General features: G+C 64.5%; 40 protein-coding genes and 2 pseudogenes (1 of these 42 only partly in view). 19 read left to right on the top strand and 23 right to left on the bottom strand.

Translation table 11 applies throughout. The annotated features are described in order from the left end of the window. Nucleotides 1–401 precede the first annotated feature (401 nt). On the top strand, nucleotides 402–707 hold the full coding sequence (locus BN1233_RS12550; protein ID WP_046863820.1) for a hypothetical protein: 306 nt from the start codon (nucleotides 402–404) through the stop codon (nucleotides 705–707). A 206-nt stretch (nucleotides 708–913) separates the two neighbouring features. Here the strand turns inward: BN1233_RS12550 and BN1233_RS12545 are convergent, their stop codons facing one another. After that, entirely contained in the window at nucleotides 914–2,056 is a 1,143-nt protein-coding gene (locus BN1233_RS12545; protein ID WP_046863819.1) for an NAD(P)/FAD-dependent oxidoreductase, read from the bottom strand. A gap of 229 nt (nucleotides 2,057–2,285) precedes the next feature. On the opposite strand from BN1233_RS12545, the gene BN1233_RS12540 reads away from it, so the two are divergent. Genes BN1233_RS12540 through BN1233_RS12525 form a run of 4 tightly spaced genes read left to right on the top strand, consistent with a single transcriptional unit; the run spans nucleotide 2,286 to nucleotide 8,036 of the window. Then, nucleotides 2,286–4,352, top strand: a complete 2,067-nt coding sequence (locus tag BN1233_RS12540; protein WP_046863818.1) for a hydantoinase/oxoprolinase family protein — start codon at nucleotides 2,286–2,288, stop codon at nucleotides 4,350–4,352. A 5-nt stretch (nucleotides 4,353–4,357) separates the two neighbouring features. Further along, nucleotides 4,358–6,346, top strand: a complete 1,989-nt coding sequence (locus tag BN1233_RS12535) for a hydantoinase B/oxoprolinase family protein (RefSeq protein WP_046863817.1) — start codon at nucleotides 4,358–4,360, stop codon at nucleotides 6,344–6,346. Next, the gene (locus BN1233_RS12530) at nucleotides 6,343–6,660 is read left to right on the top strand and encodes a (2Fe-2S)-binding protein (RefSeq protein WP_046863816.1); all 318 of its coding nucleotides are present in this window, start codon (nucleotides 6,343–6,345) and stop codon (nucleotides 6,658–6,660) included. Before BN1233_RS12535 ends, BN1233_RS12530 begins: the two co-directional genes overlap by 4 nt. Further along, complete coding sequence (locus BN1233_RS12525) at nucleotides 6,651–8,036, top strand: FAD/NAD(P)-dependent oxidoreductase (protein WP_046863980.1); 1,386 nt, start codon at nucleotides 6,651–6,653, stop codon at nucleotides 8,034–8,036. The genes BN1233_RS12530 and BN1233_RS12525 overlap by 10 nt, the downstream gene beginning before the upstream one ends. A gap of 16 nt (nucleotides 8,037–8,052) precedes the next feature. On the opposite strand, the gene BN1233_RS12520 is transcribed toward BN1233_RS12525, so the two are convergent. Together BN1233_RS12520 and BN1233_RS42835 are read right to left on the bottom strand one after the other, a co-directional pair. Continuing rightward, the gene (locus tag BN1233_RS12520; RefSeq protein ID WP_046863815.1) at nucleotides 8,053–8,958 is read right to left on the bottom strand and encodes a LysR family transcriptional regulator; all 906 of its coding nucleotides are present in this window, start codon (nucleotides 8,956–8,958) and stop codon (nucleotides 8,053–8,055) included. A gap of 114 nt (nucleotides 8,959–9,072) precedes the next feature. Further along, nucleotides 9,073–9,339: a hypothetical protein gene (locus BN1233_RS42835; RefSeq protein ID WP_052763771.1), complete on the bottom strand. Its 267-nt coding sequence runs from the start codon at nucleotides 9,337–9,339 to the stop codon at nucleotides 9,073–9,075. Here BN1233_RS42835 and BN1233_RS46840 point away from each other — a divergent pair. After that, nucleotides 9,338–9,736 (top strand): hypothetical protein, encoded by a 399-nt coding sequence (locus BN1233_RS46840; protein WP_147707175.1) that lies wholly within the window; start codon nucleotides 9,338–9,340, stop codon nucleotides 9,734–9,736. The genes BN1233_RS42835 and BN1233_RS46840 overlap by 2 nt on opposite strands. 57 nt (nucleotides 9,737–9,793) lie before the next feature. On the opposite strand, the gene BN1233_RS12510 is transcribed toward BN1233_RS46840, so the two are convergent. Further along, nucleotides 9,794–11,119: an NAD(P)/FAD-dependent oxidoreductase gene (locus BN1233_RS12510; RefSeq protein WP_046863814.1), complete on the bottom strand. Its 1,326-nt coding sequence runs from the start codon at nucleotides 11,117–11,119 to the stop codon at nucleotides 9,794–9,796. 261 nt (nucleotides 11,120–11,380) lie between these two features. On the opposite strand from BN1233_RS12510, the gene BN1233_RS12505 reads away from it, so the two are divergent. After that, nucleotides 11,381–11,863, top strand: coding sequence for an Lrp/AsnC family transcriptional regulator (locus tag BN1233_RS12505; RefSeq protein WP_046863813.1), 483 nt, complete (start codon nucleotides 11,381–11,383; stop codon nucleotides 11,861–11,863). 9 nt (nucleotides 11,864–11,872) lie between these two features. On the opposite strand, the gene BN1233_RS12500 is transcribed toward BN1233_RS12505, so the two are convergent. From BN1233_RS12500 to BN1233_RS12470, 7 genes are all read right to left on the bottom strand, one after another. Next, nucleotides 11,873–13,540 (bottom strand): ABC transporter ATP-binding protein, encoded by a 1,668-nt coding sequence (locus tag BN1233_RS12500; RefSeq protein ID WP_046863812.1) that lies wholly within the window; start codon nucleotides 13,538–13,540, stop codon nucleotides 11,873–11,875. Continuing rightward, nucleotides 13,540–14,391: an ABC transporter permease gene (locus BN1233_RS12495; RefSeq protein WP_046863811.1), complete on the bottom strand. Its 852-nt coding sequence runs from the start codon at nucleotides 14,389–14,391 to the stop codon at nucleotides 13,540–13,542. The genes BN1233_RS12500 and BN1233_RS12495 overlap by 1 nt, the downstream gene beginning before the upstream one ends. A 2-nt stretch (nucleotides 14,392–14,393) precedes the next feature. After that, nucleotides 14,394–15,344: an ABC transporter permease gene (locus BN1233_RS12490; protein WP_046863810.1), complete on the bottom strand. Its 951-nt coding sequence runs from the start codon at nucleotides 15,342–15,344 to the stop codon at nucleotides 14,394–14,396. Nucleotides 15,345–15,432: 88 nt separating this feature from the next. Beyond that, the gene (locus BN1233_RS12485; RefSeq protein ID WP_046863979.1) at nucleotides 15,433–17,046 is read right to left on the bottom strand and encodes an ABC transporter substrate-binding protein; all 1,614 of its coding nucleotides are present in this window, start codon (nucleotides 17,044–17,046) and stop codon (nucleotides 15,433–15,435) included. A gap of 64 nt (nucleotides 17,047–17,110) precedes the next feature. Beyond that, nucleotides 17,111–17,827, bottom strand: coding sequence for an HAD-IA family hydrolase (locus BN1233_RS12480; protein WP_046863809.1), 717 nt, complete (start codon nucleotides 17,825–17,827; stop codon nucleotides 17,111–17,113). 289 nt (nucleotides 17,828–18,116) lie between these two features. Then, nucleotides 18,117–19,493 carry an aspartate aminotransferase family protein gene (locus BN1233_RS12475; RefSeq protein ID WP_046863808.1) on the bottom strand — a complete coding sequence of 459 codons (1,377 nt, stop codon included), beginning with the start codon at nucleotides 19,491–19,493 and terminating at the stop codon, nucleotides 18,117–18,119. 15 nt (nucleotides 19,494–19,508) lie between these two features. Beyond that, entirely contained in the window at nucleotides 19,509–20,360 is an 852-nt protein-coding gene (locus tag BN1233_RS12470; protein ID WP_046863978.1) for a GNAT family N-acetyltransferase, read from the bottom strand. 321 nt (nucleotides 20,361–20,681) lie between these two features. Between BN1233_RS12470 and BN1233_RS12465 the strand changes: the two genes are divergently transcribed. Beyond that, on the top strand, nucleotides 20,682–21,350 hold the full coding sequence (locus BN1233_RS12465; RefSeq protein WP_046863807.1) for a haloacid dehalogenase type II: 669 nt from the start codon (nucleotides 20,682–20,684) through the stop codon (nucleotides 21,348–21,350). A gap of 10 nt (nucleotides 21,351–21,360) precedes the next feature. Next, nucleotides 21,361–22,638 (top strand): NAD(P)/FAD-dependent oxidoreductase, encoded by a 1,278-nt coding sequence (locus tag BN1233_RS12460; RefSeq protein WP_046863806.1) that lies wholly within the window; start codon nucleotides 21,361–21,363, stop codon nucleotides 22,636–22,638. A 67-nt stretch (nucleotides 22,639–22,705) separates the two neighbouring features. On the opposite strand, the gene BN1233_RS12455 is transcribed toward BN1233_RS12460, so the two are convergent. The 6 genes and pseudogenes from BN1233_RS12455 to argE all read right to left on the bottom strand — a co-directional run bounded on the left by BN1233_RS12455 (nucleotide 22,706) and on the right by argE (nucleotide 29,307). Next, nucleotides 22,706–24,163 (bottom strand): NAD-dependent succinate-semialdehyde dehydrogenase, encoded by a 1,458-nt coding sequence (locus BN1233_RS12455; RefSeq protein ID WP_046863977.1) that lies wholly within the window; start codon nucleotides 24,161–24,163, stop codon nucleotides 22,706–22,708. Between the two features lie 20 nt (nucleotides 24,164–24,183). Further along, nucleotides 24,184–25,227: a tartrate dehydrogenase gene (locus BN1233_RS12450; protein WP_046863805.1), complete on the bottom strand. Its 1,044-nt coding sequence runs from the start codon at nucleotides 25,225–25,227 to the stop codon at nucleotides 24,184–24,186. Nucleotides 25,228–25,239: 12 nt separating this feature from the next. Continuing rightward, complete coding sequence (locus BN1233_RS12445; protein WP_046863804.1) at nucleotides 25,240–26,703, bottom strand: aldehyde dehydrogenase family protein; 1,464 nt, start codon at nucleotides 26,701–26,703, stop codon at nucleotides 25,240–25,242. 131 nt (nucleotides 26,704–26,834) lie between these two features. After that, nucleotides 26,835–27,185: pseudogene (locus BN1233_RS12440) on the bottom strand (cupin domain-containing protein); the annotation flags it as partial. Nucleotides 27,186–27,224: 39 nt separating this feature from the next. Then, a complete protein-coding gene (locus tag BN1233_RS12435; protein WP_046863975.1) occupies nucleotides 27,225–28,148 on the bottom strand; it encodes a 2-hydroxyacid dehydrogenase in 924 nt (307 codons plus the stop codon). Between the two features lie 25 nt (nucleotides 28,149–28,173). Then, complete coding sequence (gene argE / locus BN1233_RS12430) at nucleotides 28,174–29,307, bottom strand: acetylornithine deacetylase (protein ID WP_147707173.1); 1,134 nt, start codon at nucleotides 29,305–29,307, stop codon at nucleotides 28,174–28,176. 204 nt (nucleotides 29,308–29,511) lie between these two features. On the opposite strand from argE, the gene BN1233_RS12425 reads away from it, so the two are divergent. After that, on the top strand, nucleotides 29,512–30,399 hold the full coding sequence (locus tag BN1233_RS12425; protein WP_046863803.1) for a GNAT family N-acetyltransferase: 888 nt from the start codon (nucleotides 29,512–29,514) through the stop codon (nucleotides 30,397–30,399). Between the two features lie 178 nt (nucleotides 30,400–30,577). Here BN1233_RS12425 and BN1233_RS12420 read toward each other — a convergent pair whose 3' ends face one another. Further along, nucleotides 30,578–31,567, bottom strand: a complete 990-nt coding sequence (locus BN1233_RS12420; protein ID WP_046863802.1) for a LysR substrate-binding domain-containing protein — start codon at nucleotides 31,565–31,567, stop codon at nucleotides 30,578–30,580. Between the two features lie 187 nt (nucleotides 31,568–31,754). Between BN1233_RS12420 and BN1233_RS12415 the strand changes: the two genes are divergently transcribed. From BN1233_RS12415 to BN1233_RS44645, 3 genes and pseudogenes are all read left to right on the top strand, one after another. Further along, entirely contained in the window at nucleotides 31,755–33,791 is a 2,037-nt protein-coding gene (locus BN1233_RS12415; protein ID WP_046863973.1) for an oxidoreductase, read from the top strand. Nucleotides 33,792–33,957: 166 nt separating this feature from the next. Next, a complete protein-coding gene (locus BN1233_RS12410; RefSeq protein WP_046863801.1) occupies nucleotides 33,958–34,155 on the top strand; it encodes a hypothetical protein in 198 nt (65 codons plus the stop codon). Nucleotides 34,156–34,369: 214 nt separating this feature from the next. Further along, nucleotides 34,370–34,534 (top strand): annotated as a pseudogene (locus BN1233_RS44645) (IS481 family transposase); the annotation flags it as partial. A 452-nt stretch (nucleotides 34,535–34,986) separates the two neighbouring features. On the opposite strand, the gene BN1233_RS12405 reads toward BN1233_RS44645, so the two are convergent. Continuing rightward, the gene (locus tag BN1233_RS12405) at nucleotides 34,987–35,577 is read right to left on the bottom strand and encodes a hypothetical protein (protein WP_046863800.1); all 591 of its coding nucleotides are present in this window, start codon (nucleotides 35,575–35,577) and stop codon (nucleotides 34,987–34,989) included. 846 nt (nucleotides 35,578–36,423) lie between these two features. Between BN1233_RS12405 and BN1233_RS12400 the strand changes: the two genes are divergently transcribed. Continuing rightward, nucleotides 36,424–37,191, top strand: coding sequence for a glucosamine-6-phosphate deaminase (locus tag BN1233_RS12400; protein WP_046863799.1), 768 nt, complete (start codon nucleotides 36,424–36,426; stop codon nucleotides 37,189–37,191). A gap of 50 nt (nucleotides 37,192–37,241) precedes the next feature. Further along, complete coding sequence (locus tag BN1233_RS12395; RefSeq protein ID WP_046863798.1) at nucleotides 37,242–38,423, top strand: extracellular solute-binding protein; 1,182 nt, start codon at nucleotides 37,242–37,244, stop codon at nucleotides 38,421–38,423. Nucleotides 38,424–38,809: 386 nt separating this feature from the next. Here BN1233_RS12395 and BN1233_RS12390 read toward each other — a convergent pair whose 3' ends face one another. Then, nucleotides 38,810–39,619, bottom strand: a complete 810-nt coding sequence (locus BN1233_RS12390; RefSeq protein WP_046863797.1) for an MBL fold metallo-hydrolase — start codon at nucleotides 39,617–39,619, stop codon at nucleotides 38,810–38,812. A gap of 562 nt (nucleotides 39,620–40,181) precedes the next feature. Continuing rightward, entirely contained in the window at nucleotides 40,182–40,424 is a 243-nt protein-coding gene (locus tag BN1233_RS12385) for a hypothetical protein (RefSeq protein WP_046863796.1), read from the bottom strand. A gap of 76 nt (nucleotides 40,425–40,500) precedes the next feature. On the opposite strand from BN1233_RS12385, the gene BN1233_RS12380 reads away from it, so the two are divergent. Then, entirely contained in the window at nucleotides 40,501–42,108 is a 1,608-nt protein-coding gene (locus BN1233_RS12380; RefSeq protein ID WP_046863795.1) for an acyl-CoA synthetase, read from the top strand. 123 nt (nucleotides 42,109–42,231) lie between these two features. On the opposite strand, the gene BN1233_RS12375 is transcribed toward BN1233_RS12380, so the two are convergent. Then, the gene (locus BN1233_RS12375; RefSeq protein WP_046863794.1) at nucleotides 42,232–43,155 is read right to left on the bottom strand and encodes a DUF429 domain-containing protein; all 924 of its coding nucleotides are present in this window, start codon (nucleotides 43,153–43,155) and stop codon (nucleotides 42,232–42,234) included. A gap of 85 nt (nucleotides 43,156–43,240) precedes the next feature. Beyond that, nucleotides 43,241–43,384 (bottom strand): recombinase family protein, encoded by a 144-nt coding sequence (locus BN1233_RS51050; protein WP_425311714.1) that lies wholly within the window; start codon nucleotides 43,382–43,384, stop codon nucleotides 43,241–43,243. Between the two features lie 102 nt (nucleotides 43,385–43,486). On the opposite strand from BN1233_RS51050, the gene BN1233_RS51045 reads away from it, so the two are divergent. From BN1233_RS51045 to BN1233_RS12365, 3 genes are all read left to right on the top strand, one after another. Next, nucleotides 43,487–43,684, top strand: coding sequence for an IS5 family transposase (locus tag BN1233_RS51045; RefSeq protein WP_074078292.1), 198 nt, complete (start codon nucleotides 43,487–43,489; stop codon nucleotides 43,682–43,684). Nucleotides 43,685–43,750: 66 nt separating this feature from the next. Further along, nucleotides 43,751–44,089, top strand: a complete 339-nt coding sequence (locus tag BN1233_RS42820; protein ID WP_052763768.1) for a transposase — start codon at nucleotides 43,751–43,753, stop codon at nucleotides 44,087–44,089. Between the two features lie 279 nt (nucleotides 44,090–44,368). Beyond that, nucleotides 44,369–44,435, top strand: partial view of an ABC transporter ATP-binding protein/permease gene (locus BN1233_RS12365; RefSeq protein WP_048707869.1) — the beginning only. Its footprint extends 1,934 nt past the window's final position; only the first 67 of its 2,001 coding nucleotides appear in the window; the start codon lies at nucleotides 44,369–44,371; the stop codon falls past the right edge of the window.

Raw genomic sequence — 44,435 nt, 5'->3', positions numbered from 1 at the left:
GGTAGTCGTGCGCGATCACCGAGAACAGCCGGTTGTCAGGGACCATCGGTCCACTCCAATCGTACGGGATCACCGCATGCCAGGAGGGTCTCAGGGCGGTGTGGTCGTCACGTCCTCTGGCGGCCGGCGTGGTGGATCGCCCTGCATTCGTTCGGTGTTCGGAAGTCCTTGCTTCGGGATGTAGAATCGTGTGGCGAGCTGACCTGCAGAGGTGCGTGCCGCGCCTTTCCGCTCGGCCGTTTTCCTACCCGGAGACAGAAAAGCGCTGCGCGCTGTTCATAGAGCGCCGTGTATAAACCAGGCCGGCGTCAAGGCGAGCCGGCTAAACCCCTCGGACCGCCAAACCTGATCAAGTCGCAGGGCCGCGGGCACCGAACCACAGCGGAAACATGGATTGACCAATGTTGCTCTCGAGGGCACGGGCAATAGCCCGCGTGACAAATGACGAGATCGAGGCAAAGGCCAAGGCCCTGTGCGCCGGCGATGGCCTCGATCCAGACCTGAACGTGACGCATGCGTACGGCGACGACTTCACTACCCAGGAGTGGGAGTATTGGTGGACGTCCAACACGGCGATCACCTGTAAGCCGGTGGTCAGCCCGATGTGGAGGCTGTTCCGCGCCCGCGCGCTCGTCGAACTGTCGCGCCAGCAGAAGGTGGTTGCATACAGCGGCAATGTCGTCCCGTTCAGGAGGTGCAAGGGTTAGCTTTGTGCATCCGCGGTAGCTATGGCGGATGTGGGTGATAACGGTTTGAGCACGGAAGCGTATCGCGGCGGGTGTCGAGCCTGCCAGAGCCTCTCGAGGAGCGCGGTTCGCCACGACCGAGACAATCAACGTTGTCCGCCTGCCTCGAGCAGCGGACCGAAAAGGGAAATCCACTTTTCGGCTCATTCCGATGCTTCGGCAGCTGCTCACATCGCGGCCGAACTTTCCCCGTTCACCATAAGGGTGAAGCGCTCAATTCGGAAATCGTGGAGAGGAATCTCAGTGTCGCCCATTGCGATGAGCTCAGCCATGGTCTCGCCCACCCCGGGGCCGAGCTGGAAGCCGTGCCCGGAGAAGCCGAAGGAGTGGAAAAGGCCCGGAGTCGTCGCCGAAGGTCCCATGACCGGCAGCATGTCGGCGAGATAGCCTTCGCAGCCCGACCAGGTCCGGATCACCGATACCTTATCTAACGCCGGGAGCAACTGCCGTAACGCGCGAAGCTGAAGCGGCAGTCGTGCAGGATCGGCCTTGGCGTGGCCGGGGTCGAGAGGCACGTCGACGCGCTCTGCCGCTCCGCCGAAGATGATATTGCCGCGCTCAACCTGCCGGAAATAGGCATCCATGCCGTGCCGGCGGGTCCAGATGCCGACGACGGGCAGGACGCGATGGGGCAGGGGCTCGGTAACTCCCATCTGCGGCCCCCGCGGGGTGAGCGGCACCGGCTCGCCGAAACGGGCGGCGATCCGGGCGCCCCAGGCCCCGGCGGTGTTCAGCAGCCTGCCCGCTTCGAAGCTGCCCTTTGAGGTCGTGACGCGGAAGCCGGCGGCAGTCGTGTCGATGCCGCCGACCTCGCATTCCTCGATGATCTGCGCGCCCAGGCGCTGTGCCGCATCAGCGAAGGCCGGCGCGATCAGGCGCGGATTACCGGAGCCGTCCTGGGGCGAATAGGAGGCCGCGATCGCACCGGGGCCGAGGCCAGGAAAACGCGCATGGATCTCGTTGGCACCGAGTTCCTCGAGCTCCAGGCCCCAGGGACGCGCCGCCGTGGCGTAGGCGCGCATGTCTGCCAGGGCATCCTCCTCGAAGATGAGCCTGAGATGGCCGGCAACGCGGAATTCGACATCTCGGCCCAGCATGCGTTCCGCTTCGCCCCAGAGAGTGCGGGAGCGATGCGCCAGCGGCAATTGCGTGAGATGCCGGCCCGTCCGTCGGATGTTGCCGAAGGATGCGACGGTCGCCCCCGTCCCGACACGATGGCGCTCGATCAGCGTCACACGCAGGCCGCGCCGCGCCAGGAAGTAGGTGGCAGCGGTCCCCATCAGGCCGCCGCCGATCACGATGACATCCATATCCGCCTCGCGCCGCGCCTTGGCGGCAGATCGCTTATCGGCCGAGCCTGCCGCGCGCCGGTGCCGGGGTCAAAGATGCGATGGTGTGAAGGCCATAAGCGCCGCCTATGGGAAGCGCCGGGAAGGCTCCCCGACCGGTATAAGCCCCACTTATGATCGAACTCCGCTTGGCTCTTGGACTGCTGTCCCGCGCCATGTCAGCTTCCGGCCTACAGCGAAAGGATCGGACATGGATGGTGTCACGGAGCTCGAGACTGCGGATTGGAAGATCGGCGTCGATATCGGAGGCACCTTCATCGATTTCTGCGCGCTCGAGACGCGTACCGGCCGCGTCGCATCCCTCAAGGTGCTGACGACCCCCAACGACCCAGGAGCGGAGGTGATGACAGGCCTCTCGCTGCTGGCCGAGCGCGAAAGCCTCAATCCTGCGGCGGTCACCCGCTTCGTCCACGGCACGACCGTCGGTGTCAACACCATCATCCAGCGCAAGGGCGCGCGGCTGGCGCTCTTCACGAATGCCGGGTTCGAGGATGTTATCGAGCTCGCCCGGCTGCGCATGCCCGAAACCTACTCGCTGTTCTGCAGCCGTCCCGAGCAGCTCATCACCCGCGACAAGGTTTTCGGCATTCCCGCCCGCATGCGCTCGGATGGCTGCGAGACGACCAAGCCCGATCTCAGGGCGGTCGCGGCGGCGGTGGCGTCGGCGAAAGCGCAGGGCGCGACAGGGATCGTGGTCGCATTCCTGCACGCCTGGCGCGACGGTTCGCAGGAAGAGGCGGTGAAAGCCGAGATCGTCCGTCTCGCGCCGGAGCTCTTCGTCTTCACTTCCGCCGAGGTTTGGCCGGTGATCCGCGAATACGAGCGGACGACGACGGCCATCCTCAACGCCTATGTCCATCCGCGCATCGCCGACTACCTGACGGCGCTGGAGAAGCGACTGGCGTCTCGCGGTGTGCCCGCTCGCGCCCTCCTGACCAAGTCGAACGGCGGCGTGATGAATGCTGCCGAGGGCAAGCGCGCCTGCGTCTCCATGCTGCTCTCGGGTACAGCCTCGGGCGTGATCGGCGCGGCCTGGTTCGCCCGGCAGGCAGGCGAGAATCGTGTGCTGACGCTGGACATCGGCGGTACCTCGGCGGATTTCGCCTTGATCATCGACGGCGAGGCGCAGTTCGGCACCGGCGAGATGATCGGCGAGTTCCCGCTTTACATTCCCTCCGTCTCGGTGAGCTCGATCGGCATCGGCGGCGGTTCGATTGCCTCCGTTGACGGGCAGGGCGTGCTGCGCGTCGGGCCGGAATCGGCCGGTTCCACGCCGGGGCCGGCCTGCTACGGGCGCGGCGGCGAGCAGGCGACGGTCACGGACGCCATGGTGGTCTGCGGCTGGCTCGGCCACAGCGAGATGGCCTATGGACAATTGCGCATGGATGTCGGCCTCGCCCATGCCGCCGTCGGGCGCCTGGCCGAGAGACTCTGCCGGCCCGTCGAGGATACGGCGCAGGCCATTCTCGACGTCGCCGTCTCGGAGCTGTTCGTCGAGGTCGAGAAGCTGTCATCGCGGGCCGGTGTCGATCTGAAAGATTTCACGTTGATGCCGTTCGGCGGCGGCGGTCCGATGCTGGGCGCCTTCCTCGCCCGCGAGCTCGGCATGACGCGGCTCATCGCGCCGCGCCGCCCCGGCGTTGTCTCCGCCTTGGGTGGTCTCGTCGCTGATCTGCGCGGCGATCTCGTCCGCACGCTCTTCGCCGAGCTTTCCGCCGCGGTGCTGCCGAAGCTGCGGGCGGCCTTTGCCGCCATGGTAGAGGATGGACGCCGCTGGCTCGCCGCGCAGGGCCATGCTGGTCCGGCCGATCTCAGGCTCTCGGCCGATATGCGCTATGTCGGACAGAGCTACGAGATCGAGGTTCCGCTGCAGGCTGCCTGGCTGGAGGCAGGTGATCCGGAAGCGATTGCGCGCGAGTTTCATCGAACGCATGCCCAGATCTACGATTTCGACGACCCGGACGGCCGCATTGAGATCGTCAACCTGCGCCTCTCGGCCATCGGCGCCGGCCCGGCGCTAACCTTCCCGGAGGCCGAGGAGGCTGATGCGGAAGCAGTGCCGGAGCGCGAGATCGAGATCCACACCGGTGGTGCCCGGAAGGCTGTCGGCCTCTATCGCCGTAGTGATCTGCAACCCGGCAGCCGCTTCGCTGGACCGGCCGTCGTCGCGCAGCAAGATACTACGGTCGCGATCCCGGCCGGTGCCAGCGCCCGAATCGACCGCCACCTCAACCTGCACCTGACTTTCGCGGAGTGATGCCGATGTTCGACCGGATGAAGCTGCAGGTTCTTGCCAATCACGCCCGCGCTGCGGCCGAGAACATGGCGCATACGCTGCACCGCACCGCCCATTCCGCCTTCGTCAAGGAGACGGAGGACTTTACCGTCATGTTGATCAGCCGACGCGGCGACACCTTCGCGGTGCCGATGGAGCTTGGCGCGACTTGGTATCCGGGGCTCTCCTACGCACCGGCACTCGACATGGTCGAGGACTACAGACCCGGCGACGTCGCCTTCACCAACGATCCCTATTCCTGCTTCGTCGCTACCCATGCACCCGATACTCATCTCTGGAAGCCGGTCTTCCACGACGGCGAGATCGTTGCCTGGACCGGGGGGCACATCCACAACACCGACATGGGCGGTGCGGTGCCCGCCTCGCTCTCACGCGCCCTGACGGAGATCCATCAGGAGGGCATCCGCTTCCCGCCGATGAAGCTCGTCAACGAGGGAGTCTTCGACGAGAAGCTCCTGAAGATCATGATGACCAATGTCCGCAAGCCGGACCTGAACATCGGCGACATCAAAGCACTGGTCGGCGCGCTGAACACCGGCGAGCGCAAGGTGCTGGCCATGATCGAGAAATTCGGCCGGGAGGCCTTCCTCGAAGGCGTCGAGGCGCTGCTCGATCATGCCGAGGCGCAGGCGCGCGAGGTACTGCGCGGGATGCCGGATGGGACCTGGGAATTCGCCGACTACGCCGACGAGGATTCCGTCGAGGCCAATCCCTGCCGCCTCAAGCTCAAGCTGACTATTCGCGGCGACGAGGCAGTGCTCGACTTCACGGGCTCCGATCCGCAACTCTCTTCCTCACTCAACGTACCGACCGGCGGCAATCCGCGGCACACGATCCTGCTGGTTGGGGTCTATTACGTTCTCTACACGCTCAACCCGAAGATTCTGCTCAACACAGGGCTGACACGGCCCTTCACCTGCATTGCGCCGGAAGGCACGGTGCTCAATCCCGTCTTCCCGGCCGCGGTCGGCATGCGCTCGCTCACCTGCGCGCGGCTGCGCTCAGTGATCTTCGGGGCGTTCTCGCAAGCGGTGCCGGAGCGGCTGCCCGCCGCGCCGGCTGGCAACAACTGCATCGTCAACGTCATGACGACGGACGAGCGCACGAGCCGCACCGTCATTGCCGCCATCAATCCAGTGGTGGGCGGCGGTGGCGGCATGCCGCACCGTGACGGCACCAACGGCTCTGGCGCCGATGCAGCCTATCTCAAGAACACGCCGATCGAGATCACCGAGACCGAGACGCCGGTCGAGTTCGTCAAATACGGGCTGGCGAAGGACAGCGGCGGCGCCGGGCGTTGGCGCGGCGGGCTCGCCACCGAAATGGCGTTTCGCGTCTTCGCGCCGGACAGCCGTATCACCGCCCGCAACCGTGACCGCAGCTTCTTCCGCCCCTGGGGGGTGCTCGGCGGCCGCGCGGCGGGGCTCTCCGACATGGTCGTCAATCCCGGCCGGCCCGACGAGCGGCGGCTCGGCAACATCGACACCGCCGTGCTGCAGCCGGGCGACGTGCTCGAGATTCGTTCAGCCGGCGGCGGCGGCCGGGGCCATCCCTTTGACCGCGAGGCCTGGCGGGTCGCGGCGGATGTCGCGCGCGGCTATGTCTCGTCCGAGGCGGCCGAACGCGACTACGGTGTCGTCATCCGCGACGGCGTCGTCGACGAGGCAGCGACGGAGACCCGTCGTGCGGTGCGTCCGCCCATCGAGGGCCACTTCCATTTCGGCCCTGAGCGCGACGGCTTTGAGGCGCAGTGGACGCCCGACGCCTATGATCGTCTGACGACGATCCTCTCCGGCCTGCCGATTCACTGGCGCTTCTTCGCCAAGACCGAGATCTTCCGCCGCATGGAGGGCAGGATCGGCGCGCGCGGCGTCGCCGAAGCCTTCGCCGAAGTGCGCGCGCGCTTCCCGGAAATGCCCGACCCCCGAACTGCGCTTGCCGAGGCTGCCGAATGAGCATGGCATCGGGCGTGGCAGGGGGGCGTCTAATCCGCCTCGCGGAGACGGATCGCGCTCCGATGCGCTTCTTTCTCGACGGGACGATGTGTCTGGGACTCGCGGGCGATACGGTCCTGAGTGCGATCCTTTCGGTCTCGCCGATGCTGCGCCGCTCCGAGTTCGGGCCTGAGGCCCGTGCCGGTTTCTGCCTGATGGGAGCCTGTCAGGATTGTTGGGTCTGGCAGGAGGACGGGCCGCGCCTGCGCGCCTGCTCGACACCCTTGGCCGAAGGCATGCGCCTCCTTACCGACGCGCCGCGAGGCTGGCCGTGAGCGCGGGCGGCAAGACGTGCGTGGTCGTCGGTGCGGGGCCAGCCGGCATCCGCGCAGCCCAGACGCTGGCGGCGGCCGGGCTCGTGCCCGTCATCGTCGACGAGGGCGCGCGTGCGGGCGGACAAATCTATCGCAGGCCGCCGGCAGGCTTCACGCGGCCGGCCGAGTTGCTCTACGGATCAGAGACGGCGAAGGCCGTCGCGCTGCACGCGACCTTCGATGGACTGCTAGCGGCGGGGAGCATCGTCCATCATCCGCGCAGCTCCGTCATCGGCATCGCGGATGGGCGGCTTCAGGTGCTCGACGATTCCGGGTGCCGATGGCTCGGCTATGACCACCTGATCCTCGCGACGGGCGCGATGGACCGCATTATGCCCGTTCCGGGCTGGGAGAATCCGGGGGTCTATGGACTCGGTGCGATGCAGATCGCGCTGAAGGCGCAGGGCGCGGCACTCGGCCGGTGCATCGTTCTCGCGGGATCCGGCCCTCTGCTGACTCTGCTCGCGATGCAGTTGCTGAAGGCGGGCGGCGAGGTCGCGGCGGTGCTCGATACGGCGCCGATGAGTCAGCAGTTAGGCGGTTCCCCGGGTTTGTCGGCCCGGCCGATCTTCGCCCTGCGGGGGCTTGCGATGCGGACGCGGCTTGCCGGACGCTACCATGCCGGTGTTCGGCTCGATCGGATCGAGGCCGACAGCCGCGGCCCGGTCGCCGTCCTCTGGCGTGATGCCTCCGGCCGCGAGCGGCGCTTGGCCTGCGACGCAATCGGGCTGGGTTGGCATCTGCGTGCCGAAACCCGACTCGCCGATCTGGCTGGCTGCGACTTCGCCTATGACGAAACCTGGCGGCAATGGCTGCCGCGAGCGGACGCGATGGGGCGGGCGCGGCCGGGCGTCTATCTCGCCGGGGACGGGCTCAGGATTCTCGGAGCGGACGGTGCGGAGATAACCGGGCGCCTCGCGGCGGCGGCGTGCCTCCAGGATCTCGGCCTACCGGCTCCCGATAGTGCGGCGGACCTCTACCGGCTTCGCCGGCTGGCGCGTTTCGCACGCGGCATCGCCCGGGCCTTCCCGTGGCCGGCGGAGAGGGCGCCCGAGCTGCCGGACGAGACCGTGATCTGTCGTTGCGAGGGCGTGACGGCGGCAGCGCTGCGGGCGGCCGTCGATTTCGGCGGCGGCGAGGTCAATCGCGTGAAGTCGCTGGGGCGCGTCGGCATGGGGCGCTGCCAGGGGCGCTATTGTGAGCTCGCGGCCGCCGAGCTCGTCGCGGCGCAAGCGGGATATGGCAATGCACGAGAGGCGGGCCGGCTGCGGGGTCAGGCGCCGGTGAGGCCAGCGCCGATCGCCTCCCTGCTTCAGGACGCGACCGACGATCGGTGAAGCGATCGCGTATGGCTCACGCGGCGCCGGGAACAGGTCGGTCGAAGTCCCGGCAGGCGTCGCGCAGGCACTCGCGCATCAGCTCATGACTGGTGGAGAGCATCCGGCTGTTGCTGGTCAGGATGGCGATCGGAACTTCGATCCGGGGTTCGAACGGTCGGGTCACGACGCCGTTGAACTGCTCCCAGGGCAGGAGTCCGTCGACAATGGCGATGCCAAGCCCGTCGCGCACATAGGGCAAGGCCGTGATCGAGAGATCGATCTCAATCGCTGGCGCGTAGGTGAAGTCTTCGGCTTCGGCCGTCGCGGCCAGCAACCGTCCAGGCAACGTATCCACCCGATAGGAGATCAAGGTCTCGTCGCGGATATCGGCGAAGCGGACGTGGTCGAGCGCTGCCAGCCGGTGCCCGGCCGAAACGACGCAGACTAGGACGGTACGACCGACCGTCTCGATGTGGACGCCCGGATGCGGCAAGTTGTTCATTGTGATCCCGAGGGAAACCTCACCGTTACGCAGCATCTCGACGATGGCGAGCTGCGGCGCGATGAGCGAGCGCACGACGATCTCCGGATGGGCTTCGCGGAACATGGTCAGCGCCCGCGGCACGATGGACATGGAGGGCGGAGCGGAGGCGGCCAGCCTGACGAGGCCGGTACGTCCGTGCCGCATGTCGACCGTCCGCCGTCTGAGCGCGTCGAGTTCGGCAAAGATATGCTCGGCCTGGGAGTAGAGCTCCTCGGCCTCTTGGGTCGGCACCAACCGGCCGCGCACGCGGTTGAACAGTTTGAAGCCGAGCTGATCTTCGGCGTGAAGCAGGATCTGGCTCAGGGCTGGCTGCGAGATGTTGAGCATCGCCGCAGCGCCGGTGACCGTGCCACAGCGCATCAGCGTGCAGAAGACTTCGAGTTGGCGCGCCCGCATCGGTCATTTCATCGCCTGCGATAGCGCAGACATCGCCGCCTGCGGCGAGGATGTCCAGGCCCTATGTTGAAGCAGAAAGGCTTCACCGGCACTCGAAAGTGGCCGCGCGTCTGCTCAGCCGTACCGAGAAAGAAGCCGAAGGATCGTCGCCGTCCGGTCGTCAGCGCTGATCCCGGCGATCCAGCATTCCGTAGAAAAGCACGGCCAAGAGAAGGAACCAGGGCTTGCCGTGGTGAGGGGCCCGCTGCGGAAAGGCAGATCGGCATAGGCGCTCGGCTCTTCGGTGATACCGAGTGCGCGCTGCGCGATCTTGTGCCCGAACCAACTCGCGCGCGCGATGCCGGTGCCGTTGTAGCCCCAGGTATAGATAAAGACCTTCATGCTCGCCGAGATGCGGCAGCATATCGAAAGTGAAACCGGTCTGTCCGTGCCAGTAATGGGTGATCGGCGTCTGGACCAGCTCCGGGAAGACCTGAAGCATCTACTTGCGCAGATGAGCGGCATTGGCGTGGACGACGATCTCGCCCGTCACCTTGAGCACTCGCCTCCGAAGAGGATTCGCGTTCCATCGGGGGGAGGGGCAATCATAGGTCACGATGCGTTGGCTGCCTGCCAGCATGCGGCGCTTCGGCATGAGGCGGCTCATGACCGCAGCGTGGACTGCGGCGGTGGGGATGATGCGCCGCTGCAGGAAGGGCAGGAGCGCTCCGGTATCGCCCGAAGCAGCATCCGTACCTTCCCGGGCGAACAACAAGACGGCTTCATGCCGGAACCATAAGACGGGCTTATGCGGTCCGGCGCGGAAAGCTCCACGGCGCGACCATGTCCGCTCAGTCTAGAATTCCGCCACCTTGCCGAAAGCGGAGCCCTCCAGCCGCTCCGGCCGGTAGGGTGCCGGATCGACGATCGGCTTCGCCCCGGTCACGATGTCCGCGATCATGTGCCCGGCGCCTGGGCCGATGCCGAAGCCATGGCCGCTGAAGCCGGCCGCGAGGATGAAGCCGGGCAGGCCCGCGAGTTCCCCAATCGCCGGCACGCCGTCCGGCGTGCTGTCGATGTAGCCGGCCCAGCGCGCCGCGGCCGGAACCGATTTCAGGGCTGGCAGAAGGCGCAGGGCCCGCGCATGGGTCTCGGCGACCTGGCGCGGATCGGGCGTTGGGTCGAGGATGCGGTTGGCCTCCATCGGCGTCGGCGCATCGAGCCGCCAGCGCGCCAGCGTCTCATGGCCAGCCCTCCAGCCGTCGAGCCCACCGATGGCGAGGCTGCGCCAGCGCCGCAGGAACATCGGCACGAACTGGCCGGCGAAGCGGAGCTGCTGCGGCGTCGGATCGACACGAGCGCCGCCACTGATCGCCAGCGTATAGCCGCCGTCGCTGCGGCGCGTCACCGACACCTCCGTCGTATGCAGGGCGTCCGGGATGCCCGATGCTCCGGGAGCGACGGACAGAATTGACGATCTTACAGAAGATTGCGGAAAACGGATGCCGAACTGGTTGAGGAAGGACGAGGCCCAAGCCCCGCCCGCATGAATGACGGTCGAGCTGCGGATCCTGCCCTTCTCGGTTACGACGGCGGCGGCGCGCCCGCCGGCCGTCTCTATGCCGCGCGCGGCGCAGAACTGGTGAACGGTTCCGCCAGCCTTCAGGATGCCACGTGCGATCACCGGCGCAGCCCGGGCCGGATCGGCAGTGCCATCCGTCGGCGAGAAGACTCCGCCCTTCCAGCGCTTGCCCGTCGCACTCCCGCGGTCGGAGGCTTCCTCAGCCGAGAGCATATGGGTAACGACGCCTTGCCTCGCCGCAAAATCGCGCCACTTCGCCCAGCCAGCGAGTTGGGCGTCGTCGTTGCTCAGATACAGCAGGCCGCAGCGTCGGAAGCCGAGATCTTCACCGATCTCCGCAGCGAAGCGGTCCCATAGGGCGAGGCTTTCCGTCGCCATCGGCAACTCGCGCGCGTCGCGGTTCTGCTGCCGGCACCAGCCCCAGTTGCGGCTCGACTGTTCGGCACCGATCCGCCCCTTCTCCACGAGCGCGACCTTCAAGCCACGCCTGGCAAGATAGTAGCCCGTGCAGACACCGACGATGCCGCCGCCGATGACGACGACATCGGCACTTTCGGGAAGAGTGTGGCTGGTCTCGATCTCGAACAGTGGTGCGGGCATCACGGTCTCCTTGCGGAAGCGAGACTATCCTCCGGAGAATAGGCGCAGGCACCGCAGATTGGATTGGGACGGCATTTCCTTTTGCTTCGGCGGCCCGATTTCGCGATGGTCTTCGTGCAACGTCTCTTGGTTGCTGCCTTTTGTTCGCGGCAGTATCTGCTGCCGGATTGCCGGCCGCGTCGGTTTGCGGCATGGTTGCGGGCCGAAGCCAAGCCCACGTAGGTCCAGAGGCAAAAGGACATCGACCTAGGCAGAGCCTGCATGAAGCTCGATCAGATCGACATCAAGATCCTCTACGAGCTGCAGAAGAACGGCCGGATCACCAATGTCGAGCTGGCGGAGTTGGTGAACCTCTCGCCCAGCCCGTGTCTGATGCGCGTCAAGAAGCTGCAGCAGGAAGGCTACATTACGGGCTATTCCGCCCGCATCAACATAGGCAAGCTCGGCCAGACCCTGACGGTCTTCACCGAAGTCACGTTGAAGAATCACCGGCAGGTCGATTTCGCCCGCTTCCTTGCCGCCATCGAGAGGCTCGACCAGGTCGTCGAATGCCATCTGGTCTCTGGCGGCTACGATTATCTCGTGAAGTTTGTCACCAGCGGCATCATCGAATACCAGACGCTGATGGAGCGGTTGATCGACCTCGACATCGGCATCGACAAGTACTTCAGCTTCGTCGTGCTGAAGTCGCCGATCGTGAAGCCGCACATGCCGCTGACGAGCCTGTTCCCGACCGCCTCCTGAGGCAAACCATCAACGCTTCGTGAAGGTGGCGACGAGCTCCGGATCGCGCTCGAGTCGGTCGAGCCAGGTTGGATCGAGCTTCGGCACCGACGACATCAGCAGCCGCGAATAGGGATGGCCGGCGGCGCTGCCCACCTCGGCGGCGGGCAGCTGTTCAACCTTGCTGCCACGATACATGACCGCGACCTCGTCACAGATGGATTGCACCGTCGTCAGGTCGTGGCTGATGAAGACGTAGGACAGACCGAGCTCCCGCTGCAGGTCCTTGAGCAGCTCGATGATCGCCGCCGCGACCACAGTGTCGAGCGCCGAGGTGATCTCGTCGCACAGGACGAGCTCGGGCTCGGCGGCGAGCGCGCGGGCCAGATTCACGCGCTGCTTCTGCCCGCCGGACAGCTCTCCGGGAAGCCGATGCTTCAGGGCGCGCGGCAGATGCACCAGGTCGAGGAGGCGGTCGATGCGGGCGTCGCGGGCGGAGCCACGCAGACCATGATAGAATTCGAGTGGGCGGCCGAGGATTTCCTCGATCGATTTCGCCGGGTTGAGCGCGGTGTCGGCCGACTGGAAAGCGATCTGGAGTCTGCGGAGTTCGTCGGGGCTGCGGTCGCGCGCCAGCGGTGCCATCTGCCTGCCGTCGAAATAAATGGCGCCGGACGAGGGCGGGATGATGCCGGCGATGGTGCGCGCGAGCGTGGATTTGCCACAGCCAGATTCACCGATAATGCCGAGATTGCGTCCACGTTCGAGCCTGAAGCTGACCTTGTCGACCGCCAGCAATAGCGGTGTTCCGTCCGCACGCGGTTTGCCGTAGCCGGCACTGACGGCTTTGAGTTCCAGAACGGGTCGTGAAGTGGCGTCCTCCGCTGTCGCTGCCTGCGCCGCGAGCCGGTCGGGCGGGGAAAAAGCTGCGAGCAATTCCCGCGTGTAGGGGTGCTTCGGCGCGGACAGGATCTGCGTCGTGCTACCGATCTCCTGGATTTCACCGCCCTTGAGAACGACAATGCGGTCGGCGATCTGGGCGACAACCGCAAGATCGTGCGAGACATAGACGCCTGCCATCCGGCTCTGGCGCATGACGGCCTTGAAGGCGCGCAGGACCTCGATCTGTGTAGTGACGTCGAGAGCCGTGGTTGGCTCGTCGAAGATTACTAATTTCGGATCGCCGATCAGTGCCATCGCCGCAGAGAGGCGCTGCAACTGACCACCGGAGACCTGGTGCGGATAGCGTGCGCCGATCGTCTCAGGCGAGGGCAGGGACAGCGCGCGAAACAGCTCCACTGCCTTGGCTTCGGCCTGAGCGCGCGGCATCAACTCGTGGATGCGGGTGATCTCGATCACCTGGTCCATAATCCGCTGGGCCGGATTGAAGGCCGCGGCCGCACTCTGCGGCACATAGGCGACTGCACTGCCGCGGATCTTTACCCGCTCGGTCTCGGGCAGGCTCGCCATGTTGTGGCCGTCGATGTGCACGCTGCCACCGATGATGCGGCAGCCAGCGCGCGTATAGCCGAGCAGCGTGAGTGCGATCGTGGTCTTGCCCGAGCCGCTCTCTCCGATGAGTGCTACGATCTCGCCTTCGGCGATCTCGAAGCTGACGCCCTTGATGATCTCGACCCGCCGGCCGGAATCGGTGGTCGCCTCGACCTTGAGGTCGCGAACTTCGACGAGCGAGGTCATCATGCGCTCCGGTCGCGGATCTTTTGCGGCAGATTGTCGATCAGCAGGTTCACCGCGATCGTCAGGCTGGCGATGGCGAAGGAGGGAGCCATCACCGCAGGTGCGCCGAACGGCAGGCCGCCGATGTTCTCGCGCACCAGAGCGCCCCAATCGGCATCGGGCGGCTGCACGCCCAGGCCCAGGAAGGACAGTCCCGAGAGCAGCAGCACAATGAAGACGAAACGGATACCCACATCGGCGAAGACAGGGCCGATGATGTTGGGCAGAATTTCCGCTCCGATCAGATAGCGCAACTTTTCGCCCCGGATACGAGCGACGGTCACGAAGTCCATCGTGTTGACATTGACCGCCAGCGCACGGGCAAAGCGGTAGGAGCCAGGCGTGTAGATCACCGCGAGCGTCAGGATCAGCACGGGGATCGAGGAGCCGACGCCTGCGACCACCACAAGACCGAAGAGCTTGCTGGGGATCGAGTTTAACGCGTCGAGAAAACGGCTCAGCGTTGTATCGAACCACCCACCGCTGACCGCCGCAGCCATGCCGAGCGTGACTCCGGTCGTGCAGGCGATCAGCGTCGCCGCGAGCGAGATGCCGACCGTGTAGCGTGCGCCGAACAGGATGCGCGAGAGCATGTCGCGTCCAAGATAGTCGGTCCCGAGCGGGAACTGGGCGCTCATCGGGCCGAAATAGTCGATATCGACCATATCGCCGACGCCGTGCGGCGTCACATAGGGCGCGAGGATCGCGATCGTCGCCCAGGCCAGAACGATGACGAGGCTGATCCAGCCGGTGAGGTTGAACCGGTAACCCGGAAGTCGCGGCCTAATAAGGGTGGTTGCGTTGGTGGCCATGGTCAGCGGAGCTTTGGATTCGACAAAATGGCGATGATGTCCGCTGTCGTGATCAGCATCAGGTAGACAAAGCAGAAGATCATCGCGCAGCTCTGGATGAGAGGCAGGTCTCGCGTCGACACGGCATCGACCATCAGCTTGGCAATACCCGGATAGTTGAAGATCGTCTCGACGATGATGACCCCACCCAGCAGATAGGAGAGCGACAACGCGACCGCGTTCGCGATGGGGCCGAGCGCATTGGGCAGCGCGTGACGCAGCACGACCCGCGTGCGTGAGGCGCCCTTCAGCCGCGCCATTTCCACATAGGGCGTATTGAGCGCCTCGACGACGGCGGCGCGCGACATTCGGATCATCTGCGCCGAGATGACGAAGCTCAAGGTGAATACTGGCATGGCGTAGATGCGCAACATCTCGCCGAAGGAATGGACATCGCGCGCGATGGAAAGCGCGGGCAGCCACTTCAGCCAGACTGCGAAGACGAGCACGCCGGCGGTCGCGACCATGAATTCCGGAACCGAGATCACCATGATCGTCGCCATCGTGACGGTGCGGTCATAGAGCGTGCCCCGCAGCATGGCGGAAGTGATCCCAAGCGCGAGCGCGATCGGGACGGAGAAGAGCGCTGTCGCCGCCGCGAGCTCCAGCGAATTGGCAAGGCGGCCGGCAATTAACTGCGCGATGGGGCGGTTGTTGGCGTAGGACGTGCCGAGATCGCCCGTCAGCAACCCGCCGAGCCAGCGGAAGAAGCGCAGGATCGCCGGGTCATCGAGGTGCATCGCCTCGCGAAGTCCTGCGACGGCTTCCGGCGTCGCAGCCTGGCCCAGGAGAACCTCGGCGACGTCGCCAGGCAGAATTTGTGTCGCGCAGAATACGACGAATGAAACGATAAGGAGTGTCAGCAGGGCAACGAACAGGCGCCCGCCGAGGAGAGACCATAGGCTATGCTTCATCGGCGATCCCGCAGCTGACACCTCCGGTCGGAGTATGGCACGAGGAAGGGGCCGGGTGCACGCATCCGGCCCGCAGAAGAAACGGAACTCAGGCCTCGAGCCAGACGTATTCGGCGAAGGCGTAGCCCATCATGCCGCCGAGCGGATTCGGCTGAAGGCCCTTGAGCTTGTTCGAGAGCGCGTCGACATTGGAGATGTAGACCGGAATCGCGGTGCCCGCTTCCTCGGCGACCATCACCTGCATCTCGCCGTAGATCTGCTTGCGTTTGGCTTCGTCCAGCGAGCCACGCGCCTCGATCAGCATCTTGTCGAACTTCTCCGACTTGTACCGGCTCTCGTTCCACGGCGCGTTGGAGGCGTAGAGCAGTGAGAACAGGATGTCCGGTGTCGGCCGCGGGTTGATGTTGCCGAAGTGGACGGGAGCCTTCAGCCAGTAATTCGACCAGTAGCCGTCGGACGGGACGCGCTGGATGTCGAACTTCATGCCGATCGCGTTGCCGGCCTGCTGGACGAGCACCGCCATGTCGACGGAGGAGGAGGCGGCGTCGGAGGCAACGATCGGAATCGACTGGCCGAGAACCCCAGCCTTCTGGAAGTGGAACTTCGCCTTCTCCGGGTCGAATGCCTTCGGCTTGAGCTCCTTGTTGTGGTAGACGTTCATGGGCGGAACGGGCTGGTCGTTGGCGATCTCGGCGAGGCCACGCAAGGCCGACTTCTGGATCTGCTCGCGGTTGAGCAGATACTTCATGGCCGTCACGAAATCCATTTTGTCACCCGGAGCCATGTCCAAGCGCATGTTGAGGTCCGTGTAGTTGCCGGAGGTGGTCTTCGACAGCACAACGCCCGGCTGGCTCTCGACGAGGCGCATCGAGCGCGGATTTATCGAGGCTGCGAGCTGGATGTCTCCGGAGAGCAGCGCATTGACGCGTGCGGGATCGTCCGTGATCGCGAAGAACTCGAAGGAGTCGAGGTTGGCGCCACCGGGCTTGAAGTAGTTCTTGTTCCTGACAGCGATCGAGCGCACGCCGGGCTCGAAGGATTCGCAGACGAAAGCTCCGGTGCCGTTCGCTTTGGCGAAGTTGATGGTTCCGTCGGCAATGATCATGAAGTGATGCGTCGACAGGATGGTGGGCAGATCGCCGTTCGGCGCCTCGAGCGTGACCTCGACCGTCAGCGGGTCGACGGCCTTGAAATCGGTCATCTGCTTGGCGATCGAATTCGCCTTCGATCCGACCGCCGGGTCGAGATGCCGCTTCAGCGAATAGACGACGTCGGCCGAGGTCAACGGCTTGCCGTCGTGGAAGGTGACGCCCTTCTTCAGCGTGATCGTCCAGACCTTGGCGTCCTTCGTCTCGATCTTCTCGGCGAGTTCCATCTGCGGGATGCCGTTCTGGTCCAGGAAAGTGAGACGGTTGTAAAAGGCGCAGCAGCGGACATAGTCCGTGGACAGCGAGGCCTTGGCCGGGTCGAGCGTGTCGGCGGTCGAAGAGGACCAGCCAGCCGCCTTCAGGTTGCCGCCCTTGACCGGCGTGGCGGCGAGCGCCGAGGTCGCCCGGGTGAGGACGAGGCTGCCGGCTGAGGCGGCGAGGCCGCCGGCCACCAGCATCTGCAGGAGGTCGCGGCGACTGGCGCCGCGGCGGATTGCGTTCTCGACGAAGGCGTCGTCGGCGCTCGTCCAGCTCGTCGTGATCTTCTTGGTCATGTTCATTCCCTTCCTCTGGTTCGCCCCGACGTGCCGCGTCGGCTCTTCTTCTGTCCCGGCATCGTCAGGTGGCCAGGCTGGTCTCGACGGCATCGGCGAGCCCAGCCATCGAGGTGAAATGGAAGTCGGGCTCGGTGAAACGTTCCGGTTCGATCGTACCGCCATAGCCTAGCTGGGCGTGACGCCGCTGGATCCAGCAATTGGTCAGGCCGAGCTTCCGGGAAATTCCGATGTCGTGGTACTGGCTCTGTGCGACGTGCAGGATCTCGTCACGCGAGCCGCCATCCTTCTCGACGAAGGCAAAGACCTGCTCGAAGAACGCCGGGTCAGGTTTTTCCGTGCCGGTGTCGTCCACGGTGAAGCCGGCGTAGAACGGGTTGCCAAGGGCGCGGGCGAAATGATCGAAGGCCCAGCGCTGGGCATTGGTCATGGCGATGAGCTTGTAGCGCTTGGTGAGCCGGGCGAGGGCGGCGGCGCTGTCGGGGAAGGGCCGCCAGTCCTTCACGGCGTCTCGCAGGCGCCGGGCGTGGTTCTCGTCGGCGGGCAGGCCGAGCTTCGGCGCGATCACCCCGTAGACACGGACGAGGTCGTCGGGAAAGCGCTGGACATCCGGCATATAGCGGGCGGCGCGATAGAGATTCAGGGCCTTCTCGCCGTCGAACGTCGCGCCAGTCTCACGGGCAATGGCTCCCAGGCTGTCGACGAGTCCGCCTTCGAAATCGATCAGCGTGCCCACGACATCGAACGTCATGTAGCGGAAATCGCCAAAGCTCTTCGCCATCGTTCCTCCGCCTGTCGCGCGCCGATATCCTGATCCACAAGGGGCGGCATCCACAAGGGGTGGCCGCATCGTTGCCGGGCCGCCAGGCCGCTCGTCAGGGACCCACCCGCTGTTTTCGCGGCCGATCTGCGTCGGCTCGGAAGACAGTTTCCCACCGTCAGCTCATCGGATTCGCTGAATGTCGAAAACCCGGCGGCACAAAATTCCGAATTCATAGCTTTCGCGGAATATCGGCTTCGGAGTGGGCGCAAGGATGTCCCACGCTCCCTGTTATGAACGGTCTTCGGGCCTACGCCACGGCCGCCCGCACATCCGGGTCGGCCAGCGTCTGGTCGAGCGTGGCGCGGGTGCGTTCAATGATCGCGTCAATCTCGGTCTCCGTGCAGCAGAGCGGCGGCGCATAGCCAAGCACGCCGTTGCCGAAAGCCCGGATGACGAGGCCGTTGTCCCAAGCGCGGTCGAAGATGCGTTGAGCAGGCGCACTGGTGGCGGGCAACGGGGTCTTCTTCGCCTTGTCGGTCACGAGCTCGATGGCGGCCAGCATGCCTCGGCCGCGCACCTCGCCGACGAGCGGATGGTCTCTCAGGCTTTCCAGCCCCGCCATCAGGCGCGCGCCGGCCTTGCGGCCATTGTCGAGCAGGCCGTTTTCATAGAGATGCAGCACCTCCAGGCCGACCGCTGCGCTGACCGGGTGGGCGGAATAGGTGTAGCCATGGCCCACCGCCGCGGCGCCGGCCCCGTCCGCGATGACGTCGTAGACCTTCTGCGACATCAGCACGGCGCCCATCGGCACATAGCCCGAGGTCAGCCCCTTGGCGGTCGTCATCAGGTCGGGGACGATGTCCTCCTCCTCGCAAGCGAAGAGCGGGCCGGTGCGCCCGAAGCCGGTGATCACCTCGTCGGCGACGAAGAGGATGTCGAGTTCGCTGCACAGCTCACGCATCGCTTTCACCCAGCCGGGAGGCGGCACAAGAACCCCGCCCGAGCCCTGAATCGGTTCGCAATAGAAGGCGGCGACGCGCTCTGGCCCGCCGACCGCCTCGACCTTGGCCCGCAGTGCTGCGAGCGAGGCGGCGATGACGGATTCCGGGCGGGATCCGACCGGGTTGCGGTAGGTGTAGTGCGACGGAATTTTATGCTGCCAGTCATAGGGCACACCGAAGCCGGCATGGAAGGAGGGCAGGGCGGTGAGGCCGGCCCCGACGGTCGACGAGCCGTGATAGCCCTGCTCGATCGAGATGAACTGGTCCTTTTGCGGCTTGCCGCGCGCCTGCTGGTAATAGCGGATGAAGCGCACGGTGCTGTCGACGGCGTCCGAACCGCCGAGCGTGAAGTAAACGCGGTTCAGATCCCCGGGCGAGAGCTCCGCGAGCCTCGCGGCCAGCCGGATCGCTGGTTCGGACCCCAGGCCGAAATAGCCCGTCGCATAGGCGAGCTTGCGCATCTGGCGCGCCGCTGCCTCGACGATACTGTCATGGCCATAGCCAGCGTTGACACACCACAGCCCGGCGAAGCCGTCGATCAACTGTCGACCGGTGGCGTCCGTGATGGTTGCGCCCTTGGCCGAACGCAGCACGCGAACCCCGGCCTTTTCGTGGCCGCGATAGGATGAAACCGGGTGAATCCAGTGGTCGCGATCGAGCTCGATCAGAGAATTGCTCAACATGGCGGGGTCTCCAGTTTATCCGAGTGCCTGACTGGCGAGAGCGAAGGATTGGGCGGGACCGGTCGGCGCCGGCCTCTCCGGCCCCTTGCGCATGGCGATACCGCCGCCGACCTCCGCGAGTCCGCGCGCGGCGAGCCAGGGGGACAGTCCCCCTGGCAGAGGCGTGTCGACGCGCAGGAAGGCGCCGGGTCTGGTGTCCATCAGGAAGGACAGAATGGTTTGCGCCTGTGCCGGATTGTCGGCGATCACGGGTCCGATCACTTCGCCGCGGCCGAACTGGCGCAGCGCGCCATAACCGACGATGCGGTTTCCTTCACGCAAGAGGGCCATTCGCCCGGTTTCGGCCAGCAGGTGGAGCAAGGGGCGGCGATCTATTCCGAGCGCCTGGCGGTCGATATCGGCGATGGCCGTGAAGTCGCCGGCATGCGCCCATTCCATTCCGCTCGTCGGGATCGAGGCCAGCGCTGCATCGGCGCGCAGAATGCCCTGGTGCTGACAGATTTCATGGGTCCCTCGGAAACCGAGCTTTTCATAGAGAGGCAAGCCGTCCGCGGTCGCGATGAGGCGGCATTCGCGCTTGCCGCAGGCGCGCAGCGCGGCATCCATGAGTCTGCGACCAAGTCCGCGTCCGCGCATGGTAGCGGCCACGATCACCATGTTGATGGTCGCGAATCCGGTTCCGAACGGCGTCATCATGACGGTGCCGACAACGGTATCGCCCTGCAGCGCGATGAACCCCTGGCTGAGCGACAGGACCATGGCCCAGTCCTCGCGCCGGTGCGGCCAACCCGCTTCGCGCGAGAGGCGCAGCGCGCCGTCGAGGTGGCTCTCGTCGCAAGCGACAAGGTCGATCATATCCTGATCCATGGGTGCTTCGCCCGGCTTCGTTGCATCATGGATAAGCCGCGTATCGGCGCAGTTCATCCTGAGGATTGTCGCCGCGCGATATCTTCGGCCGTAGCAATGCGCGGCGACCGCATGGAATGCCAAAGCTGCGGCGAACGGTGTCTGCGGCTGCCGGGAAAGCGGCCGGCGCTACGGCGTGGCGCAACACTCTCTGCCAAAGTCTCGGAGGTGGACGGCAGTTTGTGCTTCGTGTTGGCGGCAATGCGGTGCTCGCGCAGTTCGGCTCCCGTCTATGATCCCGGATAGCGGACGCAACCGTTTCGCTACCAGGGAGCTGCGCGGATGACCGTCTTCAAGCCCAAATACGTCACCTTCGACTGCCACGGCACGCTGATCTACTTCGCAATGGCGGATGCAGCGCGCACGCTATATGGCGACCAGCTCGACGAGCCGCGCATGCAGCAGTTCATCGCCAATTTCGCAGCCTACCGGCTCGACGAGATTCTCGGCGACTGGAAGCCCTACGAGGAAGTCGTCTACAACGCCATCGAGCGCACCTGCCGCAAGAACGATGTGGCGTTCCGCCCGGAAGATGCACGCTGGGTCTACGAGCAGGTCCCGAACTGGGGGCCGCACCCGGACGTTCCGGCCGGCCTCGCCAAGGTGGCGAAGGAGATTCCGCTCGTTATCCTGTCGAACGCGATGGACGCGCAGATCCCGCACAATGTCGCCAAGCTCGGCGCGCCCTTCCACGCCGTCTACACCGCCGAGCAGGCAAAGGCCTACAAGCCGCGCTTCAAGGCGTTCGAATACATGTTCGACACGCTCGGCTGCGGTCCGGAGGACATCGTCCACTGCTCGTCCTCGTTCCGCTACGATCTCATGTCGGCGCATGACCTCGGCATCAAGAACAAGGTCTGGGTGAACCGTGGCCACGAGCCCGCGAACCCCTATTACGGGTATGTTGAGATCAAGGACATTTCGGGATTGCCCGGTGTCTTCGGCCTCTGAGGCGTCGCCAATGCAGTTCAAATCCTATTGGCACGATACGGCGGCACCCTTCTCCGGGGCCGCTGCCGGACCGGTCGAGGGCGCCTACGATGTCGCCGTCGTTGGCGGTGGCTTCACCGGCCTCTCCGCCGCGCGTCAGCTCGCCATGGGCGGAGCGAAGGTCGTAGTGCTTGAGGCGGGGACCGTCGGTTGCGGCGCCTCCGGGCGTAACGGAGGCCATCTCAACAATGGTCTTGCCCACAGCTTCATCGCCGCCAAGAGAGCGCTGGGAACCGAGCGGGCCGTCGCCCTCTATCGAGCCTTCGACGACGCCGTCGACACGATCGAGCGGATCGTCGCTGAGGAAGGCATCGATTGCGCCTTCCGGCGTGCCGGAAAGCTCAAGCTCGCCTCCAAGCCGGAGCATGTCGCTTCGCTCACGCAGAACTTCGAGGTGCTGCATCGCGAGGTCGATCCGGACACCGCCATGCTGAGTCGAGCCGATCTCGCCAGCGAGATTGGTTCCGACAGCTTCCACGGTGCGATGCTCTCGAAGAAGAGCGCCATGATGCATATGGGCCGCTTCGTCTCCGGCCTGGCGGATGCGGCGGCGCGGCGCGGCGCGGTCATCCACGAGCAGGCGCCCGTCACCGGGCGGCGACAGGAGGCGGGGCGCCATATCCTGGAGACGCCGCGCGGCAGCGTCTCGGCGAAAGAGGTGCTGGTGGCGACGGGCGCCTATACCTCGGCACCCTTCGCCTGGTTCCGACGCCGTATCGTTGCGGTGGGCAGCTTCCTCATCGCGACGCGGCCGCTGAGTGAGGCCGAAGTCGCCGCGACCATGCCCGGCAACCGAACCGCCGTCACCTCGCTCAATATCGGCAACTACTTCCGCCTTGCGCCGGACAATCGGCTGATCTTCGGCGGGCGTGCGCGCTTTTCCGCGACCTCCGACCAGACCTCGGACGCGAAGAGCGGCGCCATTCTGCGCGCCAGCCTCGCCCGGATCTTCCCCCAGCTTGCGCATGTCGAGATCGATTATTGCTGGGGCGGTCTCGTCGACATGACCAAGGACCGCTATCCCCGCGCCGGACGCGAGGACGGCGTCTGGTATGCGATGGGATATTCCGGCCACGGCGCGCAGATGTCGACGCATCTCGGGATCATCATGGCCGACGCGATCCTCGGCCGGCCTGACCGCAACCCGCTGAAGGGGCTGTCCTGGCCGGCGGTGCCGGGCCATTTCGGCAGGCCCTGGTTCCTGCCGCTGGTCGGCCTCTACTACAAGGCACTCGACCGCATCCAGTAGTGCGCCGCGCGTGCCGCAAAGCTGCAAAAAGGCGCCGGAAAGCATCCGGCGCCTTTTTCTATGCGGTTTAGCCCAGGCCGCCGATGTGGAAGGCCTTGACCTCGAGATACTCCTCGATGCCGAGCTGCGAGCCCTCGCGGCCCAGCCCGGACTGCTTCACGCCGCCGAACGGTGCGACCTCCATCGAGATCACGCCCGTGTTGAGCCCGACCATGCCGAATTCCAGCGCCTCGCCGACGCGCCAGGAGCGCCGCATGTCCTGCGTGAAGAAATAGGCGGCGAGCCCGAACGGCGTACCGTTGGCGATGCGGATCGCTTCCTCCTCGCCGTGGAAGCGGAACAGCGGGGCGACCGGACCGAAGGTCTCCTCGCCGGCGAGCAGCATCTCGGTCGTGGCCTCGCCAAGGACGATCGGTGCAGCATACTGGACGCCGTTCGGCATGTCCGCCGCCGCGGCCAGGCACTTGGCGCCCTTGGTGAGGGCGTCGTCGACATGGCGCTCGATCTTCTCGATGGCGGCGCGGTTGATCATCGGCCCGATGTCGACGCCGGCCTGCGTGCCCGGGCCGACCTTCATCGCCGCGACGCGGGCCGAGAGCTTGTCCGCGAAACGGTCGTAGATGCCGTCCTGCACGAGGATGCGATTGGCGCAGACGCAGGTCTGGCCGCCATTGCGGAATTTGGAAACGAGCACTCCCTCGATCGCGAGGTCGAGATCGGCGTCGTTGAAGACGATGAAGGGCGCGTTGCCGCCGAGTTCGAGGCTGAGTCGCTTGATGCCGTCGGCAGCCTGGCGCATGAGCAGGGCTCCGACCCGGGTCGAGCCGGTGAAGGAGATCTTGCGCACGGCAGGATTGCCGGTGAGCTCGGCGCCAATCTCGGTCGGCAGGCCGGTGACGATATTGATGACACCGGCCGGAATGCCGGCTCGCTCTGCGAGGACGCCCAGCGCCAAAGCCGAGAACGGCGTCAATTCGGAAGGCTTGATCACCACCGTGCAGCCCGCCGCGAGCGCCGGCGCGACTTTGCGCGTGATCATGGCGTTCGGGAAGTTCCAGGGCGTGACAATGCCGCAGACCCCGACGGGCTCCTTTAGCACGAGGATGCGCCTGTCGACCGTCGGGGCGGGGATCGTCGCGCCGTCGATCCGGCGCGCCTCTTCGGCGAACCATTTGACGAAGGAGGCGCCGTAGCGGATTTCGCCGCGCGCCTCGGCAAGTGGCTTGCCCTGCTCGCGCGTCAGGATCAGGGCGAGATCCTCCACATGCTCCAGAATCAGAGCGTACCAGGCTTCCAGCAGCGCCGCGCGCTCGGCATTGGTTCTAGCGCGCCAGGGCGCGAAGGCCGCGGCGGCAGCCTCGACGGCGGCACGGGTCTCGGCGCCTCCCGCATCGGGAACGGAGCCGATCGCCTCCTGCGTTGCAGGGTCGATCACCTCCAGCGCGCGGCCGGGCGAGGCAGTCCGCCAGTCGCCGCCGATGAGGCATGCCTCGCGCAGAAGAGCGGGGTCGCGAAGGCCTTGCATGGTCATGGATTTGGTCTCCTTCAGCCGAGCGCCGAGAGCACGGCGGCGGTGATATCCTTGGTGCTGTGCTTGCCCGGCTCAGTGCCGATACCGCGTGATGTGGCGACCTCGATGGCTGCCAGCACGGCTGCGGCGGCGGCGGTCTCGCCGAGATGCTCCAGCATCATGGCGCCGGACCAGATCGCCGCGATCGGATTGGCGGTGCCGAGATGGGCAATGTCCGGCGCCGAGCCATGCACCGGCTCGAACATCGAGGGGGCGCTGCGCTCCGGATTGATGTTGGCGGAGGCGGCGTAGCCGAGCCCTCCCTGGATGGCGGCGCCGAGGTCGGTCAAGATATCGCCGAAGAGATTGGAGGCGACCACGACGTCGAGGCTCTCGGGCGCTATCACCATGCGCGCGGCCATGGCATCGATATGGTAGTTTGATACCGCCACGTCAGGGTATTCGGTCGCGAGCCGAGCGGTGATCTCGTCCCAGAACACCATGGAGTATTTCTGGGCGTTCGACTTGGTCACCGAGGCGAGCTTGCCGCGGCGCCGGCGCGCCTGCTCGAAGCCGAAGCGCAGGATGCGCTCGACCCCCTTGCGTGTGAAGATCGAGGTCTCGACCGCGACCTCGTCGGCCGTGCCGCCATGGACGCGGCCGCCGGCTCCGGCATATTCGCCCTCGGTGTTCTCGCGGATGCACAGGATGTCGAACTGTCTCACGCGCAGCGGCCCCTCGACACCCGGCAGCAGGCGGTGCGGGCGGATGTTGGCGTATTGCACGAAGGCCTTGCGAATCGGCAGCAGCAGCCCGTGAAGAGAGACCGCATCCGGGACGCGCGCCGGCCAGCCGACGGCGCCGAGGAGGATGGCATCGAAGCCGCGCAGCGTCTCGATGCCGTCTGCCGGCATCATTGCGCCGGTCTTTTCGTAAAAATCGCAGGACCAGGGGAAGGTCGTCCCCTCCAGGGCGAAACCGGCGCCGCGGCCGGCCCGGCCGAGCACCTCCCAGGCAGCCTCTGTGACAGCGACACCGATTCCATCGCCCGGGATCAGGGCAATCTTGTGAGATTTCACTGGTCTTTCTCCTTAGATGGCGATCAGGACGCTCTTCGACTTCCGGTTCGCAAGGTAAGCCTCGCGGCCGAGATCCTTGCCGAGGCCAGACTGCTTGTAGCCGCCGGTCGGCAGGATGTGGTCGCGGGAGCGACCGTAGCGGTTGACCCAGATGGTGCCTGCCTGCAGGCGGTTGACCGCGCGCAGCGCACGCGACAGGTCACGCGTATAGAGGCCGGCGCAGAGGCCGTACGTCGAATGATCAGCGAGAGCGAGCCCTTCCTCTTCCTCGCGGAAGGTCTGGACGGTCAGGACCGGCCCGAAAATCTCCTCCGTCACGGCGGGAGAGGCCGCCTCGACAGCATCCAGCAAGGTGGGTGCGTAGAAGTAGCCCGGCCGCTCGAGGCGGGCACCACCCAGCAGACAACGGGCACCGCGCGCCACAGCAGCGCCGACGATGCTTTCCATGCGGCCAATCTGCCTCTCTGAGATGATTGGCGAATAGCCGCTCCCTGCCTCCCAGGTCGGGCCGGGTCGGATCTGGCCCATGCGCTCTGCGATGAGCGAGGCGAGCTCTTCCGCGATGCTCTCCGCTGCGATCAGGCGTGATCCGGCGACGCAGGCCTGGCCGGCATTGCCGAGGATGCTGCGGGCGATAGCTCCTGCTGCCAGCGGCAGGTCGGCATCGGCGAAGACGATCTGCGGGCTCTTGCCGCCGAGCTCGAGCGTCATCGGCTTGATGCCGGTGCGTGCGATGTTCTCCATGATCGCGGCACCTGCGGCCGTTGAGCCGGTGAAGCTGACCTTGGCGATGTCGGGATGGCCGGTGATCGCGGTGCCGGTGGTGCGGCCGTCTCCGAGCACGATGTTGATCAGGCCTGCAGGCAGCCCGGCGCGAACCGACAGTTCGGCCAGATAGAGAGTCGCGAAGGGCGTCATCTCGGAGGGTTTCAGCACGACGGCATTGCCCGCCGCGAGCGCCGGACCGAGCTTCCAGCCGGCCATGTTGACAGGAAAATTCCAGGGCGTGATCGCGCCGACCACGCCGTAGGGCTCGGTCGCGATCAGGCCGACGCTGTCGGAAGCGGTCGGGACGAGATCGCCCCCTTCCTTGTCGGCGAGCTCGGCGAAGAAGCGGATTTGTTCCGCCGTCACCGGGATATCGACGGCCATGAGCTCCGCGATCGGCCGCGTCGAGGCTATCGCCTCCAGCCGCGCCAGCTTTTCCGCCTCCGCGTCGATGAGGTCGGCCCAGCGCTGTAGTGCAAGGGTGCGCTCGCGTGGCGCCACACGCGCCCAGCCGCTGCTCGCCAGCGTCTGCTTCGCGGTGGTGACGGCTCGGTCGACCAAGTCGGCATCGGCGATGGGGCAGGCCGCGAAGGCCGCTCCGTCCGATGGGCGAAGCAGCTCGATACCGCCTGTGGCGTCAATCCATTCGCCGCCGATGAAATGGCCGCTTGGAAGTGCGACCGAGGAGGGATCGAAACTCAGCGACACGACAGACATCTCCGGACGTTGGTCGTGCTAGCCTAGATCGGCTCCGCCCGCAGTTTGCGCCTGTGAGCACGCCTGTGCCGATGGGAAATCCCGTTTGCCCTGCCTGCCACGGCTGAATCTTCGGCGCAGGTTCAGCCGACGACGACGTAGATCTTCCGAACGGACTCGATCGTCTTCCAGACACCGATATAGCCGGGCTTCATCACGAAGCTGTCGCCGGCGCGGAACGTCCGAGGGGGCTGGCCTTCCTCAGTCAGCCCCACGACGCCCGAGAGGATGTAGCAGAAATCCATCGCTTCGCCCTCGATCGAGCGGGTCTCGCCCGGTGTCGCTTCCCAGACACCTGCGTGAACAGTGCCGTTGCGGGATTCTTCCTGCGCCCAAGTCTTGAACGACGGATCGCTGGAGATCAGACGATCCGCGGACGCTTTGGAATGCTTGGGCTCGCTCTTCGGGGCGAGGTCGAGCTTGACGAGAAGGGACGTGCAGGAAGCCTTTCATTCCGAGGGCTCGAGAAGGGGTCAGTATCCGCGGCTGCGGTCTACGACACCGATCGGCCGCAAGCCGGATCGGTGTCGGCGGATATTGTCGATGACGGCTTTTGCTGCCGGTTCGGCCTCGACTTTGCTCGCGATGTGCGGCGTCAGGATCACCTTGGGATGCCCCCAGAACGGATGGCCGGTGGGAAGCGGCTCCGGTTCGGTGACATCAAGGACAGCGCCGGAGAGATGACCGCTGTCGAGCGCGTCGAGCAGGGCGGCATGGTCGAGATGCTGGCCGCGGCCGACATGCACGAGACCGGCCCCGGCTGGAAGTTTCGCAAAGAGGTCTGCGTCGAGGATGCCGACCGTCTCCGGTGTGAGTGGCAGCAGGCAAATCAAGATGTCGGTTTCGGCGAGCAGGGTGGATAGGCCTGCCGCCCCGTGGAGGCAGCGAATCCCGTCGATCGATCGCGGCGACCGGCTCCAGCCGGAGGTCGGGAAACCGAAGGGCTTCACGCACTCGATGACGGCGGACCCCATCATTCCGAGACCCAGCACGCCGACGCGGCGGTCGGTGGCGGATACGAGGTCGTGCGGCTGCCAGCATGCGCCCTTCTGCTGGGCGATATAGAGCGGCCATTGCCGATGCAGGGCGAGCACGCCGAGCGTAACGTATTCCTGCATCATCCGGGTAATGCCTTCCTCGATCATGCGGACGACGAGGACATGTGCCGGCAACCCTTCCGTCTTCATCTGGTCGATGCCGGCCCCGATGGAGAACAGGATTTCGAGATTGGAGAAGCGGCCGAGATCGTCCGGCGCTGTCCAGGTGATCAGATAGCGGATCTCGGCGGGGTCATAGCGGTCGCTACTCCGGATGAACCGGATGTCGGGCAGTTCTTCGGCGAAACGCGCCGCGAACACCCGCGCGCGCTCGTCGGTTGAGTTGAAGAGGAAGGTCAAGTCGTTCTCCGCGAGATCGATGGCCTCAGGGCGTTTGCTGCGCAAATTCCGTGCAAAGCCGTTCGAGCAGATCGACACAGGCCGCAAGCTCGCCGCGCGTGATGTATTCGTCGGGCTTGTGGGCTCGCGCGATGTCGCCCGGGCCACATATGATCGCGTCGATGCCGGCCGCCTGGTAGAGGCCGGCTTCCGTTCCATAGCTCACGGCCGGCAGGGGCGGGGTGCCGGAGATCTGCGACAGCAATCGGGCGATCGGCGCCCCGGCCGGGAGGGACAGCGCCGGATAGGCGGCGATTGGCTGCCAGCTCGTGTGGAAGCCGTGCGTACGGAGGCCTGCGACAGCCTCGCGGACCGGTTCGAGGAGCGCCCCGGGTGAGATGGCAGCGATCGCACGGGCTTCGATTTCGATGCGGCAGAGGTCCGGGATGATGTTCAGAGCTTCACCGCCCCTGATCGTCCCGATCTGGATGGTGGAATACGGTGGGGCAAACACGGAATCGAGCGGACCGTCCTGCAGGCGCGCGGCGGCCTCTTCGGCGGCTGCGATCACCGTCCCCATGGCATGGATCGCGTTGAGGCCGAGGTCAGGGCGCGACGAATGGCCGGCGCGCCCTTGGATCGCGACGCGCGCGGCCGCTTTGCCCTTGTGGGCGAGGATAGGCTTGAGGCCACTCGGCTCCCCGATGACGGCGGCGGCCGGAGGAGCGCAGAGTGCCGGAAGCTGCGCGATGAGATGGGGCACACCCCGGCAGCCCGCTTCCTCGTCATAAGAGAAGGCGAGATGGACGGGCCGGGTGGGCTTCAAGGCCACGAGAGTGGGGACGAGCGCGAGCACCGCCGCGAGGAAGCCCTTCATGTCGCTCGTGCCGCGGCCGAACAGCCTGTCGCCCTCCGCGCGCAGCCGGAACGGATCGGCGCTCCATTGCGGCTCCTCCGCCGGCACAACATCCATGTGCCCCGACAGGACGAGGCCGGACACGCCGCGCGGACCGATCGTGGCGAAGAGGTTCGCACGGTCACCCTCGGGGCCGGCAAGGATCCGCGCCTCGACGCCGAGGCTCTCGAGATACTGCGCGATCCAGCTCGTGATAGCCGTGTTCGGCTGCCCCACGACGGAGGGGAAGCGGATCAACTCCATCAGGATCTCTTCCGGCGTCACAGGCGGCTCCGGCACTGGCTGTGTTCCCGGCAGGATAAGGCGTTCAGGGCCGCCATCGCTGCGGTTCCACGCCACCTCACGGTGGTCCCTGCCGAATTGCTGCTAAAGTACGGTGCTTCCTGTTGCCGGATTGCTTTAAAGCCAATGGGCGCCCGACCGATATCGCCGGCCGGGCAAAGCTGCGGGGACACTGGAGGCCACGATTTGGAGACGATCGCTCGACTGCGTCTCGACACATTCGAGCTCACGCTGCGTGACATCCGGGACGTCGGCGCCGAACAATTGCATGCGCTTTCCGTCTCGGTGGGGTGGTCCCATCGCGAAGGTGACTGGCAGACGCTCCTGGATCTGGGGGGGGGCGTCGCAGCAGTCGACGAAATCGAGCGTGTCGTCGGCACCGTGATGTGGCTCCGCTATGGAGCGGATTTCGCCATGATCTGCATGCTCATCACCTTGCCGCGCCTGCAGGAGCAGGGGGCGGGGCGCTGGCTCATGGAAAGGGCGCATGAGTTGAACGGGGCGGCCGCCTTCGGCCTCACGGCCACACGCGCGGCGCGGCGGCTATACCGCTCCATGGGTTATGGCTACGAGCAGAAAATTCTGCAATGCCAGGGCCAGATCGCCCCGGGCAATCGTCCTTCCTGCAAAGTGGAAGGTCTCGTCCGGCCCGTCCGTTTTGACGACTATGAGAGCCTCGTCAGGCTCGATCACGCCGCGAACGGCTACGACCGATCTGCCGTTTTTCGTCGGCTCGCTCCCGAGTCGAAAGGCCATGCGCTCGTCCGCAACGATCAGATTGTCGCCTTTGCACTGTGTCGCAGATTCGGGCGAGGGCATGTGATTGGCCCTGTCGTCGCTGCGACGGAAGATGATGCGATCGCCGTTTCGCTTCCACATGTCGAGGCCCATGCCGGGAGCTTCCTGCGCGCAGACACGCCGGCGAGCAACATCGCTTTCACGAACTTCCTCGTTGCCAGCGGCATGCAGATCCACGACACAGTGACATCGATGGGATTGAAGCGTGCGCCTTTCAAGCCCGTGAATCCGGAAGGGCCACGCCGAATCGCGCTGGCCAGTCAGGCGCTCGGCTGACGGAGTTGTTCGTAGCCGCCAGCCAGTCCGAGCGCATGTCGGCGAAGCCGGACCGGTGAAAGCACGGATCCGGAATGGTCGGGGTGGAATGGTGGCTCCTCCCGGCGAAACGAAGCGGCTTCCTTGCGACCGCAGAAACGCGCCGCGTCTCGTATCGTGGCGCGACGCTGAGTTCGGCTCAAACGGAGCCAGTATTCGGTTTGGATGAATGACCGTCGTCGAAGCGCCGTCCCATGCCGATCATTGGGTCGAGTGCATTGAGTTCCTGTGCGATCCGTGCCTGGAGCCAGAGAGCCACCTCTGCAACGATCGGGTTGAGAGGCTTTGATCGGGGTGCAATCAGACTGTGATGCTGACCCGTACGGATGATCAGGTCCGAAGCGGGAACCAATGTTCCTTTAAGCAAGGTACTCGACACGACGCTGAGCCAGCCGAGCGCAATTCCTTCTCCGTTCAAGGCGGCTTGAAGGATGACGGCATAATCCGTGAACTCGTGCCAAACGCCCTTGGACGTGCTGCGATTGGCGACATTCCCCCATTCTTTGGCCCATTTGTACATGGCATGATCCGTGAGCCATAAGAATACGTGTCCCGATCCGTCTCCCTTGTGATCCAGTTTGCCTCGTGCGCTAAGATAAGCAGGGCTGCAGACAGGAAAAACAATCTCCGGTGCAAAGAACCAACGATGATAGTTTTGATCATCATCGGCAATGATACGTGTAGCTAGATCTACGTTGTCCGGAATTCCGCGCAAAATCCCTGGAACCAGGTCGAAGCGGATATCGATTTGCGGAAATGCGGCATTGAATTCGCCAAGGCGCCGCAGCAGCCAATGGGCGACGAACGAACTCGATACGGAAAGCGTGACGATGGGCCTCGCCGCATTCTGCCGATGCTGAATAGCTTGAACGGTTTCCGCGATGCGCCCGACTGCATCGCTGACCACGCAATAGAGATCACTGCCGTCGGCGGTCAAATCAAGCCCGCGAGCGCGGCGCTCGAACAGTTTCGCCCCGATAGCAGCCTCCAGCTCGGCAATGCTGCGGCTAACGGAAGGCTGGGTGACATTGAATTCTGCGGCCGCGGCCGTGAAGCTGCCGGTACGCGCCGCAGCCTCGAAGATGAGAAGTCCCCGCGCGGAGGGAACGAGGTGGGACAGAGGAGCCATACGCTCAGCGTATGCATCTCCTAGATTTTTTCAATCTATCCATATTCCAAAACCTTCTCCACTGTTCAGGCTGATGCGGCAGTCACATGGCGATTTCGAGCTTGCTCCGGCGTCCGCCTGCAAGAGACGCCAGCATCTGCATCAGGTTCGGCACGGGGAGGGTCATTCGGTGAGCGCAGCGGTCGTCATGGCAGATCGTCCGTCGGTTGCACCACGCGACCCTTTGCTTGAGCCGTTCGCAATCAAGAATGTCCGGTTTCGCAACCGCATCGTCAGCACCAGCCACGCCTCGATGCTGGACGAGGGCGGCCTGCCGCTGGAGCGCTATCAGCGGTATCACGAGGAAAAGGCGCGTGGCGGCCTCGCGATGACGATGATCGGCGGCTCGGCGATGACCTCACCTGACTCCAGCTGGGGCGGCGGGCAGCTCGATCTATCCAGCGACCGTATCATTCCCCATCTGGCGGTGCTTTCCGAGCGGATCCACGGCCACGGCGCTGCCGTGATGTGCCAGGTCTCCCATCTCGGCCGGCGTGCGACCTCCTATGGCTGGAACTGGCTTCCGGTGCTCGCGCCTTCGCGCGTCAGGGAGGCGCGCAACCGCAATTTCCCTAAGGAGATGGACGATGCGGACATCGCGCGTATCGTTCGAGACTACGCCGATGCCGCCCTGCGCTGCGTGCAAGGTGGGCTGGACGGCGTCGAAACCGTGACCGGCGGCCATCTCATCGGCCAGTTTCTGTCTCCGCGCACGAACAAGCGCACGGACGGCTTTGGCGGCACGCCCGAGAATCGGGCCCGCTTCGGGCTCCTGGTTCATGAAGCGATCCGCAAACGTGTCGGGGACGATGCTGTCGTCGGCATCCGCTTCGTGATCGACGAAGGTGTCACCGATGGTTCGGATTTCGAAGATTGCCTGCGGCTCGCCCGCATCTTCGAGCGCGAAGGACATATCGACTACTTCAACTGCATCTACGGCCGCATGGATACCGACCTTGCCTTGGCCGAAGACAACATGCCCGGAATGTTCCAGCGGAGCGCGCCGTATCTCGGCAAGGTGATGCAGTTTCGCCGCGAGACGAAACTACCGTTGATCCATGCCGGCGGCATCCGCGATGTTGCGACGGCCCGCCATACGATCCGCGAGGGCGTCGTCGATCTGATCGGCATGACGCGTGCCCATATTGCCGATCCGCATATCGTCAACAAGATCATGCGTGGCGAGGAGGAGCGGATCAGACCCTGTGTCGGAGCCTCCTACTGCCTCTACAAGAAGGTCAATTGCATTCACAATGCATCAAGCGGTCGCGAAACCATGCTGAGCCATGGTGTAGAACGCGCTTCGCGAAGCCTGAAGGCGGTCGTGATCGGTGGCGGGCCGGCTGGGCTCGAAGCCGCGCGCGTGTGCGCCGAGCGCGGGCATTCGGTCGTCCTTTTCGAAGCTGCAGCCAAGCTGGGCGGGCAAGTGCTCGTCGCGACGGCGGCTGCCGAGCGTCGGGACCTTATCGGAATTGTCGATTGGCGCGCTAGCGAACTCGAGCGGCTTGGTGTCGATGTTCGAACGAATTGCTATGCGGAGGCCGAAACCGTTCGCGGGGAGATGCCCGACCTGGTGATCGTGGCCACTGGAGGCATCCCGGACACCGATTGGTTGGAAGGCGCGGAGCTTTGCGACAACGTTTGGGATGTGCTGACCGGCACGGTACCGGGCAAGAACGACGTGCTTGTCTACGATGGGACCGGCCGCCAAGCCGCGGCATCCTGCGCGCTGCATCTTGCTCAGCTGGGCAAATCGGTTTGCATTGCGACGCCCGACGATGCCCTTGCCATCGAAATGTCCTACATCGACAAGTCGGGTTTCAGGAAGCGCTTTGCCAAGTTGGGCATCCGCTCGGTCGTCGACGTCAGGTTGGAGAAGGTCGAGCGGCGGGGCAACACCTTGCAGGCTACGTTTCGCAACGAGCTGACCGGCGCGGAAAGCCGGCTCGAGGCCAGCCAAATCGTCGTCGAGCATGGCACGGTGCCTGCTGCCGACATCTATCACGAACTGCGGCATCTCTCCGCCAATGACGGCATAACTGACATCGCCTTCATGGTGGGCGGTGAGGAAGCCGCCGCTCCCGAGCCGGGCAGTTTCCTCCTACACCGCATCGGCGATGCAGTGTCGAGCCGGGACATCTATTCGTCCATCTACGAAGCCTATCGGCTCTGCTCAAAACTCTGAGCGGCCGGTTCAACGACAAGCAAAAGGACAGAAGACAGAATGTCGTATTCGTCCTTCGGATACGAGAATCTGAGCATTGCCGACTGGCTGAAGCTCGATACGGTGCTGCGGCAGGGAGCGAGCCGCCGCGACATCTTGAACCTACTCGTCGCAATTTGGCATAGCCGTGGCTCTCAGCGCGGGTGTCGTTGCCGGTGCAACGCAGGCGCAGGCGGCAATGCAGAGGAAGGGCGGGCGCCTGCGCGTCGCGACGTATGCCAGCAGCATCGCCGACAGGCTCGATCCGGCGAGGGCGATCTTCAACATCGACTATCTGCGGGTCCACAGCATCTATAACGGGCTGCCCGTTTGGACGAGACGCTGACGCCGCAGATGGAATTGGCAAAGGCGATCGAGAAATTACGCGAACACCTGGACCATCAAGCCGCGCCGCGGCGTAACCTTCCACGGCGGCACCTTCTTCGGCGCCGATGTCTGATCCCAGGGTTTGATGGTGCATTCTTATCGCCTGACTGGAGGGATGCACAGTAGGCTAGGTTCTCCATGGCAGCGCCACAACGACAGAGGCAGTCCGTCGGGTGATCCACCATAGTCAAGCGAGCCTGAGGTCTCTGGCGAAGCACTCCGGCATCAGCCCGAAAACCGTCGCCAAGTGGAAGAAACGCAGCTCGGTGGCAGACCTGCCGACCGGTCCCAAGGACACCAAGTCCACGGTGCTGTCGGTCCCGGAAGAGGCGATCATCTGTAGAATCCTGGACTTGATTTGACGGACAACGTCAGAGCAAGTCGCATTCCGCTCGAAGCGATGGTGGCTTCGGGTTCGTTCGCGCCGTCAAGCCCTGCGCCTGCGGCGCACCGCTGGGCGGCTCTGGGGCTTGACCGCTCTCGCCCGACCCAAGCCCAGGGCCATCATGCTGCAATGTGGTGCCGAGCTGACGAGCTACACGCCCCATCAGACGCCACTTCATCCGACACTGTCTGACAGATCAAATCCAGACTTTCACACATAATGCGAGGATACGGTGGCATCCGAGGCGTGCCCCATCAGGGCCGCGATCTCAGTCCGGTCGAGGCTTTGCTTTGCCGTGGCAGCGAAGGTGTGCCGGGTCGAGTAGAGCGTCGGCTGCCGACGTCGGCGGGGCCAAAGCTTGCGCGCAACAGTGCGGAGCCGATCCGCCAGCGCACCGATGAAAGTCTAGAAGCGGCCTTTAGGCCCACTGTCGGCGCAAGCCTGCCTGAGGATACCGAGCCATCGCGCGACGGCCCGGACTTGGCGGCACGCGGGATCTGTCCAGATCAGCCGCCGATAGGCGCCGTGGGCACGATAATAGGTAGCTTTTCCATTGCGCACGACGAGAACGACGCGCCCCGGCTGATGCACCAGCCGCGCCCTGAGCCATTCGCCAGGCCTCAGGCCGGTGGCGATGCCAGCATCCAGATAGGCAATGAGGGCTTCGTCATAGCGCCCGCGGCGGCACGCGAGGTCTCGCCCGAGCTGTTCCAGCACGTCCTCGGTCAGCTGTTTCAGTTTGTGGGATGACGTCGCAGGCGCGGGTGTGGCCTGGGCAGATGCTCGGGGAGCTTTCCGGACGATCGTGATCGCTCGGGTGATGTCGACCATCTCCATGGGAGATCGAGCAGCATCCGCGCGATCCTGCAGTCCGACCTCAACGGCTCGGCGGTAGAAGCGCCGGCTCGCTGGGCGGAGGTCCTGCATGATCGTGGCGACCCACCAGGTTCCGAAATCCTCGTAGCACGAGATCTCCTGCAGATCGTGATCACGCAAGTAACGCCTCACGAGCTGCGTGAAAGTGGTCCGGTACTGCCGCTCGGTACCGGCAGTTCGGTTTCCGTTGTCTGACGAGGTCCCCGTCGTGATTTGGGCATGACCCACGTTACTCCGAGCCGGCATCGTTCCCGCCGTGCGATCGCCTGCGGAGCCGCGAGCCACCGAGTCGGGGCGAGTCGGATCGGGAGAAAGCGAGTCAGGCCGAGTCAGATCGCGAGCGATGGCCGTCCGGCTCGGGATGCGGGGAGGGGGAGGGCTTGCCTCATGCCCTCGCCGGGGCGGTGACGACAGCCCTGATTGAGGGATGTAATGGGGCGACTGCGGATTGGGCTGGACTGTCGTGGCCTGGCGAGCGGTGTCGGGCATTGCACGGGCCTCCTCTCAGCGCCCGTGCTGCCGGATCATGGAAGACTCAAGCAAGGAACCAGCGAAATTTCCGGATCTTCGGATCATAGAGCTGGCTACATATCGGATCACTGAAGTGAGTCATGACATCAATAACTCAGAGACCAATGCAGCTAGGCTGGCGAACGGCATCCCAAAATGTGAGCTTTGTCAGGTCAGCTTTCTACGAACTTCAAAGTATTACAATCCGAATCAGACTACGAATCTGGGGGCCAGAGATTCGAACCCTTTCGGGCGCGCCATGTTTTTCAAGCACTTAGCCTCTGCCTGCTATTCTGCCGCTTCCCAGAAACTCTGCATTTGAGGGGCACCGGGGGCACCAGCAGAGCTCCTAGGCTGGACAGTGGTCCCATGAGACAGTTGCTGCCGACGAGAGTGTCCGGTACTGCTAGAGTTTGCGCGGTTCACGTCCAACTGATCCAATCGGACCGACACGCCATGAACTTTCACCTGTGCCCAAGCAAGAAGGTGCTCGGAGACTCGGCCGCGCTGGTTGGTGCAGAAGCGCTTCGCGCCGCCATTCAGGGCAGCAGCCATGCGACGATCGTCGTTGCGACAGGCGCAAGTCAGTTCGAGATGCTGGAGGCCTTGGTCCAGCAGCCAGGTATCGACTGGTCGAAAGTGACAGGATTTCACTTGGACGAGTACATCGGGATGCCCGATACTCACCCGGCAAGCTTCCGCCGATACCTGCGGGAACTTTTCACGTCAAAACTCCCGAACCTAGGTGCATTCCACTTCATTGAGGGCGATGCTTCCGACCTGCACGCGGAAGTCGAACGCATGAACCGGCTTATCGCGGCAAACTCGGTCGATGTGATGTTTGCTGGAATCGGAGAGAACGGCCACCTCGCGTTCAATGATCCACCGGCAGATTTCGAGACCGATGCTCCTTACATCATCGTCAAACTCGATGAGCGCTGTCGCCAGCAACAATTCGGAGAGGGGTGGTTCCCGACGCTCGAGGCGGTGCCTGACACGGCTGTCTCCATGAGTGTACGGCAGATGATACGCAGCAAGCTGATTGTTCTGTCCGTCCAGGATGCGAGGAAAGCGGAAGCCGTTCGATGCGCCGTTGAGGGACCTGTCTCCAATATGTGCCCGGCCTCGATTCTCCAGCGGCATCCGGCGTGTCACATGTTTCTGGATGAGGACTCTGCCAGTCAGCTTTCTTCAGCTGCCTGGGGAGCGGATGAATCCATGTGATGGTTCCGTTGGACCGTTGGGAAAGCGCGAGGAGAAGGAGCTAGAGGGATATGAAAGTAGCTCGCGAAAAGTGGAATTGCCTGATCGTCGGCCTAGTCGCTGTGACGCTCTCCTCCGTGGGCAGTCTGGCGCAGCCAGCATCAAAGCCCAAGGAGCCTTTCACGATCAGTGTCATTGACGTTGCGGGTGACCTGCAGATCAGCCAGCCGGCTATTGAGAGTTTTCGGAAGGCACACCCGGATCTCGTCTCCAAGTTTGTATTCACGAAAGCGACCGCTCCGGAACTAGCCGGTAAGTTAAAAGCGCAACAAGACGCCGGACGCGTCGACATCGATTTTGTTCTAACGGGAAACGATGCTCTGGCCGCAGGAATGGATCAGGTCTGGCTTGAAATCCTGCCAAAGTACAAGGACAGGCTGCCGGACCTGGAAAAGCTCTACCTCCCAGGCGCGTACGCAATGCAAAAAATGGCACGTGGCCAGGCTTTTGTGATCGACTATTATCCGTCGGGCCCGTTGCTGGAATACGCTCCTGATCGGGTCAAAGATCTTCCCGACACCGCGGAAGGGCTCCTCGCTTGGTGCAAGAAGCACCCGGGTAAGTTCATGTATGCCCGACCGTCCAACTCGGGACCAGGTCGGACATTTGTGATGGGCCTTCCCTACCTGCTGGGCGATAAAGATCCCCAGGATCCCATAAACGGCTGGGACAAGACATGGGCCTATCTGCGTGAGCTGGATAGTTGTATCGACTATTACCCTGGCGGTACCACAGCGACAATGAAGGAACTCGGAGAGGGGTCACGGGACATTATTGCAACAACGACCGGCTGGGATATTAACCCGAGATACCTCGGCATTGTCCCAGAGGACTTTAAGGTTGCTACCCTCAAGGGCTTCCACTGGGTCGTCGACGCCAATTACATGGCCATCCCGAAAGGCGTACCTCCAGAAAAGGTGGATGTGCTCGTCGAGCTGATCGCATACTTGCTGAAGCCCGAACAGCAGGCCTTCATGTACGATCACGGTTACATGTATCCGGGACCCGCGATCCACAATGTGCCACTCGAAATGGCTCCAAAGGAAAGTCAGGATACGATCAAGAGGTTTGGGCGACCGGAATATCAGGATTTGATCGCCAACAACCCCGTTGAACCACCGCTTGATGCAAAGCCCTTGGTCGCAATGTTCGACCGATGGGACCGAGAAATCGGCGGTGCAAAGAAGAAGTAGCGAGCACCCTCGGAGGGGAGCGACCGGGTAGCAGCTTTCCACGCACTCTCGTTTGGTCACGGTTGTCGATGCGCGTTGGGGGGCCGGGCTGGCGCGTCCGCTGATATCAATGGGCAGTTGCGCCAGTCGCGACTGACATAGGTGATCGGCGAACTCCAGTGCCCGCGCGAGCCTGCCTGGGAAGTTGGCGCCGTGCGTCGGGTCGCTACTTGCCTCTCAGGAATGCCAATGTGCCCTGCTGCGAGAAGGCGGTTGAGTTGGGCCACCTCGCGCGTGCCCTCCAGGCGACCCCACAATCGAAACGCCTCACGTGAACGTCGGTGATGGCGCGAGGCCGTCCTTGAGCAGCATATGCGGCAGGAGGGTCCAGCAAGGACGAGACACCGTCAGCCGTTTAGAAGCTCAACATAGCGCCTGACGGACCCCGCCACGACCTGCTTAGCGTCACGTGGGACCTCTTTGCTCAAGAACGCACCGTAGATTCGGTCAAATGACCAGGGCGTGAGAGCCTCTCCGATCCGCAGCACCGCCCGAGCGGGGAGGGGCATCATGTTGGGATAACTCCACAGGAAGGAGACACGGCGCACATCGCTGGCCACTTGGACGATATCGCCGGACAAGAGCGCCCCTGCTCCATCTTCCGTGCAAGCCCAGTGCAGCACCGTACCACCTGCAAAATGGCCGCCGAGCCGGATGAGGGTAACGCCGGATGCAATCTCCAAGGTGTCTCCTTCCCACAGGTGGATCTCCGGGGTAGGCCGCATGATGTACTGCTGGTCGGCGGCATGCAGATAGATCGGAGGACCGCCGAAGGCGCGGCTCCAATCCTGCATCCGGGTATAGTAGTGGGGATGCGAGATGGCGATGGCGCTCAGGCCTCCCAGAGCGCCCACCAGTTCCACCGTTGCGTCGTCGATCAGGGCGATGCAATCCCACAGGATGTTCCCCGCCGCCGTCTGAAGGAGGAAGGCCCGCTGATCGATCGCGAAAGCGGGCGTGGTGTGGAGACTGAAAAGACCCTTCTCGTGCTGCCGCCATGCGTTCGTGTGGTGGGTCTGCAATTGGTGGGGCGTCGTCCAACTCTGGCCGGAGGCTGGCACATATTGGCGCTCATCCTCGCAGATCGGGCAACGAGCGGGAGGTGTATCCGAGGGAGGATAGGAGGTTCCGCAGGTGGTGCAGATGAAGGTGATCACGGCTCATCCTTGAGGCAGATCAGCAAGGTTTGGCGTAATGGTCCCGTCAGGTGAGACATCATCAACGAGACGGAACGCATACATCCCGCTTGCGGACCGCTGCAACCCTCCATGTTCCCCAATAGGGCAGTAGCTCTCGGTTCAGGATGCGGGTGGTCTCAGCAGCCGTCCGGTTCTAGGTGTTCACCTATCGATCGGAAAAGCTACGGATCTTCTTAAACTCTGCTGTGTCTTGGTCAGCCTTCGCTACTAGCATCACCTCCGGTAGGAGCTGCCAGCCAGTGAAGTTATGGATTCGGCCTTCTAGCATTACAGCCGGGGTTTACGCTGGTGCCGTCGTGAGCGGGTGCGGGTGCGCTAATGGCATTCGCGGGTGCGTTGCCTGTTTTCCTCGGCGACACCACCGTCAGGCAGCTTGTCGGCATCGGGGTGGCGCAATGCCAACTTTGGGCGTCAGCCCAAGCGGCGCGGCTCAGGAGGGTAGCAGGATAATGGTGATGTGACTGTCGAGCGGGATGACAAATAATCCCTGAACGCCTCCGCGTAGCCAGCTGGGCTCATCCTAGTGGGAAACCTTGAGATTCACTTCCATGACAAGCATGAGCGAGCCCTGGCGAACATCCTCGAGGCGCTCGAGATGGGGATCTGCACGGTCGACAGCTCGGACGGGGGCCGCGGCGGCTGCCCCTTCGCTAAGGGCGCCTCCCGGGAACGTTGCCACCGAGGCGGCCGTCGAGTTGCTCCACGGCCGGCGCATCGCGACCGGCATCGATCCGGAGAAACTCACGTCGGCAGGCGCGTTCATCCATGCTGTGCTGCGCGCTGCCTGATCCTGGGCTGTCCCATTCGGGAGCGGCGAGGATAAGTCTGGAGGGAACATCGTGCTCGAACGTCATGAAGACTACGCCGAGACCGCCCGCCGTTTCCAATGGCATGTGCCCACCCGCTACAACATCGGGGTGGACGTCTGTGATCGGCACGCTTCCCAAGCGGGGCGTCCCGCCCTGATCTGGGAGGAGGACGACGGGAGCGTCCGTGCCTTCTCCTTCGATGAGACCCGGCGATTGTCCAACAGGCTCGCCAACGTGCTGATGGCCCATGGCCTCGCGCGCGGAGACCGTCTGGCGGTGCTCCTGCCGCAAGCCCCCGAGACGGGCGTCGCCCACGTGGCCGGATTCAAGGCCGGGCTGATCACCGTGCCACTCTTCACCCTCTTCGGCGAGGAGGCGCTCGAATACCGGCTTCGCGACAGCGGCGCGCGGGCGCTGGTCACGGACGCGATCGGCTGGGAGAAGGTCCGGCTCCTGCGTGATCGTCTTCCCGATCTCCGCCTCGTCCTGTGCATCGATGGCGGGCCGGAGGGGGCCATGGACTTCCACGCGGCGCTGGCACGCGCCTCGGACGAGTTCGTGGCGGTCGAGACGTCTGCCGACGATCCCGCCGTCATCATCTACACCTCCGGCACCACGGGAAATCCCAAGGGCGCGCTCCACGCCCATCGGGTGCTGCCGGGCCATCTTCCGGGAGTGGAGATGCCGCACGAGTTCTTTCCCCAGCCTGGCGACCTGATGTGGACGCCGGCGGACTGGGCGTGGATCGGCGGCCTGTTCGACGTGCTGATGCCCGCGTGGCATCACGGGATCCCGGTGCTGGCCCGCAGGTTCCGCAAGTTCGACCCCGAGCAGGCCGTGTCCCTGATGGCCCAGCACCGGGTCCGGAACGTGTTCCTGCCCCCGACCGCCATCAAGCTGATGCGCCAGTCCGGGGTGAAGGGGACCGGCCTTGCGCTGCGCACCGTCGCCAGCGGAGGCGAGACCCTGGGAGGCGAGCTGCTGGACTGGGGACGCCAGGTGTTCGGCTCTACCATCAACGAGTTCTACGGCCAGACCGAGTGCAACCTGGTGGTCGGCAATGCATCCTTGCTGATGCCGGTCAAGCCGGGCTCCATGGGCCGGGCGATCCCCGGGCACCGGGTCGGGATCGTCGATGCAGACGGGAACGAGCTCCCGGACGGCACCGTCGGCGCGATCGCGGTGCGGCGACCGGATCCGGTGATGTTCCTCGGCTACTGGAACAAGCCCGAGGCCACGGCGGCGAAATTCGCGGGGGACTGGCTGCTCACGGGCGACCTCGGGCGCCGCGACGAGGATGGTTACCTTTGGTATCTCGGGCGTGATGACGACGTGATCACCAGTGGCGGCTATCGGATCGGCCCCGGCGAGATCGAGGAATGCCTGATGCGCCACCCGGCAGTGGCCTTGGCGGCCGCGGTAGGGGTGCCCGATCCGATCCGGACCGAGATCGTGAAGGCCTTCATCGTGCTGCGGTCGGACTACGCTCCCACGCCCGAGCTCGCGCGGGAGATCCAGGACTTCGTGAAGTCGCGGCTCGCCGCTCACGAATATCCGCGCGAGGTCGCCTTCGTCGAAGAGCTGCCCATGACGACGACGGGCAAGATCATGCGCCGGGTGCTGCGGCAATCTTCATAGACGATCGACTCATGACGTTGGTCCAGGTAGCAGCCAACCTGAGCAAGCCTGCAACAGAAGGTTGCCTGATGAGAGCTTCGATCGGTTTGCGCCCGCTAGGCAAAGGCACGGCTCTGAGCAGCTCTAACGGCCGAGAATCCAGCCCTCCCACGTCAGGACCGCCGAGAGGTCCTGAGGCGCCTCGGGTCCTCGTCCATCGACGATCTCGACTATCTTGAGCAACCCAGCGAGCGCATCGAAGGCATCCTCTCCGGACCTTGCATCGCCAAATCCATGCAGCACGGCAGCCTTCGTATCATCGGAGAGGTGGACTGCGTGGGCCGTTGCCCAGTCCAGGATGGCCGATGCCTTGGATGCACGATCAGACCGTCGTCGCTTGCTTTCTCCTCGATGGAAGTTGGCCCCGAACATTCGGTAGGCTGCGGCCGGATATGTTTCGGCGAGCACAACACCCGGTTTGGCCGACAGGGCAGCGAGCGAACCGTCGAACGGCCACAGGGCCGCTCCACGCTCCAGGGCTGGCCTGACGACTTCTCTCCACCCCGCGATGGCAGCCCTTCCGACCTGATTGCCGCCGAGCGTCCAGAACAGCGAACATCCCTCCGGCCCATGGGTCGTACGGCGCTCGCAGATCCGCAGGAGGTCGGCGAAGGAATTCACCCCCAGTCCTGAGACGAGTGAATTGCGAGACACGCCCTTGCGACACCCGCGAGGGTAGGAGGGACTCGAGACGGAAATTTCCTCCGGCCGATCGGCAATGTCGAAGAAGCCTGCCCAGCCGCCGCGACCGAATTCGAAAAGGGCATCCCGGAAGCTGGCGAGCCCAGTCTTCACGCCATAGGCGTTCGGCACCCCGATCGGAAAGTCGAACCCCATGAGCACCCTGTCTCGCGCGGAATAAGCGAAGACCTCGTCGAGGAAATCCGACACTGAGCCGACGGGTCGCGGTGCCGAGACATACCAAGCACCGCGACGGCGTTCGGCCGAGGCCTGCCAGCGCTTGCGAGCATCGACACTCCAGTCGGCGTGGATAAGACGATCAAACATCCAGCGGATCTACGCGATGAACGGACAGACAGGCCAGTTGCGTAGTCTCATAGGCTGATTGGACGAGCCTCCCGAGCCGCCGAATTCATTGAGTTTCGTCAGCGCGTCTCTGCTTCCTGATTGCTTGTCTCACGTTCTCAGAGGTCCACACGCCACCCGTGACTGTCTTCACCCCTTGGGCATTCAAGCCGTTGGCGATCGCCGCATAGCGCCCAGTTCCCTCCGGTATCCGCGATAAGGCAGCACGAAGTCCCTCTTCGGCGTCCAGTCGGAGACGCGCCGCTACCCGATCGGTCTAGCCGATGCTGAATGGAAGCGGATCCGACCGCTTTTGCCCGAACCTGCCAGACACGGGCGCAGGGCCAGCGTAGATCTGCGCGAGATTCTGAATGCGATCCGCTACGTGGCACGCGCGGGCTGCGGCTGGCGCATGCTGGCCACGAACTTCGGGCCGTGGCAGAGCGTGGACTGGTGGTTTCGCTGCTTCGTGCGCCGGCTTCTCTTCCGGACGCTGACGACGTGGCGCTGATGCTCGACCGCGAGCGGGTCGGGTGCGCGGCGAGCCCGAGGGCCGGCGGCATCGAAAGGAAGACGCATGACGGCGCCGCCTGCGCCGGGCGAGGGTGGCTCCGATGCCGCCAGGAAGGTGAAGGGCCGCAAGCGGCGTATCACCGTGGACACCGACCGGCGGCTCCTGATGGTCAACCTCACCGCTGCCGACGTGCAGGATGCGGCGGGCGCGGAAGCGATCATCACAGCGATCCGCCAGCGCTGGCCGTTCCAGGGGCCGGCGGCAGCCCGGATTCGCCTTGCCGGGTGGCACACAGGAGTGGTACACAGGCTCATCGGTGCCGCAGGAACCGCAAGGTTCTGCAAGGGCTTAGAGCAGGGCTGGGGCTTGACTGCGAATCCTGGCGCCCCAGCCAACTCCTGAATTTCCGACATGTCCGGCTCGTTGCAGGCAGACCGCTCCTCTCGCGCGTGGAGCAGCTGCCGGGCAGGTCTGTGTCGTGGCGACTGCATCCAGCCGCTGCATGACCTCTCTCGGGAGGCTTGGCCGTCTCAAGCCCGTGATGCTGGTCAGTTCCCCTCTCTCCGGCCCAGCCGCCGGCGGATATTCCAGTCGATCGATCCCCGCAGGCATGGAACCGGCTTGGGCGAGCCGGCTTGACGGGAGCGGGCTCCCGACAGCCCGGGTTCATCAGAGGGTTTGATGTCCACCTCTTCGGCGAGCGAGCAGGCTGCGAAAGCAGTGCTGACGCCTGCCACAACCGGAATCG

The organism is Microvirga massiliensis, assembly GCF_001006805.1.
GTDB classification, from domain to species: Bacteria; Pseudomonadota; Alphaproteobacteria; order Rhizobiales; family Beijerinckiaceae; genus Microvirga; species Microvirga massiliensis.
Note: the sequence above shows the minus strand (reverse complement) of the source record. Positions and strands in the feature narration are given on the sequence as shown.

What these genes read in the sequence shown, in the direction of transcription:
- BN1233_RS12550 (WP_046863820.1), top strand. Translation starts at nt 402, where the DNA reads ATGTTGCTCTCGAGGGCACGGGCAATAGCCCGCGTGACAAATGACGAG.
- BN1233_RS12545 (WP_046863819.1), bottom strand. Translation starts at nt 2,056, where the DNA reads ATGGATGTCATCGTGATCGGCGGCGGCCTGATGGGGACCGCTGCCACC.
- BN1233_RS12540 (WP_046863818.1), top strand. Translation starts at nt 2,286, where the DNA reads ATGGATGGTGTCACGGAGCTCGAGACTGCGGATTGGAAGATCGGCGTC.
- BN1233_RS12535 (WP_046863817.1), top strand. Translation starts at nt 4,358, where the DNA reads ATGTTCGACCGGATGAAGCTGCAGGTTCTTGCCAATCACGCCCGCGCT.
- BN1233_RS12530 (WP_046863816.1), top strand. Translation starts at nt 6,343, where the DNA reads ATGAGCATGGCATCGGGCGTGGCAGGGGGGCGTCTAATCCGCCTCGCG.
- BN1233_RS12520 (WP_046863815.1), bottom strand. Translation starts at nt 8,958, where the DNA reads ATGCGGGCGCGCCAACTCGAAGTCTTCTGCACGCTGATGCGCTGTGGC.
- BN1233_RS46840 (WP_147707175.1), top strand. Translation starts at nt 9,338, where the DNA reads ATGCTCGCCGAGATGCGGCAGCATATCGAAAGTGAAACCGGTCTGTCC.
- BN1233_RS42835 (WP_052763771.1), bottom strand. Translation starts at nt 9,339, where the DNA reads ATGAAGGTCTTTATCTATACCTGGGGCTACAACGGCACCGGCATCGCG.
- BN1233_RS12510 (WP_046863814.1), bottom strand. Translation starts at nt 11,119, where the DNA reads ATGCCCGCACCACTGTTCGAGATCGAGACCAGCCACACTCTTCCCGAA.
- BN1233_RS12505 (WP_046863813.1), top strand. Translation starts at nt 11,381, where the DNA reads ATGAAGCTCGATCAGATCGACATCAAGATCCTCTACGAGCTGCAGAAG.
- BN1233_RS12500 (WP_046863812.1), bottom strand. Translation starts at nt 13,540, where the DNA reads ATGACCTCGCTCGTCGAAGTTCGCGACCTCAAGGTCGAGGCGACCACC.
- BN1233_RS12495 (WP_046863811.1), bottom strand. Translation starts at nt 14,391, where the DNA reads ATGGCCACCAACGCAACCACCCTTATTAGGCCGCGACTTCCGGGTTAC.
- BN1233_RS12490 (WP_046863810.1), bottom strand. Translation starts at nt 15,344, where the DNA reads ATGAAGCATAGCCTATGGTCTCTCCTCGGCGGGCGCCTGTTCGTTGCC.
- BN1233_RS12485 (WP_046863979.1), bottom strand. Translation starts at nt 17,046, where the DNA reads ATGACCAAGAAGATCACGACGAGCTGGACGAGCGCCGACGACGCCTTC.
- BN1233_RS12480 (WP_046863809.1), bottom strand. Translation starts at nt 17,827, where the DNA reads ATGGCGAAGAGCTTTGGCGATTTCCGCTACATGACGTTCGATGTCGTG.
- BN1233_RS12475 (WP_046863808.1), bottom strand. Translation starts at nt 19,493, where the DNA reads ATGTTGAGCAATTCTCTGATCGAGCTCGATCGCGACCACTGGATTCAC.
- BN1233_RS12470 (WP_046863978.1), bottom strand. Translation starts at nt 20,360, where the DNA reads ATGGATCAGGATATGATCGACCTTGTCGCTTGCGACGAGAGCCACCTC.
- BN1233_RS12465 (WP_046863807.1), top strand. Translation starts at nt 20,682, where the DNA reads ATGACCGTCTTCAAGCCCAAATACGTCACCTTCGACTGCCACGGCACG.
- BN1233_RS12460 (WP_046863806.1), top strand. Translation starts at nt 21,361, where the DNA reads ATGCAGTTCAAATCCTATTGGCACGATACGGCGGCACCCTTCTCCGGG.
- BN1233_RS12455 (WP_046863977.1), bottom strand. Translation starts at nt 24,163, where the DNA reads ATGCAAGGCCTTCGCGACCCCGCTCTTCTGCGCGAGGCATGCCTCATC.
- BN1233_RS12420 (WP_046863802.1), bottom strand. Translation starts at nt 31,567, where the DNA reads ATGGCTCCTCTGTCCCACCTCGTTCCCTCCGCGCGGGGACTTCTCATC.
- BN1233_RS12415 (WP_046863973.1), top strand. Translation starts at nt 31,755, where the DNA reads ATGGCAGATCGTCCGTCGGTTGCACCACGCGACCCTTTGCTTGAGCCG.
- BN1233_RS12400 (WP_046863799.1), top strand. Translation starts at nt 36,424, where the DNA reads ATGAACTTTCACCTGTGCCCAAGCAAGAAGGTGCTCGGAGACTCGGCC.
- BN1233_RS12395 (WP_046863798.1), top strand. Translation starts at nt 37,242, where the DNA reads ATGAAAGTAGCTCGCGAAAAGTGGAATTGCCTGATCGTCGGCCTAGTC.
- BN1233_RS12385 (WP_046863796.1), bottom strand. Translation starts at nt 40,424, where the DNA reads ATGAACGCGCCTGCCGACGTGAGTTTCTCCGGATCGATGCCGGTCGCG.
- BN1233_RS12375 (WP_046863794.1), bottom strand. Translation starts at nt 43,155, where the DNA reads ATGTTTGATCGTCTTATCCACGCCGACTGGAGTGTCGATGCTCGCAAG.
- BN1233_RS42820 (WP_052763768.1), top strand. Translation starts at nt 43,751, where the DNA reads ATGACGGCGCCGCCTGCGCCGGGCGAGGGTGGCTCCGATGCCGCCAGG.